Origin of the sequence: Pseudacidovorax sp. 1753 (assembly GCF_040544975.1) — a bacterium.
Classification (GTDB): domain Bacteria; phylum Pseudomonadota; class Gammaproteobacteria; order Burkholderiales; family Burkholderiaceae_C; genus Xenophilus.
Map to the genome: position 1 here is coordinate 1 of NZ_JBEPKY010000030.1, position 55741 is coordinate 55741.

Annotated in this window: 51 protein-coding genes, 1 pseudogene and 1 riboswitch (1 of these 53 cut by a window edge); of the genes and pseudogenes, 19 read left to right on the top strand and 33 right to left on the bottom strand. The window is 68.7% G+C overall.

Annotated elements, in window-relative coordinates; translation table 11 throughout:
* Window positions 1–275: 275 nt before the first annotated feature.
* From lspA to ABIC63_RS27160, 3 genes are all read right to left on the bottom strand, one after another.
* Complete coding sequence (gene lspA / locus ABIC63_RS27150; RefSeq protein ID WP_354322086.1) at window positions 276–785, bottom strand: signal peptidase II; 510 nt, start codon at window positions 783–785, stop codon at window positions 276–278.
* Between the two features lie 2 nt (window positions 786–787).
* Window positions 788–3640 carry an isoleucine--tRNA ligase gene (ileS, locus tag ABIC63_RS27155; RefSeq protein WP_354322051.1) on the bottom strand — a complete coding sequence of 951 codons (2853 nt, stop codon included), beginning with the start codon at window positions 3638–3640 and terminating at the stop codon, window positions 788–790.
* A 127-nt stretch (window positions 3641–3767) separates the two neighbouring features.
* On the bottom strand, window positions 3768–4865 hold the full coding sequence (locus ABIC63_RS27160; RefSeq protein ID WP_354322052.1) for a bifunctional riboflavin kinase/FAD synthetase: 1098 nt from the start codon (window positions 4863–4865) through the stop codon (window positions 3768–3770).
* A 197-nt stretch (window positions 4866–5062) separates the two neighbouring features.
* Here ABIC63_RS27160 and ABIC63_RS27165 point away from each other — a divergent pair, with 197 nt between their 5' ends.
* Window positions 5063–5620 carry an HNH endonuclease gene (locus ABIC63_RS27165; protein ID WP_043118462.1) on the top strand — a complete coding sequence of 186 codons (558 nt, stop codon included), beginning with the start codon at window positions 5063–5065 and terminating at the stop codon, window positions 5618–5620.
* 21 nt (window positions 5621–5641) lie between these two features.
* On the opposite strand, the gene ABIC63_RS27170 is transcribed toward ABIC63_RS27165, so the two are convergent.
* The 4 genes from ABIC63_RS27170 to ABIC63_RS27185 form a co-directional block, all read right to left on the bottom strand.
* Complete coding sequence (locus ABIC63_RS27170; RefSeq protein WP_294370359.1) at window positions 5642–6430, bottom strand: enoyl-CoA hydratase; 789 nt, start codon at window positions 6428–6430, stop codon at window positions 5642–5644.
* An 81-nt stretch (window positions 6431–6511) separates the two neighbouring features.
* Window positions 6512–7894 carry an alpha/beta fold hydrolase gene (locus ABIC63_RS27175; protein WP_354322053.1) on the bottom strand — a complete coding sequence of 461 codons (1383 nt, stop codon included), beginning with the start codon at window positions 7892–7894 and terminating at the stop codon, window positions 6512–6514.
* Between the two features lie 122 nt (window positions 7895–8016).
* On the bottom strand, window positions 8017–9132 hold the full coding sequence (locus ABIC63_RS27180) for an acyl-CoA dehydrogenase family protein (protein WP_354322054.1): 1116 nt from the start codon (window positions 9130–9132) through the stop codon (window positions 8017–8019).
* Window positions 9133–9144: 12 nt separating this feature from the next.
* Window positions 9145–10326 (bottom strand): acyl-CoA dehydrogenase family protein, encoded by a 1182-nt coding sequence (locus tag ABIC63_RS27185; protein ID WP_294370355.1) that lies wholly within the window; start codon window positions 10324–10326, stop codon window positions 9145–9147.
* Window positions 10327–10528: 202 nt separating this feature from the next.
* Here ABIC63_RS27185 and purN point away from each other — a divergent pair, with 202 nt between their 5' ends.
* From purN to ABIC63_RS27200, 3 genes are all read left to right on the top strand, one after another.
* Window positions 10529–11113: a phosphoribosylglycinamide formyltransferase gene (gene purN / locus ABIC63_RS27190; protein WP_354322055.1), complete on the top strand. Its 585-nt coding sequence runs from the start codon at window positions 10529–10531 to the stop codon at window positions 11111–11113.
* Between the two features lie 37 nt (window positions 11114–11150).
* Complete coding sequence (locus ABIC63_RS27195; protein ID WP_354322056.1) at window positions 11151–12425, top strand: RsmB/NOP family class I SAM-dependent RNA methyltransferase; 1275 nt, start codon at window positions 11151–11153, stop codon at window positions 12423–12425.
* 133 nt (window positions 12426–12558) lie between these two features.
* On the top strand, window positions 12559–13770 hold the full coding sequence (locus tag ABIC63_RS27200) for a DesA family fatty acid desaturase (RefSeq protein ID WP_502935920.1): 1212 nt from the start codon (window positions 12559–12561) through the stop codon (window positions 13768–13770).
* Between the two features lie 233 nt (window positions 13771–14003).
* Here the strand turns inward: ABIC63_RS27200 and rpmG are convergent, their stop codons facing one another.
* The 3 genes from rpmG to trxB all read right to left on the bottom strand — a co-directional run bounded on the left by rpmG (window position 14004) and on the right by trxB (window position 15683).
* Entirely contained in the window at window positions 14004–14177 is a 174-nt protein-coding gene (gene rpmG, locus ABIC63_RS27205) for a 50S ribosomal protein L33 (RefSeq protein WP_017757249.1), read from the bottom strand.
* 17 nt (window positions 14178–14194) lie between these two features.
* Complete coding sequence (gene rpmB / locus ABIC63_RS27210; protein WP_043118471.1) at window positions 14195–14428, bottom strand: 50S ribosomal protein L28; 234 nt, start codon at window positions 14426–14428, stop codon at window positions 14195–14197.
* Window positions 14429–14723: 295 nt separating this feature from the next.
* A complete protein-coding gene (gene trxB / locus ABIC63_RS27215) occupies window positions 14724–15683 on the bottom strand; it encodes a thioredoxin-disulfide reductase (protein ID WP_294370393.1) in 960 nt (319 codons plus the stop codon).
* A 166-nt stretch (window positions 15684–15849) separates the two neighbouring features.
* Here trxB and ABIC63_RS27220 point away from each other — a divergent pair, with 166 nt between their 5' ends.
* The 8 genes from ABIC63_RS27220 (at window position 15850) to ABIC63_RS27255 (ending at window position 24906) form a co-directional block, all read left to right on the top strand.
* Entirely contained in the window at window positions 15850–16524 is a 675-nt protein-coding gene (locus tag ABIC63_RS27220) for a Crp/Fnr family transcriptional regulator (RefSeq protein ID WP_017757252.1), read from the top strand.
* A 127-nt stretch (window positions 16525–16651) separates the two neighbouring features.
* The gene (locus ABIC63_RS27225) at window positions 16652–19042 is read left to right on the top strand and encodes a DNA translocase FtsK (RefSeq protein WP_304308122.1); all 2391 of its coding nucleotides are present in this window, start codon (window positions 16652–16654) and stop codon (window positions 19040–19042) included.
* Window positions 19043–19052: 10 nt separating this feature from the next.
* Window positions 19053–19685 carry an outer membrane lipoprotein periplasmic chaperone LolA gene (lolA, locus tag ABIC63_RS27230; RefSeq protein ID WP_354322058.1) on the top strand — a complete coding sequence of 211 codons (633 nt, stop codon included), beginning with the start codon at window positions 19053–19055 and terminating at the stop codon, window positions 19683–19685.
* A gap of 29 nt (window positions 19686–19714) precedes the next feature.
* Window positions 19715–21022 (top strand): replication-associated recombination protein A, encoded by a 1308-nt coding sequence (locus ABIC63_RS27235; RefSeq protein ID WP_294370342.1) that lies wholly within the window; start codon window positions 19715–19717, stop codon window positions 21020–21022.
* A gap of 227 nt (window positions 21023–21249) precedes the next feature.
* Entirely contained in the window at window positions 21250–22179 is a 930-nt protein-coding gene (locus ABIC63_RS27240; RefSeq protein WP_043118477.1) for a branched-chain amino acid ABC transporter permease, read from the top strand.
* A 16-nt stretch (window positions 22180–22195) separates the two neighbouring features.
* On the top strand, window positions 22196–23386 hold the full coding sequence (locus tag ABIC63_RS27245; protein ID WP_354322059.1) for a branched-chain amino acid ABC transporter permease: 1191 nt from the start codon (window positions 22196–22198) through the stop codon (window positions 23384–23386).
* A 22-nt stretch (window positions 23387–23408) separates the two neighbouring features.
* Window positions 23409–24179, top strand: a complete 771-nt coding sequence (locus tag ABIC63_RS27250) for an ABC transporter ATP-binding protein (RefSeq protein WP_017757258.1) — start codon at window positions 23409–23411, stop codon at window positions 24177–24179.
* Between the two features lie 10 nt (window positions 24180–24189).
* Window positions 24190–24906 (top strand): ABC transporter ATP-binding protein, encoded by a 717-nt coding sequence (locus ABIC63_RS27255; protein ID WP_234194907.1) that lies wholly within the window; start codon window positions 24190–24192, stop codon window positions 24904–24906.
* Between the two features lie 107 nt (window positions 24907–25013).
* Here the strand turns inward: ABIC63_RS27255 and ABIC63_RS27260 are convergent, their stop codons facing one another.
* On the bottom strand, window positions 25014–25994 hold the full coding sequence (locus tag ABIC63_RS27260) for a Bug family tripartite tricarboxylate transporter substrate binding protein (RefSeq protein WP_476345686.1): 981 nt from the start codon (window positions 25992–25994) through the stop codon (window positions 25014–25016).
* A gap of 79 nt (window positions 25995–26073) precedes the next feature.
* Complete coding sequence (locus ABIC63_RS27265) at window positions 26074–27123, bottom strand: CDP-6-deoxy-delta-3,4-glucoseen reductase (protein ID WP_354322060.1); 1050 nt, start codon at window positions 27121–27123, stop codon at window positions 26074–26076.
* 85 nt (window positions 27124–27208) lie between these two features.
* On the opposite strand from ABIC63_RS27265, the gene ABIC63_RS27270 reads away from it, so the two are divergent.
* The gene (locus ABIC63_RS27270) at window positions 27209–28150 is read left to right on the top strand and encodes an SDR family oxidoreductase (RefSeq protein WP_354322061.1); all 942 of its coding nucleotides are present in this window, start codon (window positions 27209–27211) and stop codon (window positions 28148–28150) included.
* A gap of 58 nt (window positions 28151–28208) precedes the next feature.
* On the opposite strand, the gene ABIC63_RS27275 is transcribed toward ABIC63_RS27270, so the two are convergent.
* Window positions 28209–28682 carry an Lrp/AsnC family transcriptional regulator gene (locus ABIC63_RS27275; protein WP_294370335.1) on the bottom strand — a complete coding sequence of 158 codons (474 nt, stop codon included), beginning with the start codon at window positions 28680–28682 and terminating at the stop codon, window positions 28209–28211.
* 113 nt (window positions 28683–28795) lie between these two features.
* Here ABIC63_RS27275 and ABIC63_RS27280 point away from each other — a divergent pair, with 113 nt between their 5' ends.
* Complete coding sequence (locus ABIC63_RS27280; protein WP_354322062.1) at window positions 28796–29416, top strand: LysE family translocator; 621 nt, start codon at window positions 28796–28798, stop codon at window positions 29414–29416.
* Between the two features lie 19 nt (window positions 29417–29435).
* Here ABIC63_RS27280 and ABIC63_RS27285 read toward each other — a convergent pair whose 3' ends face one another.
* The 4 genes from ABIC63_RS27285 to ABIC63_RS27300 form a co-directional block, all read right to left on the bottom strand.
* Window positions 29436–31091, bottom strand: a complete 1656-nt coding sequence (locus tag ABIC63_RS27285) for a histidine-type phosphatase (protein ID WP_502935921.1) — start codon at window positions 31089–31091, stop codon at window positions 29436–29438.
* Between the two features lie 647 nt (window positions 31092–31738).
* A complete protein-coding gene (locus tag ABIC63_RS27290) occupies window positions 31739–33466 on the bottom strand; it encodes a SulP family inorganic anion transporter (protein WP_354322064.1) in 1728 nt (575 codons plus the stop codon).
* Window positions 33467–33571: 105 nt separating this feature from the next.
* Window positions 33572–34660, bottom strand: a complete 1089-nt coding sequence (locus ABIC63_RS27295; RefSeq protein WP_354322065.1) for a patatin-like phospholipase family protein — start codon at window positions 34658–34660, stop codon at window positions 33572–33574.
* 118 nt (window positions 34661–34778) lie between these two features.
* Window positions 34779–35879 carry a tartrate dehydrogenase gene (locus ABIC63_RS27300; protein WP_354322066.1) on the bottom strand — a complete coding sequence of 367 codons (1101 nt, stop codon included), beginning with the start codon at window positions 35877–35879 and terminating at the stop codon, window positions 34779–34781.
* Between the two features lie 99 nt (window positions 35880–35978).
* On the opposite strand from ABIC63_RS27300, the gene ABIC63_RS27305 reads away from it, so the two are divergent.
* Window positions 35979–36923: a LysR family transcriptional regulator gene (locus tag ABIC63_RS27305; RefSeq protein WP_017758801.1), complete on the top strand. Its 945-nt coding sequence runs from the start codon at window positions 35979–35981 to the stop codon at window positions 36921–36923.
* Here the strand turns inward: ABIC63_RS27305 and ABIC63_RS27310 are convergent.
* Window positions 36871–37782: an AraC family transcriptional regulator gene (locus ABIC63_RS27310; RefSeq protein WP_294370326.1), complete on the bottom strand. Its 912-nt coding sequence runs from the start codon at window positions 37780–37782 to the stop codon at window positions 36871–36873. The two genes, ABIC63_RS27305 and ABIC63_RS27310, sit on opposite strands and share 53 nt — an antisense overlap.
* 154 nt (window positions 37783–37936) lie before the next feature.
* Here ABIC63_RS27310 and ABIC63_RS27315 point away from each other — a divergent pair, with 154 nt between their 5' ends.
* Window positions 37937–39184: an MFS transporter gene (locus tag ABIC63_RS27315; protein ID WP_354322067.1), complete on the top strand. Its 1248-nt coding sequence runs from the start codon at window positions 37937–37939 to the stop codon at window positions 39182–39184.
* Window positions 39185–39309: 125 nt separating this feature from the next.
* Here ABIC63_RS27315 and arsC read toward each other — a convergent pair.
* Window positions 39310–39663 (bottom strand): annotated as a pseudogene (gene arsC, locus ABIC63_RS27320) (arsenate reductase (glutaredoxin)); the annotation flags it as partial.
* A gap of 134 nt (window positions 39664–39797) precedes the next feature.
* Here arsC and ABIC63_RS27325 point away from each other — a divergent pair.
* Together ABIC63_RS27325 and ABIC63_RS27330 are read left to right on the top strand one after the other, a co-directional pair.
* Entirely contained in the window at window positions 39798–40529 is a 732-nt protein-coding gene (locus tag ABIC63_RS27325; protein ID WP_354322087.1) for an SAM-dependent methyltransferase, read from the top strand.
* 75 nt (window positions 40530–40604) lie between these two features.
* Window positions 40605–41072, top strand: a complete 468-nt coding sequence (locus ABIC63_RS27330; protein ID WP_294370321.1) for an EVE domain-containing protein — start codon at window positions 40605–40607, stop codon at window positions 41070–41072.
* A gap of 54 nt (window positions 41073–41126) precedes the next feature.
* Here the strand turns inward: ABIC63_RS27330 and ABIC63_RS27335 are convergent, their stop codons facing one another.
* The 12 genes from ABIC63_RS27335 to ABIC63_RS27390 form a co-directional block, all read right to left on the bottom strand.
* A complete protein-coding gene (locus ABIC63_RS27335; protein WP_043112514.1) occupies window positions 41127–41630 on the bottom strand; it encodes a 6,7-dimethyl-8-ribityllumazine synthase in 504 nt (167 codons plus the stop codon).
* A gap of 124 nt (window positions 41631–41754) precedes the next feature.
* Window positions 41755–41928, bottom strand: a riboswitch (FMN riboswitch).
* 64 nt (window positions 41929–41992) lie between these two features.
* Window positions 41993–42907, bottom strand: coding sequence for a DMT family transporter (locus tag ABIC63_RS27340; RefSeq protein WP_294370317.1), 915 nt, complete (start codon window positions 42905–42907; stop codon window positions 41993–41995).
* Window positions 42908–42978: 71 nt separating this feature from the next.
* Complete coding sequence (locus tag ABIC63_RS27345) at window positions 42979–43857, bottom strand: sugar phosphate isomerase/epimerase family protein (protein WP_354322068.1); 879 nt, start codon at window positions 43855–43857, stop codon at window positions 42979–42981.
* Entirely contained in the window at window positions 43857–45044 is a 1188-nt protein-coding gene (locus ABIC63_RS27350) for a dihydrodipicolinate synthase family protein (protein WP_354322069.1), read from the bottom strand. Before ABIC63_RS27350 ends, ABIC63_RS27345 begins: the two co-directional genes overlap by 1 nt.
* A gap of 25 nt (window positions 45045–45069) precedes the next feature.
* Entirely contained in the window at window positions 45070–46245 is a 1176-nt protein-coding gene (locus ABIC63_RS27355) for a Gfo/Idh/MocA family protein (RefSeq protein ID WP_354322070.1), read from the bottom strand.
* Between the two features lie 40 nt (window positions 46246–46285).
* Window positions 46286–47743: a hypothetical protein gene (locus ABIC63_RS27360; RefSeq protein ID WP_354322071.1), complete on the bottom strand. Its 1458-nt coding sequence runs from the start codon at window positions 47741–47743 to the stop codon at window positions 46286–46288.
* A complete protein-coding gene (locus ABIC63_RS27365) occupies window positions 47733–48560 on the bottom strand; it encodes an ABC transporter ATP-binding protein (protein ID WP_354322072.1) in 828 nt (275 codons plus the stop codon). The genes ABIC63_RS27360 and ABIC63_RS27365 overlap by 11 nt, the downstream gene beginning before the upstream one ends.
* A gap of 31 nt (window positions 48561–48591) precedes the next feature.
* On the bottom strand, window positions 48592–49590 hold the full coding sequence (locus ABIC63_RS27370) for an ABC transporter substrate-binding protein (RefSeq protein WP_354322073.1): 999 nt from the start codon (window positions 49588–49590) through the stop codon (window positions 48592–48594).
* Window positions 49591–49639: 49 nt separating this feature from the next.
* Window positions 49640–50461, bottom strand: a complete 822-nt coding sequence (locus tag ABIC63_RS27375) for an ABC transporter permease (RefSeq protein WP_354322074.1) — start codon at window positions 50459–50461, stop codon at window positions 49640–49642.
* Window positions 50461–51201, bottom strand: a complete 741-nt coding sequence (locus ABIC63_RS27380) for a phytanoyl-CoA dioxygenase family protein (protein WP_294370302.1) — start codon at window positions 51199–51201, stop codon at window positions 50461–50463. Before ABIC63_RS27380 ends, ABIC63_RS27375 begins: the two co-directional genes overlap by 1 nt.
* A 64-nt stretch (window positions 51202–51265) precedes the next feature.
* Window positions 51266–52243, bottom strand: coding sequence for a tripartite tricarboxylate transporter substrate binding protein (locus tag ABIC63_RS27385; protein WP_354322075.1), 978 nt, complete (start codon window positions 52241–52243; stop codon window positions 51266–51268).
* A 101-nt stretch (window positions 52244–52344) separates the two neighbouring features.
* Window positions 52345–52989 (bottom strand): TetR/AcrR family transcriptional regulator, encoded by a 645-nt coding sequence (locus ABIC63_RS27390; protein ID WP_234194945.1) that lies wholly within the window; start codon window positions 52987–52989, stop codon window positions 52345–52347.
* A gap of 102 nt (window positions 52990–53091) precedes the next feature.
* On the opposite strand from ABIC63_RS27390, the gene ABIC63_RS27395 reads away from it, so the two are divergent.
* Window positions 53092–54798: a thiamine pyrophosphate-binding protein gene (locus tag ABIC63_RS27395; protein ID WP_354322076.1), complete on the top strand. Its 1707-nt coding sequence runs from the start codon at window positions 53092–53094 to the stop codon at window positions 54796–54798.
* Between the two features lie 114 nt (window positions 54799–54912).
* Here ABIC63_RS27395 and ABIC63_RS27400 read toward each other — a convergent pair whose 3' ends face one another.
* Together ABIC63_RS27400 and ABIC63_RS27405 are read right to left on the bottom strand one after the other, a co-directional pair.
* A complete protein-coding gene (locus tag ABIC63_RS27400) occupies window positions 54913–55311 on the bottom strand; it encodes an SWIB/MDM2 domain-containing protein (protein WP_017757410.1) in 399 nt (132 codons plus the stop codon).
* A gap of 160 nt (window positions 55312–55471) precedes the next feature.
* Window positions 55472–55741: the 3' end of a DMT family transporter gene (locus ABIC63_RS27405; RefSeq protein WP_354322077.1), read on the bottom strand. 618 nt of this gene lie beyond the right edge of the window; the window shows 270 of its 888 coding nt (coding positions 619–888); its start codon lies beyond the right edge, outside the window; its stop codon occupies window positions 55472–55474.

Below are 55741 nucleotides of genomic sequence, written 5' to 3' on the forward strand. Positions count from 1 at the left end.
CTACCGCCGATGCTTGTCGATGTCCCTACATCCCGGCTCCTCGCCCTTTCTTACGGTTTGGTTGATGGAAACCAAACCATACAAGCTTGTCGAAGCCCGGAGCCGCTAGGGCGGGCCTTCGACAGGCTCAGGCCGAACGGGTTGGGGTGGGCGGCAGCTAGGCGAAAAAAAAGCGCGGGGCCGAAGCTTCGCGCCGTTGTGCCCCCCGCGTCTCCGTGCCGTGGCGCCAGTGGCCTTGATCTCGCGAATCGGCGGACTTGACGCCGCCGTCCGCCTCAGCGTTTGCGCCGCATGCGCCGGACCTCGTCCAGCACCAGGCAGATGGCGCCCAGCGTGATCGCGCTGTCGGCCAGGTTGAACGCCGGGAAGTGCGAACCGGCCCAATGAAAGTCCAGGAAGTCCACCACATAGCCGTGCATCAGGCGGTCCACCACGTTGCCGATGGCGCCGCCCAGGATGCAGGCCATGGCGAAGCAGAACAGCTTCTGCCCCGCATGCGAGCGCAGCATCCAGACGATGAACACGGCGGCGGCCACGCCGATGCCGGTGAAGAACCAGCGCTGCCAGCCCGAGGCGCCGGCCAGGAAGGAGAAGGCCGCGCCCGTGTTGTGGGCCCGCACGATGTTGAAGAAGTCGGTGATGCGCGTGGCGTCGCCGAGCTGGTAGTGGCCCAGGATCAGCGTCTTGGTGTACTGGTCGGCGATGAAGATCAGCACCGCCAGCGCCAGCCAGCCCCAGATGCCCAGGCCAGGGCGGGTGGACTCGAATCCGCTGTGCGCCTTCATGGTCATGCCACGCTCCGCGCTTCGCCGGCACCGTACAGATTGCTGGTGCAGCGGCCGCACAGCGTGGGATGCGCGCTGTCGTGGCCCACGTCGTCGCGCCAGTGCCAGCAGCGTTCGCACTTGGTGGCGGTGCTGGGCGTGACGGCTATGGCGAGCCCGTCACCCGCCTGCAGGTCCACCACCGAGGTGATGAAGACGAACTTCAGGTCGTCGCCCAGTGCCGCCAGCAGCGCATGGTCCTCCGACGCAGCGGTGAGCCGCACATTGGCCTGCAGCGAAGAGCCCACGCCGCCCGCGGTGCGCACGGCCTCGATCTCCTTGTTGACCGCATCGCGGATGGCCTGGATGCGGCTCCACTTGGCCAGCAGGGCCTCGTCCGGCGTGCCCAGGTCGCAGAAGGTTTCCATGAAGATGGATTCCGACTGGCCCGCGAACTTCCACGCCTCCTCGGCCGTGAAGCTCAGGAAGGGCGCCATCCAGCGCAGCATGGCCTGGGTGATGTGCCACAGGGCCGTCTGCGCACTGCGTCGTGCGCGCGAGCCAGGCTTCGTGGTGTAGAGCCGGTCCTTCAGCACGTCCAGGTAGAAGGCGCCGAGGTCTTCCGAACAGAAGACCTGCAGCTTGGCCACGACCGGGTGGAATTCGTAGACCTTGTAGTGGCCCAGCACCTCCGCTTGGAACTGCGCCGCCCGCGACAGGGCCCAGCGGTCGATCTCGAACAGCTCGCCCAGAGGCACCGCGTCCTTGGCCGGGTCGAAGTCGCTGGTGTTGGCCAGCAGGAAGCGCAGCGTGTTGCGGATGCGGCGGTAGGCGTCGACCACGCGCGCCAGGATCTTGTCGTCGCCGGCGATGTCGCCCGAGTAGTCGGAGGCGGCCACCCACAGGCGGATGATCTCGGCGCCCAGCTTCTTGGTGATCTCCTGCGGATCGATGCCGTTGCCCAGCGACTTGCTCATCTTGCGGCCCTGGCTGTCCACGGTGAAGCCGTGAGTCAGCAGGCCGCGGTAGGGCGCGCGGCCTTCCAGCGCGCAGGCCAGCAGCAGCGAGCTGTGGAACCAGCCGCGGTGCTGGTCGTGGCCTTCGAGGTACAGGTCGGCCTCGGGGCCCTGGTCGTGGTGCACCGTGGGGTGCGTGCCGCGCAGCACATGGAAGAAGGTGGAGCCGGAGTCGAACCACACCTCCAGGATGTCGCTGCTCTTGGTGTAGTGCGGCGCGTCCTCGGTGCCCAGGATCTCTTCGGTCGTCACGCGGCTCCAGGCCTCGATGCCGCCCTGCTCGACGATGGCGGCCGCCTGGTCCAGGATCTCCATCGTGCGCGGATGCAGCTCGCCGGTGAGCTTGTGCAGGAAGAAGGGGATCGGCACGCCCCAGCTGCGCTGGCGCGAGATGCACCAGTCGGGCCGGTGCGCGATCATGTCGTGCAGCCGGGCCTTGCCGTTCTCGGGATAGAAGCTGGTGTCCTCGATGGCCTCCAGCGCGATCTGCCGCAGCGTCTTGGCCGGCTTGGCGCCCGGCACGGTGAACACGCCTTCGCCTTCGTCCATGCGGATGAACCACTGCGCAGCGGCGCGGTAGATCACCGGCGTCTTGTGGCGCCAGCAGTGCGGATAGCTGTGGGTGATGGTCTCGGTGGCCATCAGCCGGCCGGCCTCGCGCAGCGCCTCGATGATGTGCGGCACCGCCTTCCAGATGTGTTGGCCGCCGAAGAGCGGGAAGTCCGGCTCGTACACGCCGTTGCCCTGCACCGGGTTGAGGATGTCGTCGTAGGCCATGCCGTGCGCGATGCAGGACTGGAAGTCGTCCAGGCCGTAGGCCGGCGAGGAGTGGACCAGACCGGTGCCGTCGGTGGCAGTGGCGTAGTCGGCCAGGTACACCGGCGACAGGCGTCGGTAGCCCTCGTGCACGTCGTACAGCGGATGCTCGAACTCCAGGCCGCCCAGCGCGCGCCCGGGGGCGATGGCGACGACCTTGCCGTCCAGGGCGTAGCGGTTCAGGCAGCTCTCGACCAGCGTGTCGGCCACGATCAGCAGGCCGCGGTCGGTGTCGACCAGCGCGTAGGTCAGCGCAGGGTTGAGGTTGAGCGCCTGGTTGGCCGGGATGGTCCACGCGGTGGTGGTCCAGATGACCGCGAAGGCGTCCTTGTCGATGGCCGGCAGCCCGAAGGCGGCAGCCAGCTTCGCGCGGTCGTGGGCCTTGAAGGCGACGTCCAGCGTCTGGCTCTTCTTGTCGGCGTACTCGATCTCGAACTCGGCCAGCGACGAGCCGCAGTCGAAGCACCAGTAGACCGGCTTGAGGCCGCGGTAGACGAAGCCGCGCTCGATGACCTTCTTGAAGGCACGGATCTCGCCCGCTTCGTTGGCGAAGTCCATCGTCTTGTAGGGGTGGTCCCATTCGCCCAGCACGCCCAGGCGCTGGAAGTCGGCCATCTGCTGCGCGATCTGCTCGGTGGCATAGGCCCGGCTTTTGGCCTGCATCTCGTCGCGGCTGAGGTTGCGGCCGTGCTTCTTCTCGATGGCGTTCTCGATCGGCAGGCCGTGGCAGTCCCAGCCGGGCACGTAGAGCGCGTCATAGCCTTCGAGCTGGCGCGCCTTGGTGATCATGTCCTTGAGGATCTTGTTCACCGCGTGGCCCATGTGGATCTGGCCGTTGGCGTAGGGCGGGCCGTCGTGCAGGATGAACTTGGGCCGGCCGGTGCGGGCCACGCGCAGGCGCTTGTACAGCCCCTCGTCGTTCCAGGCCTTGACCCAGCCCGGCTCGCGCTTGGGCAGGTCGCCGCGCATGGGGAAGGGCGTGTCGGGCAGGTTCAGGGTCGCGCGGTAGTCGGGGGTCGCGGAGGAATCGGCAGCGTCGGACATGGAGGGCGGAGGGGAAAGGCTTCGACAGGCTCGGCCCGTTCGCGGCGAGGGCCCGCGCGGGAGGGGATGAGGTCAGGCCGCTCGCCCCGAGCTTGTCGGTGGGGCGCCGGCACGGCGGGCGTGCCGGTTAAATTCGGTCGCGCGTGGTCTGGCGCCGCGTTTCCGCGTGGCTGCTGCCCGCCGCGCCGGCGCTGCCGGCGGCGAAATACGCGCGTGCGTCGGCCAGGTCCTGGGCGATGCCCGCGGTCAGGGCTTCCAGGCTGGTGTAGCGCAGCTCGTCGTGCAGTTTGTGCAACAGTTCCACGCGCACGATTTTACCGTAGGCCCCCTCGGGCCCCAGGCTGGCCGGCCATTCGAGGCAATGCGTCTCGAGCAGCACGCGGCCGCCGTTGACGTCGTTCGGGTCCAGTGATGGCCGCACGCCCAGATTGGCCACGCCCGGCAGGGGCCGCTCGCCCAGGCCATGCACCCGCACCACGAAGATGCCGCTGGCGGCGGGCTTCCAGTGCTTGAAGCGCAGGTTGAGCGTACGGAAGCCGTCCGTGCCGCCCTGCGCGCTGGCGCCCAGCGCCCGGCCCAGCTTGCGGCCGTGCACCACATGGCCGGAGATGGCGTAGGGCCGGCCGAGCAGCGCGGCGGCGTCGTCCATGCGGCCGGCGGTCAGCGCCTCGCGCACGGCCGAGCTGGACACCCGCAGCGCCCGCGGCCCCTCGTCGCTGCCGGGCGCGGCGGGGTAGGAGACCTCGTAGCTGTTCATGCGCGCCACGTCGAAGCCGCGGGCCGCGCCCGCCGCGTGCAGCATGGCGAAGTCGCCCGCGCGCTTTGCGCCGAAGCGGAAGTCGTCGCCCACCAGCACGTAGCGGGCGCCCAAGCCGCGCACCAGCACCTCGTCGATGAACTGCTCGGGCGACTGGCTGGCGAGCTGAGCGTCGAAGGGCAGGACCACGGTCTGGGCCACGCCGCAGGCCTGCAGCTCGCTCAGCTTGTCGCGCAGCGTGGCGATGCGTGCGGGTGCCAGTTCCGGACGCCTGGCGACGCCGGCGAAGTAGTCGCGCGGGTGGGGCTCGAAGGTGAGCACGCAGCTTGGCAGACCGCGGTGGCGGGCCTCGGTCTGCAGCAGACCCAGCATGGCCTGGTGACCGCGGTGCACGCCATCGAAGTTGCCGATGGTCACGGCGCTGGCAGGCGCAACGCCCGGGTGACGGAAGCCGCGGAAGATCTGCATGGTCCTGTTATCTTTTTGATAGCTGGCCGCGTGCGCTCGGGAATCCTCCGGGCGTGAACGGGCTGTCATGAATGCCGGTTATATTGTGTCGCTTTCCGGCACTGCCGGGCCGCCCGGCGGCCTTGGCGGGCGGTGCGGACGGTTCTGCGTGGCGTACGTTCCCTGTGTTTTCTTCGTTCGACGAGGAGGCGTTTGTGGTGAAGGTATTGAAGCTGTCGGCCCAAGGGCTGCCCCAGTCGTGGATCTCGCTCGAGCAGGCGGTGATCCATTACGCGGCCGGCGAGGTGCGTTGGGAGGCCGGCGAACAGGTGGCCCTGTTCCGCGGCGGCCACAACGCGATGACGGGCGAGCAGTCCCAGATCGCCGTCAGCAGCATCATCGGCACGCGCGGTGTGCCCCGCATCAGCCCCTTCAGCCTGCGCCCGGGCCTCACCAACAGCAAGCTTTTCGCGCGCGACCGTAACGTCTGCGCCTACTGCGGCGACCATTTCCACGAGGACGACCTGACGCGCGAGCACATCGTGCCCTTCGCACAGAACGGCGTGGACCACTGGATGAACGTGGTGACGGCCTGCCGGGCCTGCAACCACCGCAAGGGCAACCGCACGCCGGAGCAGGCGCACATGCCTCTGCTCTACACGCCCTACGTGCCCAGCCTGTGGGAGGACTTTATCCTGCGCAACCGCCGCATCCTGGCGGACCAGATGGAGTTCCTGTCGGCGCACCTGCCGTCGAGCTCCCGCCTGCACGGCTAGCGGCGCGGCTGGACAGAAGTCTCACGGGCGCCAGGACGGCGCCCGTTTTTCGATGAAGGCCTGCACGCCCTCCTGCGCGGTCGCATCGGCCATGTTGCAGGCCATGGTGCGGGCGGCGTCGTGCAGCGCGGCTTCGAGTCCGGTCTCCAACTGGCGGTAGAAGAGGGCCTTGCCCATCTCCAGCGCAATGCGCGGCTTGGCGACGATGCTCGCCACCAGCGTTTCCACCTCGGCGTCCAGGTTCTGGGCGGGCACCACGCGGTTGACCAGGCCCTGGGCCAGGGCGGTCCGCGCGTCGATGAAGTCACCCGTCACCAGCAGCTCGAAGGCCTTCTTGCGCGGCAGGTTGCGCGACAGCGACACGCTGGGCGTGGCGCAGAACAGGCCGACGTTGATGCCGCTGGTGGCGAAGCTGGCGCTGTCGGCGGCCACCGCCAGATCGCACAGCGCGACGAGCTGGCAGCCCGCCGCCGTCGCCAGCCCATGCACGCGCGCGACGACCGGCACCGGCAGGCGCTGCAGCGCCAGCATCATGGCGCTGCAGCGGTCGAACAGCGCCTGATAGGCCGACTGCGAGGGCGATGCCAGCATCTCCCGCAGGTCGTGGCCGGCGCAGAACGCTCGGCCGTTGGCGGCGATGACGACAGCGCGCAGGCCGGCGTCCAGCGCCAGTCGCTCGCAGGCCGCATGCAGCGCATCGATCAGGGCGACGGACAAGGCGTTGAAGGCGGCCGGCCGGTTGAGGGTGAGCGTGACCACGCCGCGGGCGTCACGCGATTCCAGCAGGATGGGCTCGTCGGTGTTCGTCACGTTTCCTTCCTCCGTCGGTGGGGGTCGACCGGGACCGGGCCGGGCCTTCAATGAGGGTTCTGCCAGGCCGTCGGCGGGCGGTCAGTAGGTCAGCTCCAGCAGGCTCAGGTGCCCCTCGGCCACCGGCCAGCTTCGCCCGACGATTCGCTCGTCATTGAATTCGCCTTCCACCGCGCGTGCCGGCCCGGCTGCGAGGCGCAGCCGCGAACTCGCCACGCCCGCGCCGCGCGGCGGAACGCCGGGCAGCTGCGTCTGGCCATCGAAGCGCATGCGGTCGCGCTGGGCATCGAAATAGCCGCGCGGCCGGCTGAACACGACCACCGCACCCGCCTGCCGGTCCGCAGCCGCCAACCGCTCGGGCCGCAGGTGGATCACGTCGCTGGAGCGCGGGAAGGGGCTGCGGTAGATGTGCGTGGTGGCATAGCCGGGTGCCACGATCTCGAACTCGTAGCCGGTGCCGGGGCGTGCCGGAAACGGCCCCCAGCGGCCGTCCGCGCCCACCGTCTTGCGCCAGGCAGGCCCGCCGCGGCGCTCGCCGGTGGCCGGATCGGTTTCGTAGACGCTGAGCTGTGCGCCGGCCAGCGGCAGGTTGTTGACGAAATCGCCGCTGGTGGGGTCGGCTGGATTCAGGCCGAGCCCGGTGATGCGTCCGTCGAGCACGATCCGCGGCTCGGGCGCAACGGCCGTGGCACCCGGTGCATCGGCTGTGAGGAAGCGCCAGGTGGCGTCAAAGGCCGCCGGGGAGAACGACACCTCGCGGTGATCCGCGCCCGGCAGGACGATGTTGGTGGCACCGCGAAGGGCCGGCCCGTCGGCCGTGATGTTGGTGGGCTTGCCCGGCGCGCCGATCCACAGACCGTCCGGCTGGGCGTACTTGTCGTTGCCGTCGGAGCGCAGCGTCAGCCAGCGCGGGCCGGGCGTCACCTCGTCGCCGCCCGGGCCCTTGGGCGCGTTCAGCTGCCGCATGAAGGGCGACAGGCCGGAGAACTCGCTGCCCTCGCGCCAGCCGGGAATGGCCCAGATGCCATGGGCCGGGTTGCCGCCCAGCGCGACATGGCTGACCCTGGCCGCCCCGCCGCCGTTCTGCACGTAGTTGCGGATGGTGTTGCCGCCGCGCGAATTGCCGACCAGCACGACCTTCTGTGCGCCCGTCTGGCGAAGCACGCGCTCGACCTCCTTGCTGAGGAAGGCCATCGACTCAGCCGTGGAGCTGCGGCCGGGCTGCGCGACCGCATCGTCATCGCGCGCCAGGGGCATCGGTTGGTCGAGCGCGAACAGCCGGTCGCGCGCCCAGCCGTTGGATTCGAAGCGCCACAGCGTCGTCTGCCACAGCGCGGCCGAATCTCCGTTGCCGTGCATGAAGACGACGGGCGTGTCGCGACGAGGCCCGGTGCCCGGCGTGGCGCAGGCGCCCAGCGCGAGACTGGCGGGGGCGGTGATCAACAAGGTACGGCGACGGATCATCCCGAAGCTCCTGGCAAGAGGGCCGACCGGCGGCGCGCGCGTGGTCAGGCCGCCGGAAAGAAGAAAGGCCCGCCAGCGTAAGCCGGCGGGCCTGCGGTTTCATGAAGTGCAAGCACCTGCGCTCAGGCGAACACCCCCGCGCTGTCCTCCATGCGCGCCGACACCTCGCCCAGGTGATGCAGCGTGTCGCCGAAGACCATTTCCATCTGCGTGAGCTTGCGGAAGTAGTGGCTGCCCATGTACTCGTCCGTCACGCCGATGCCGCCGTGCAGTTGCACCGACGCCTGGCTCACGAAGCGCATCGACACGCCCAGCTGGTACTTGGCGCGGGCCAGGGCCTGACGACGCTCGGCCGCGGGTGCGCCCAGCTTGAGCGTGGCGTAGTAGCTCATGGAACGGGCCAGTTCCAGCTGCATCTTCATGTCGGCGACGCGGTGGCGCAGGGCCTGGAAGCTGCCGATGGTCACGCCGAACTGCTTGCGGGTGTTGAGGTACTCGACCGTGAGCGCCAGCGTCTTGTCCATCACGCCCACGCCCTCGGCGCAGGTGGCGGCGATGCCGATGTCCACCGCCTCTTCCAGCACCGGCAGGCCATCAGCCGCCACGAGCTGCGCGGCGGCCTGGGTGAACGCCACTTCCGCGGCCCGGCTGCCGTCCTGTGTCGGATAGCCCGAGGCCTTGACGCTGCCATCGGCGCGCGGCACCAGGAAGAGGGCGATGCGCCCGTCCAGTTGCGCCGGCACCAGGTAGGCCGCCGCTTCGTCGCCGGCCGGCACCAGGCTCTTGGTGCCGCTGACGGTGTAGCCGTCGGCAGACTTCGTGGCTTGGGCCTTGCAGAGGTCCAGGCGATAGCGCGCGCCCCGCTCCTGGTAGGCCAGCACGACCAGCTTCTCGCCGCTGGCGATGCCCGGCAGCCATTCGCCGCGCACGCCTTCGTCGGCATGGCGGGCCAGCACGGCGCCGGCGATGAAGGACTGCGCCAGCGGCTCCAGCACGATGCCACGGCCCAACTCTTCCATCACGACCATGGCCTCCACGGGGCCCATGCCCAGGCCGCCGTCGTCTTCGGGGATGTACAGGCCGCCCAGGCCCAGCTCGGACAGCTCGTTCCAGGCGTCGCGAGAGAAGCCGCCGTCCTTCTCGATGCCGCGGCGGCGGTCGAAGTCGTAGGCCTTCTCGACCCAGCGGCCGACGGCGTCGCGCAGTTGCTGCTGGTCTTCAGTGAAATCGAAATCCATGTCTGCCTCCTGTCAGCCCAGCACCGTCTGGGCCACGATGTTGCGTTGCACTTCGTTCGAGCCGCCGTAGATCGTGGTCTTGCGGTAATTGAAGTAGGTGGAGGCCAGCGGCGCCAGCGAGGCGTGACCGCCCGGGAAGTCGCCCTGCCAGCCGGCCGCCATGGCTTCGCGGATCAGCGGCAGCGAGAAGGGGCCGCCCGCCAGCATCATCAGCTCGGAATAGCGCTGCTGGATCTCGCTGCCCTTGATCTTGAGCAGGCCGGCGATGTCCAGCGAGTTCTTGCCCGACTTCTCGGCCGAGAGCACGCGCAGCACCAGCATCTCCAGCGCCACGATGTCCACTTCCAGCTTGGCGATCTCGTCGCGGAAGCGCAGGTCGTTGTATACACCTTCGGCCTTGGCGATTCGCTTGACGCGCTCCAGTTCGCGCTTGGCGCGGTTGACGTCGGCGATGTTGGTGCGCTCGTGGCTGAGCAGGTGCTTGGCATAGGTCCAGCCCTTGTTCTCCTCGCCGATGAGCTGGTCAGCCGGCACTTCGACGTTGTCGAAGAACACGTCGTTGACCTCGTAGCTGCCGTCGAGCAGGCGGATGGGGCGCACGCTCACGCCGGGCGACTTCATGTCCAGCACGATGAAGCTGATGCCGGTCTGCGGCTTGCCCTCGGTGCTGGTGCGCACAAGGTTGAACATCCAGTCGCCATGCTGGCCCAGGGTGGTCCAGGTCTTCTGGCCGTTGATGATGTACTTGTCGCCGCGGCGCTCTGCGCGGGTGCGCAGCGAGGCCAGGTCGGAGCCGGAGCCGGGTTCGCTGTAGCCCTGGCTCCACCACACTTCGCCGCTGGCAATGCCGGGCAGGAAGCGCTCCTGCTGCTCGCGCGAGCCGAAGGCCATGATGACGGGCGCCACCATCACCGGGCCGAAGGGGATCACGCGCGGCGCGCCGGCGCGTGCGGTCTCTTCCTCGAACAGGTGCTTCTGCACGGCCGTCCAGCCGGGGCCGCCGAACTGCTTGGGCCAGCCGTAGCCCAGCCAGCCCTTCTTGCCGAGGATCCTTGCCCAGCGCTGGTGGTCTTCCTTGGAAAGCTCCAGGCCTTCGTTGACCTTGTGGGCGATGTCTTGGGGCAGGTTGTCCGCCACCCAGGCGCGGACCTCTTCGCGGAACGCCTGTTCTTCAGGGGTGAATGCCAGATCCATGGGGGTTGTCTCCAGAGAAGCGGGATTTTTAGCACGCTCGTTCGCAAGGCCGAGTCCGCCGTGCGACACACGGATAATCCCGCGCCAGTATGCAGAGTTCCCTTCTACGCGGCGCCGGGGTTTTCAACCGGGTGCCAGTCTCCGCCGCAGCGTCCAGCCGTCGACGCCGCGCGGCCGCCGATGCCGGCGCGAAAGGTCGCCGATGAGCGGCAACATCGTCATCCTCGTCTCCGGCGGCGGCTCCAACATGGCGGCCATCGCGCGGGCGGCGCAGGCGCGCCGCTGGGCCGAGCGCTTCGGCGTGCGCGTGGCAGCCGTCGTCAGCAACAAGCCCGATGCGGGCGGCCTGGAACTGGGCCGCGAACTGGGCCTGGAGGCCGCCGTCGTCGACCACCGCGGCTTCGACAGCCGCGAGGCCTTCGAAGCCGCGCTGGTCGACACCATCGACCGCTGGCAGCCCGTGCTGGTGGTGCTGGCCGGCTTCATGCGCATCCTCACACCGGGCTTCGTGGCGCGGTACGAAGGCCGGCTGGTCAATATCCATCCATCGCTGCTGCCGGCCTTCCCGGGCCTGCACACGCATCGGCGCGTCATCGAGGCTGGTTGTCGGGTCGCCGGTGCCACGGTGCACCTGGTGACGGCTGAACTCGACCATGGCCCGATCCTGGCCCAGGCCGTGGTGCCGGTGCTGGCCGGCGACGCGCCCGAGGCGCTGGCGGCCCGGGTGCTGAGCCAGGAGCACCGGCTCTATCCCGAGGCCATCGAGGGCTGGCTCGCGGCGCGCTGAGTCTCTGGGCGGAGTGGGCGGCGACAATCGCCCCCCTATGCATCCCCAAGCCCTGTTGGAAGCCTGCGCCGAACTCACCGGCCGCGTGCTCCGATTCGATCATCCGGCCGACGCCATCGTCTCTCGCTATTTCCGTGAGCACCGGTCGCTCGGTCCCCGCGAGCGCGCGACGCTCGCCGAGACCGTCTACACCATCCTGCGCAAGAAGCTGCTGTTCGAGCACCTGGCCCGCTCCGGCAGCGGCGCGCGCGAGCGTCGCCTGGCCATCCTGGGCTTCCATGGCTCGCGCGACTTCCTCAAGACCGTGCTGAGCGACGCCGAAAAGCGCTGGCTGGACGCCTGCGACGCCGTCGCGCCCTCGGAGCTGATGGCCCAGCACCGCCACAACCTGCCCGACTGGCTGGCCCAGCCGCTGCGCGCCCAGCTGGGCGACACCGACTTCATGGCCCTGGCCGACGCGCTGCAGCAGTCGGCGCCGCTGGACCTGCGGGTCAACACCCTGAGCGCCAAGCGCGATGAGGTGCAGCGCGAACTCAAGGCCGCCGGCATCGCCGCGAAGATGACGCCGTTCTCGCCCTGGGGCCTGCGCATCGACGGCAAGCCGGCCGTCAACCGCCTGCCCGCCTTCGAGCGCGGCGCCATCGAGGTGCAGGACGAGGGTTCGCAACTGCTCACGCTGCTGGTCGAGGCGCGTCGCGGCGAAATGGTGGTCGATTTCTGCGCTGGTGCCGGCGGCAAGACCCTGGCGCTGGGAGCGGCCATGCGCAGCACCGGCCGGCTTTATGCCTTCGACACCTCCGCCCACCGGCTGGACGCGCTCAAGCCGCGGCTGGCGCGCAGCGGCCTGTCGAACGTGCATCCGGCTGCCATTGCCCACGAGCGGGACGACCGCATCAAGCGGCTGGCCGGGAAGATCGACCGCGTGCTGGTCGATGCACCCTGCTCGGGTCTGGGTACGTTGCGCCGCAATCCCGACCTCAAATGGCGCCAGTCGCCCGAGGCGGTGCAGGAGTTGGTGGCCAAGCAGACCGCCATCCTTGCCAGCGCCGCGCGGCTCGTGAAGCCGGGCGGGCGCCTCGTCTATGCCACCTGCAGCGTGCTGCCGGAGGAAAACGAGGCCATCGCCGAGGCCTTCGGCGCCGCGCATCCCGATTTCCTGCCGCTGGAGGCCGCGGAGCTGCTGGCCGCCCAGAAGGTGGCGGACGCCGCCTCGCTGTGCGCCGGCGGCGAGGGCGGCACGCGCTACCTGCGGTTGTGGCCTCACCGCCACGCCACCGACGGTTTTTTCGCCGCCGCGTGGAACCGGCGCTAGAGCACGGCGTCCAATCCCTAGGGATTCAACGCCGTTACACGAAAAACGGGGTGGATTTCAAGCCCGGCACACTAAAATTGTCGGACTGTTCTGACAGGACGACCCCGTCCGTCCGTGTGGAGTACCCAACTTGATGATTTTCGATTCCGCCGTTCTGAGCTCGGCCCTCGACTGGCTTGCCCATGGCCTGTGGGATCTGTCCTGGTGGCAGATCGTGCTGTACACGCTCGCCACGACGCACATCACCATCCTCGCGGTGACCATCTTCCTGCACCGCACGCAGGCCCACCGCTCCATGGACCTGGGGCCCATTCCCTCCCATTTCTTCCGCTTTTGGCTGTGGGTCGGCACGGGCATGGTGACCAAGGAATGGGTCGCCATCCACCGCAAGCACCACGCCAAGTGCGAGACCGAGGAGGATCCGCACAGCCCGCAGACCCGCGGCATCGACACCGTGATGTGGCGCGGCGCCGAGCTATACCGCGCCGAGGCGAAGAACAACGAGACCATCACCAAGTTTGGCCACGGTACGCCCGATGACTGGATCGAGCGCAACCTGTACAGCCGCTTCGGCTGGCAGGGCGTTGGCCTCATGCTGATCCTCAACCTGGCGCTCTTCGGTGGCATCGGCGCCACCATCTGGGCCATCCAGATGTTGTGGATTCCCTTTTGGGCGGCCGGCGTCGTCAACGGCCTGGGCCACTACTGGGGTTATCGCAACTTCGAGGCGCAGGACGCCAGCACCAACCTGGTGCCCTGGGGTATCGTGATTGGTGGCGAAGAACTGCACAACAACCACCACACCTATCCCACGGCGGCCAAGTTCTCGGTCAAGAAGTACGAGTTCGACATCGCCTGGGGTTACATCGTGCTGATGCAAAAGCTGGGCTGGGCCAAAGTGAAGAAGGTGCCGCCGAAGCTGCGCATGGGCGAGGTGCGCCCAGTGGCCGACGAGAAGACGCTCGAGGCCGTCATCGCCAACCGCTACGAAGTCATGGCTGGCTACGCCCGCGAGATGCGTCGCACGTGCAAGCAGGAGCTGGCGCAATTGCAGGCCCGTGGCGCCGACCTGTCGGTGCTGAAGGCGGCCCGCCGCTGGCTGCACCGCGACGACGACAAGGTCCCGGCCGCCGCTCGGCCCAAGCTCGCCGAGGCCCGCGCCGCCCATCCTGTGCTGGACAAGATGGTGACCATGCGCGAAGAACTGCGCCAGATGTGGATGAACACGTCCCAGTCGCGCGAACAACTCGCCGCTGATCTGGCGGCTTGGTGCCACCGCGCCGAAGCCAGCGGAATCAAGGCGCTGCAGGAGTTCTCGATCCGGCTGCGCGCGGCGCACGTTTGAGTTGACCACGCTCCTCGGCCGTTTGCCTAGGCATCCGGCGAACTCAAGAAACCGGCCTCGTGCCGGTTTTTTGTTGCCCGGCCGCGTTGCGCGCGCGACTTGCAACAGGGAGGGTTCCCTGCGGCCGGCCGCCGGTGCGCACTATACAGGCAGCGTGCAACCGGTCGGCTCTCATGCGCGCAACAAAAAACCCGCTGGATCGCAGCGGGTTCTTGCAGATCGCGTGAGCCGAATTACTTCAGCTTCACTTCCTTGTATTCGACGTGCTTGCGCGCCTTGGGGTCGAACTTCATGATCAACATCTTTTCAGGCGTCGTCTTCTTGTTCTTGCTGGTGGTGTAGAAGTGGCCGGTGCCCGCGGTGGACTCCAGCTTGATCTTTTCGCGTCCGCCTTTGCTCGTTGCCATGGTGTGCTCCTTTCAGCTCAGGCTTGGCCGCGTGCGCGCATGTCTGCGAGCACGGCGTCGATGCCGTTCTTGTCGATCAGGCGCAGGGCGGCGCTGGAGACGCGCAGACGCACCCAGCGGTTTTCGCTCTCAACCCAGAAACGACGGTATTGCAGGTTCGGCATGAACCGGCGCTTGGTTTTGTTGTTGGCGTGGGAAACGTTGTTCCCGACCATCGGGCCCTTGCCCGTGACTTCACATACGCGTGCCATGAGGACACTCTTTCATGAACAGCCGTCACCAAGCGCTGCGGTCTGCGCGTGACGCACAGACCGTGGGGTGGATCGGCTTGACCTCGCCAGAAAACGGGTGGCGGTGGCCCGGATGCCGCTCGCACGCCGGGGCGCTCAAGCGGCAAAGCCAACGATTATATGAAGGGTGGCGGAGTTTTGTCCACGGCCCGGTGCGCCGGCTCCGCAAACACAAGGCGAACCGCGAGGCGCGGCTGTACTGCAAGGGACTCCGGTTTCAAGCCGTTGAAGCGGTCCCGCCTCTCTGAATGCTCGGTCAGGCGGTACTTTCCTGTTCCAGGAACCGTTGCGCATCAAGCGCAGCCATGCACCCGGTGCCAGCGCTGGTGATGGCCTGCCTGTACACATGGTCCTGGACGTCGCCTGCGGCGAAGACACCCGGCACGCTGGTCATGGTGGCAAAGCCGTTCAGGCCGGAGCGGGTGACGATGTAGTTGTCCTTGAGCTCGATCTGCCCCTGGAACAGATCGGTATTGGGATGGTGGCCGATGGCGATGAAACAGCCCTTGAGGTCGAGTTGCTTTTTGTCCCCGGACTGGACGTTGCGCAGCCGGATGCCGGTGACGCCACTGTCGTCGCCCACCACCTCGTCCAGTTCGCTGTGCAGTTCGAGCACGATCTTGCCTTCCTTGACCTTCTCGTGAACCTTGTCGATGAGGATGGGCTCGGCGCGGAACTTGTCGCGGCGGTGGACCAGCGTGACCTGGCGCGCGATATTCGACAGGTAGAGCGCCTCTTCCACGGCGGTGTTGCCGCCGCCGATCACACAGACGTCCTGCTCGCGGTAGAAGAAGCCGTCGCAGGTGGCGCAGGCGGAGACGCCGCGGCCCATGAACTTCTCTTCCGACGGCAGACCCAGGTACTTGGCCGAGGCGCCGGTGGCGATGATCAGCGCATCGCAGGTGTAGGTGCCGCTGTCGCCCGTCAGCGTGAACGGGCGCTTGCTCAGGTCGACCTTGTTGATGTGGTCGAACACGATCTGCGTGTTGAAGCGTTCGGCATGTTCCAGGAAGCGCTGCATCAGCTCCGGGCCTTGAACGCCGTGCACGTCGGCAGGCCAGTTGTCGACTTCGGTCGTGGTCATCAACTGCCCGCCCTGAGCCAGGCCCGTAACGAGCAAAGGCTTGAGATTGGCACGGGCGGCGTAGATGGCGGCGGTATAGCCGGCGGGGCCGGAGCCCAGAATGAGGACCTGGGTATGCAAGGGAGTGGTCATAAACTGCGAGCCTGAATGGTGAACGGGGGACCGCGTGTACATTGGGTCACCGGTGGGACGTCAGTATCCTGTTCAGGTTCAATGCATGCGGAGCGCTCTTCTTATGTGCGTGATTGTATTTATTGATGCTGCGTCCCTCGAAGGGCGCGGCACAGGGAGGAAATAGATGTCGATGCTTTCGAACCTGGAACTGCTTCGCCGGGTGCCGCTCTTTGCCGCGCTCACGCCTTCTCAGGCGGCGAACATTGCCGATGCGATCGTCAAGCGGCGCTTCAAGCGCGGCGAACTCATCGTGGAACAGGGCAAGAAGACGAATGCCCTTTACATCATCCTGGCCGGCCGGGCCCGGGTGCTCAGTGCGGACAGCCGCGGTCGAGAGGTGATCCTGGCAACTCTTCAGTCCGGCGACTACATCGGCGAGATGAGTCTCATCGACGACGAGCCGCATTCGGCCACGGTGCGTGCCGACGTCCAGACGGACGTGCTCGTCCTCGGCCGCGAGGCATTCTCGCGTTGCCTGCCGGACAGTTCCTCCATGTCCTACAACATCATGCGCGGGCTGGTCCGGCGCCTACGCCATGCGGATCGAAAGATCGAGTCGCTGGCACTGATGGATGTCTACGGCCGCGTGGCGCGTGCGCTGATGGATTTCGTCACCGAGGACGGTGCCGGCAACTTCGTGGTCCGGGAGCGGATCTCGCGCCAGGACCTGGCCAAGATGGTGGGCGCGTCGCGCGAGATGGTCAGCCGCGTCATGAAGGACCTGGAGGAGCGCGGCTTCGTGCAGACGCAGCCCGATGGCTCGATGCTGGTCAAGGACCGCCTGTCCGCGCTGGGCTGAGTCCGCGGTATCCGGACGCGCGGCGCTGCGCCGACGGGCCCGCCCCGAAGCCTGCCTGCGCAGTGTCCGGCCCAAGATGGTTTAGGCTTGCGCATTGCGCGCGGCATGGCCGTGCGTGTCTGCGTCCATGACCTATTCCTTGCACACACTTCACAACACGGCGGCGCCAGAAGTGCCGCCCGTGCGCCAGCGCGCCTTGCGCTTCGCGCATGAAATCTCGCTCGTCGCGGGCTTTGCCCTCATGCTGTTCTGGCTGCTCGCGATGCTCAGCTACACGCCGTCCGATGCGGCGTGGTCCACGTCCGGTACAGGTGGCGTCGTCAAGAACTGGGGCGGCGCGCTGGGGGCATGGCTGGCCGACGCCAGCTACTACCTGGCCGGTTATTCGATTTGGTGGGCATTCGCGGCGTCGGTGCGCGTCTGGCTGTCGTCCCTTGCGCAGTGGCTGCGCGGTGGTCGGCCGCAGGGCGAGCCCGAACTGCCGCGCCTGAACCGCAGCCGGCTCATGTTCTGGCTGGGGTTGGTCCTGCTGCTGGTGGCCAGCGCCATGCTTGAATGGTCGCGGCTCTATCGCCTGGAGTTCCGGCTGCCCGGGCATGGCGGCGGTGTGCTGGGTTACCTCGTGGGGCCGGCCGGTGTGCGCTGGTTGGGGTTCACGGGCTCCGCGTTGGTGGCCATTGCGGCGGGTGTGATCGGCTCCGCCCTCGTCTTCCGTTTCTCCTGGGCCCAGGTGGCCGAGGCGATTGGCGCGCGCCTCTATTCGCTCTTCGAGCGGGGTCGCGAAAAGCGCGAACTCGCGCAGGACCTGGCCATGGGCCGGAAGGCGCGCCGTGAACGTGAAGAGGTGGCGGCCCACGACCGCGATGCGCCGTCACCTTCCGACGACAGGGAGCCTGCATTCGACGACGTGCCGCCGCCCGCGCCGCGCCGACGGGAGAAGGCAGCACCCGTGCAGATCGAACCTGCCGTGGCCGACGTGCCCAAGAGCGAGCGCGTGGTCAAGGAGCGCCAGAAGCCGCTGTTCAAGGAACTGCCCGACAGCAAGCTGCCGCAGGTGGACCTGCTCGACGCCGCCGCCGGCCGCCAGGAGACGGTGTCGCCCGAGACGCTGGAGATGACATCCCGCCTGATCGAGAAGAAGCTCAAGGACTTCGGCGTCGAGGTGCGCGTGGTGCTGGCCTCGCCGGGCCCGGTCATCACGCGTTACGAGATCGAGCCCGCCACCGGCGTGAAGGGCTCGCAGATCGTCAACTTGGCCAAGGACCTGGCGCGCTCGCTGTCGCTGGTGTCCATCCGCGTGATCGAGACGATCCCGGGCAAGAACTACATGGCGCTGGAACTGCCCAATGCCAAGCGGCAGTCGATCCGCCTGTCGGAGATCCTCGGCTCGCAGGTCTACCACGAGGCCAAGTCGATGCTGACCATCGGCCTGGGCAAGGACATCATCGGCAATCCCGTGGTGGCCGACCTGGCCAAGATGCCGCACGTGCTCGTGGCCGGTACCACGGGCTCGGGCAAGTCGGTGGGCATCAACGCGATGATCCTGTCGCTGCTCTACAAGGCCGAAGCGAGCGACGTGCGCGTGCTCATGATCGACCCCAAGATGCTGGAGATGTCGGTCTACGAAGGCATTCCGCACCTGCTGGCGCCGGTGGTCACCGACATGAAGCAGGCGGCCCACGGCCTCAACTGGTGCGTGGCCGAGATGGAGCGACGCTATAAGCTCATGTCCAAGCTGGGCGTGCGCAACCTGGCGGGCTACAACGCCAAGATCGACGAGGCCAAGTCGCGCGAGGAGTTCATCTACAACCCGTTCAGCCTGACGCCGGACGATCCCGAGCCGCTGCGCCGCGAGCCGCACATCGTGGTCGTGATCGACGAACTGGCCGACCTGATGATGGTGGTCGGCAAGAAGATCGAAGAGCTGATCGCCCGCCTGGCGCAGAAGGCCCGGGCCGCCGGCATCCACCTGATCCTGGCCACACAGCGACCCAGCGTCGACGTGATCACCGGCCTGATCAAGGCCAACATTCCTACACGCATCGCCTTCCAGGTCAGCAGCAAGATCGATAGCCGGACCATCCTCGACCAGATGGGGGCCGAAGCGCTGCTGGGCATGGGCGACATGCTTTATATGCCGAGCGGCACCGGCTTGCCCATCCGTGTGCACGGCGCCTTCGTCAGCGACGACGAGGTGCACCGTGTGGTGGCCTACCTCAAGAGCCAGGGCGAGCCCGACTACATCGAGGGCGTGCTCGAAGGCGGAACTGTGGATGGCGAGGACGGTCCGATGGGTGAGGGCGGCGACGCGGGTGGCGAAAAGGATCCGATGTACGACCAGGCGGTCGAGGTCGTCCTCAAGCACCGCAAGGCCAGCATTTCGCTGGTGCAGCGCCACCTCAAGATTGGCTACAACCGCGCGGCGCGGCTGGTCGAGGACATGGAGAACGCGGGCTTGGTCAGTGCGATGAGCGGTGCGGGCCAGCGCGAGATCCTCGTGCCGGCGCGCAGCGAGTGAAAGGAACGGAATGCGGAAGTTGATGGTGGGCTGTGTCTTCGCGGCCATGGCATGTGGCGCGTGGGCCGGTGGTTTGGACAGCCTGGGTGCGTTTCTGAAAAGCGCGCGCTCCGGCAAGGCCGACTTCACACAGACGGTGACCGCCCCCCCGAAGGACGGTCAGCCCATGCGCGCCAAGATGTCCACCGGCACCTTCGAGTTCCAGCGGCCCGGCCAATTCCGCTTCGAATACCGCAAGCCCTTTGCGCAGACCATCGTTGCCGACGGCAAGACGCTGTGGCTCTATGACGCCGACCTCAACCAGGTGACGCAGCGCCCGCAGGCCCAGGCCCTGGGCTCCACGCCAGCGGCGCTGATCGCCTCGGCTGCCGACCTGCGTGCGCTGGAGGCTGACTTCACCCTGGCCGATGCGCCGGCGCGCGACGGCCTGCAATGGGTCAAGGCCACGCCCAAGTCACGCGATGCGCAACTGCAGAGCGTGGAGATCGGCTTTCAGGGCGATGCGCTGGCGGCCCTCGATATCCTGGACGCCTTCGGCCAGCGCTCGGTGCTGCGCTTTTCCAACGTGCAGGTCAATCCTTCGCTGCCCGTCGGCAGCTTCCAGTTCAAGCCGCCCGCGGGTGCCGACGTCGTCCGGCAGTGAGGCCGCGCTGACGGTCGGACAATCGGCGCATGGCCGATCTGTTTGATTCCCCTTCGCCTGCGGCGCCCCTTGCCGAGGCACTGCGCCCTGCCAGCCTCGACGAGGTCATCGGCCAGAGCCACCTGATCGGCCCCGGCCGCCCGCTGAGGCTGGCCTTCGAATCGGGCAAGCCGCATTCCATGATCCTGTGGGGTCCGCCCGGCGTGGGCAAGACCACGTTGGCGCGGCTCACAGCCAAGGCCTTCGGCTACGAGTTCATTGCGCTGTCGGCCGTGTTCTCGGGCGTCAAGGACATCCGCGCCGCCATGGAGCGGGCCGAGCAGCACTTGGCGCTGGGCCGCAAGACCATCCTCTTCGTCGACGAGATCCACCGCTTCAACAAGAGCCAGCAGGACGGCCTGCTGCCCTTCGTCGAATCGGGGCTGGTCACCTTCGTCGGCGCCACCACCGAGAACCCGTCCTTCGAGGTCAACTCCGCGCTGCTGTCGCGGGCCCAGGTCTACACGCTTCAGTCCCTCAGCGAGGACGAACTCCGTCAACTGGTTCGCCGTGCGCAGGAGAAGGTGCTGACCCACCTGGCTTTGAGCGATGCCGCCGTCGACACGCTGGTGGGCTATGCCGACGGCGATGCGCGCCGCATGCTCAACCTGCTGGAGCAGACCGACACCGCGGCGCGTGCCGCCGGGGTGGAGGAAGTGACACCCGAGTTCCTGCAGAGCGCGCTCACGCTCAACGCCCGGCGGTTCGACAAGGGCGGCGACAACTTCTACGACCAGATCTCCGCCCTGCACAAGTCGGTACGCGGCTCACATCCCGATGCGGCGCTGTACTGGCTTACGCGCATGCTCGACGGCGGTGCCGATGCACGCTACCTCTCGCGGCGCATCGTCCGCATGGCCTGGGAGGACATCGGCCTGGCCGACCCGCGCGCGATGCAGGTGGCCAACGATGCCGCCACCACCTTCGAGCGGCTCGGCTCGCCCGAAGGCGACCTGGCCCTGGCCCAGGCCGTCATCTACCTGGCGATCGCGCCCAAGAGCAACGCGGGCTACAACGCCTACAACCAGGCGCGGGCCTTCGTGCGGCAGGACAAGTCGCGCGAAGTGCCCATTCATCTGCGCAACGCGCCCACCAAGCTGATGAAGTCCCTGGGCCACGGCAAGGCCTACCGCTACGCGCACGACGAGCCCGAAGCCTATGCGGCCGGCGAGACCTATTTGCCCGAGGGCATGGCCGAACCCCGTTGGTACCAGCCCGTGCCGCGTGGGCTCGAAACGAAGATCGCCGACAAGCTCGCCCACCTGCGGCAACTGGACGAACAGGCCCGCGAGGGCTGACACCGGCCTGACGCCGGCGCTCCGTCGAGCCACTCCAGGCTTGCGGAAAACCCCCACGCCGCCTGCACCAGATTGGCGCGGGGCCGTGTCTACAATCCCGCCCACTTCAACCCGCCTCCCACCCATGCTGGCGGGTTTTTTGCTACCTGAACCACGGCGCCAATCCGGTGCTCCGGCTTGGCAGAAGGCGTCCTCACCGGGACGCATAACAAAAGGGACCTCTCTTTATGGAAATATTGCTGCAGCAGATCATCAATGGTCTGGTTCTCGGCAGCATGTACGCCCTGATAGCCCTCGGCTACACCATGGTGTACGGCATCATCAACCTCATCAATTTCGCCCACGGCGAGGTCCTCATGGTCGGCGCATTGACCAGCTGGACCATCATCGGCTGGATGCAGTCGGCCATGCCGGGCACCCCCGGCTGGATCATCCTGATCCTGGCCACCCTGATCGCCTGCGTGGTGGCGGCCACCCTCAACTTCACCATCGAGAAGGTCGCCTACCGGCCGCTGCGCAACAGTCCCAAATTGGCCCCGCTGATCACGGCCATCGGCATGTCGATCCTGTTGCAGACGCTGGCCATGATCATCTGGCGCCCCACCAACAAGGCCTACCCGACGCTGCTGCCCAGCGACTCGGTGCACATCGCGGGTGCGGCCATCTCGCCGACGCAGATCATGATCCTGGTGGTCACCGCCATCTCGCTGGCGGTGCTGACCTGGTTGGTCAACTACACGCGCCTGGGCCGCGCCATGCGCGCCACGGCCGAGAACCCGCGGGTGGCCGCGCTCATGGGCATCCGGCCCGACACGGTCATCTCGGCCACCTTCATCATCGGTGCCGTGCTGGCGGCCATCGCGGGTGTCATGTATGCCTCCAACTATGGCATCGCGCAGCACGCCATGGGCTTCATTCCCGGCCTCAAGGCCTTCACCGCGGCCGTGTTTGGCGGCATCGGCAACCTGGCCGGTGCCGTGGTGGGTGGCCTGCTGCTCGGCGTGATCGAAGCCGTGGGCGCGGGCTACCTGTCCGACGTCACCGGCGGCGTGCTGGGCAGCCAGCACAGCGACATCTTCGCCTTCATCATCCTCATCATCACGCTGACCGTGCGGCCGTCCGGCCTGCTCGGCGAACGCGTGGCGGACCGGGCCTGACGGCCAAGGAGGCTCCATGAAGAATTCCAAGAACCTCGTCGTATTCCTCATCGCCGCCGTCGCGCTGCTGGCCTTCCCATTGCTGCTGCAGACGCAGGGCAATGCCTGGGTGCGCATCGTCGACATCGCGCTGCTCTACGTGATGCTGGCCCTGGGCCTGAACATCGTGGTGGGCTACGCCGGCCTGCTGGACCTGGGCTACGTCGCCTTCTTCGCCATCGGCGCGTACCTGTATGCGCTGCTCGGCTCCACGCAGCTGACCGATTCCTTCCCGGCGCTGCAGGCCATGTTCCCGAATGGCTTCCACACCTCGCTGATCCTCGTGATTCCGGCGGCGCTGGTGCTGGCGGGCATCTTCGGCGCACTGCTCGGTGCGCCCACGCTCAAGCTGCGCGGCGATTACCTGGCCATCGTGACGCTGGGCTTCGGCGAAATCATCCGCGTGTTCATGAACACGCTGGACCATCCCTACAACATCACCAACGGTCCCAAGGGCATCAGCAGCATCGATCCGATCAAGATCTTCGGCCTGAACCTGGGCCGGCCGCTGAAGATCGGCGACTACACCATCTCTTCGGTGTCGCTGTACTACTACCTGTTCCTGGTCCTGGTGATCTTCACCGTCATCCTTTCGCACCGCCTGCAGAACTCGCGCGTGGGCCGCGGCTGGATGGCGATCCGCGAGGACGAGATCGCCGCCAAGGCCATGGGCATCAACACCCGCAACATGAAGCTGCTGGCCTTCGGCATGGGTGCCAGCTTCGGCGGCGTCTCGGGCGCCATGTTCGCGGCCTTCCAGGGCTTCGTCTCGCCCGAGTCCTTCAGCCTGATGGAGTCGGTGATGATCGTCTCGATGGTGGTGCTCGGCGGCATCGGCCACCTGCCCGGCGTGATCCTGGGCGCCGTGCTGCTGGCGGCTCTGCCCGAGGTGCTGCGCTATGTGGCCGGTCCGCTGCAGGACATGACCGATGGCCGGCTGGATGCCTCCATCCTGCGCCAGCTCTTCATCGCGCTGGCCATGATCCTGATCATGCTGGTGCGTCCGCGCGGCCTGTGGCCGTCGCCGGAGCATGGCAAGTCGCTCAAGACCACGCCGCGTGCGCCCGATCCGATCGCCGGCTCGGCCCAGGCTGTCACGCCTGGCATCGACACGCCGGCCGAAGAGGTGCCTGGTGGCGCCAGCCGGCCGATGTCCATCAACCCCTGAGCCGACGGAAAGGACTCCTCCCATGGCAGACACCATCCTTCACGTGAAGGGCATCTCCAAGCGCTTCGGCGGGCTGCAGGCCCTGTCGGACGTGGGCATCCGCATCGAGCGCGGCCAGGTCTACGGCCTGATCGGCCCCAACGGCGCGGGCAAGACCACCTTCTTCAACGTCATCACCGGGCTGTACACGCCGGACAGCGGCAGCTTCGAGCTGGCGGGCAAGCCCTATCAGCCCACGGCGGTGCACGAAGTGGCCAAGGCCGGCATCGCGCGCACCTTCCAGAACATCCGTCTCTTCGCCGAGATGACGGCGCTGGAGAACGTGATGGTCGGCCGCCACGTGCGCACGCATTCGGGCGTGTTCGGCGCCATCTTCCGCACCTCGGGCTTCAAGGCCGAGGAGCGGGCCATCGCCGATCGCGCACGCGAGCTGCTCGACTATGTGGGCGTGGGCAAGTACGCCGACTTCAAGGCCCGCACGCTGAGCTACGGCGACCAGCGCCGCCTCGAGATCGCCCGGGCGCTGGCGACCGATCCGCAACTTATTGCCCTGGACGAACCCGCCGCCGGCATGAACGCCACCGAAAAGGTGCAGTTGCGCGAACTGATCGACCGCATCCGCAAGGACAACCGGACGGTGCTCATCATCGAGCACGACGTGAAGCTGATCATGGGCCTGTGCGACCGCGTCACGGTGCTCGACTACGGCAAGCAGATCGCCGAAGGCACGCCGGCCGAGGTGCAGAAGAACGAGAAGGTGATCGAGGCCTACCTCGGCACCGGTGGACACTGAAAGGCCGCGCATGGCACAGACTCTGTTGAAAGTGAGCGGCCTGAAGGTCGCGTACGGCGGCATCCAGGCCGTCAAGGGCGTGGACTTCGAGGTGCGCGAAGGCGAGCTGGTCTCGCTGATCGGCTCCAACGGCGCCGGCAAGACCACCACCATGAAGGCCATCACCGGCACGCTGCCGGCGCTGGCTGGCGAGATCGAGTTCATGGGCAAGTCCATCAAGGGCCGTGGCGCCTGGGACCTGGTCAAGGAAGGTCTGGTGATGGTGCCAGAAGGCCGTGGCGTGTTCACCCGCATGACGATCACCGAGAACCTGCAGATCGGCGCCTACACGCGCAACGACAAGGCAGGCATCGCGCAGGACATCGACCGCGTCTTCACCACGTTCCCACGGCTGAAGGAGCGCGCCACGCAGCTGGCGGGCACCATGTCCGGCGGCGAGCAGCAGATGCTGGCGATGGGCCGTGCGCTGATGGCGCGGCCCAAGGTGCTGCTGCTGGACGAGCCGACCATGGGCCTGTCGCCCATCATGTGCGACAAGATCTTCGAGGTGGTCAAGCAGGTCTACGACCAGGGCGTCACGGTGCTGCTGGTGGAGCAGAACGCCAGTCGCGCGCTGCAGATCGCCGACCGTGGCTATGTGATGGAGTCGGGCCTGATCACCATGGATGGTGACGCCAAGGTGATGCTGAGCGACCCCAAGGTGCGCGCGGCCTACCTGGGCGAGTGACGTGGCAGGCGGCCCTGTGGGCCGCTACAGCCAGGAAAAGAAAACGGGCCGCGCTTTCGCCGGCCCGTTCTGCTTTGGAGGCGCACCGCCGGGGCGGCGGCAGGCGCTCAGTCCACCTTCGCGCCCGTGGCCTTCACCACCTGCTCGTATTTGGCCAGTTCGCTCTTCATGAAGGCACCGAACTGCTCCGGTGTGGTCGGCACCGGCTCGGCAAAGAGGGCGGCGAAGCGGGTCTTGGTCTCGGGCGCGTTCAGCGCGCCGACGAAGGCCTGGTTCAGCCGGTCGATCATGTCGCGCGGCGTGCCGGCCGGCGCCACCAGGCCCCACCAGGTGTCGATGGCAAAGCCCTTGAGCGTGTCCGCCACCGGCGGCACCTCCGGCAGGAAGGGGCTGCGCTGCAGCGTGGTCACGGCCAGGGCCTTGAGCTTGCCGCCCCGGATGTTGGGCGCGGCCGTGGCCAAGTTGTCGAAGTTGAAGTCGACCTGGCCACTAAGCAGCGCCAACTGGGCCGGATTGCCGCCGTTGTAGGGGATGTGCACGGCGAAGATGCCCGCCGCCTTCTTGAACATCTCTCCCGCCAGGTGGCCGGCGCTGCCGTTGCCGCCGCTGCCGTAGTTCAGCTTGGCCGGGTTGGCCTTGGCGTAGGCGATCAGGTCCTTGAGGCTGTTGATCTTCAGGCGCTGTGCCGTCTCGGCATTCATCACCAGCACGTTGGGCACTCGCACCATCTGGGTGATGGGCGCGAAGTCGGTGGCCGCGTTGTAGGGCATGCGGCTGTAGAGCCAGGGATTGACCGCGTTCGTCGCCGTGGCGGCGATGCCGATGGTCAGGCCGTCGGGTTGCGCCTTGGCCACCATGTCGGCGCCGATGTTGCCGCCCGCGCCCGGCTTGTTGTCGATGATGATCGGGCCGCCAAATGCGTCCTTGGCCCGCTCGGCCAGGGCACGTGCGGTCACATCGATGGGACCGCCCGCGGCATAGGGCACCACCAGGCGGATCGGCCGGCTGTCGGCGCGCGCCGCGAAGGGCAGAGCGGCGCTGGCGGCCAGCAGGGAGAGCACGGGGCGTCGGGTGATCAGGCGGGTCATGGTGTCTCTGGTTGTCTTGGGATCGGAAGGCCGCCTGCCGTCGGTCGACGGCAGGCGCGGCATGCGGCGGAGCAGGCGCTCAGGGTGCAGCCTTGTCCGCCTCGGAGGTGAAGGCGTCGGCGAAGAATTCGTCTTCGGGCAATCCGCCCTGGGCCACATAGTCGCGCTGTGCCGACTGCACGACCACCGGCGCGCCGCAGGCATACACCTGGTGGCCGGAGAGGTCGGGCGTGTCCTCGAGCACTGCCTGGTGGACGAAGCCGGTGCGGCCGGTCCAGTTGTCCTCGGGCACGGCATTGCTCACCACCGGCACATAGCGCAGATGAGGCATCTCGGCCAGTTGCTCGCGGATCCAGCCATCCATGTACAGGTCCTGCGGACGGCGACCGCCCCAGTACAGCGTGGCAGGGCGCTCGATGCGCTTGAACTTCATGTGCTCGATCAGCGCCTTGATGGGCGCGAAGCCGGTGCCGGACGCCAGCAGCACGATGGGCTTGGTGCTGTCCTCGCGCAGGAAGAAGCTCCCGTAGGGGCCTTCGACGCGAAGGATCTCCTTCTCTTTCATCGCGCCGAACACATGGTCGGTGAACTTGCCGCCCGGCATGTGGCGGATGTGCAGCTCGATGCCCGTGCCCGGCTCGGCCAGCGTGTGCGGCGCATTGGCCATCGAGTAGCTGCGCCGCGCGCCGTCGCGCAGCAGGAATTCGACGTACTGCCCGGCATGGAACTTCATCGGCTCGCCGGCCGGCAACTGCAGGCGCAACTGCATCACGTCGTGCGACAGGCGCACCAGTGTCTGCACCCGCACGGGCATCTTGCGGATGGGGAAGGCGTCGGCATCGACCACCTGACGCGATTCGAGCACCACGTCGCTGGTGGCATGGGCGCGGCAGGTGAGGATGTAGCCGGCGGCGGCCTCCTCGGCGCTGAGGGCCTTGGACTGGTAGGCCTCCATCGTCACTTCGCCCGAGAGCTTCTTGCACTTGCAGGAGCCGCAGGCGCCGTCCTTGCAGCCATAGGGCAGGCCGATGCCCTGGCGGATGCCGGCGGACAGGATGGATTCGCCGGCCTCGGCGTCGAAGCGGCGGCCACTGGGCTCCACGCTCACGGAGAACACGGTGTCGGACATGGGTGGGTATTCTTCGGGGGTTGTGCCGGCGCTGGCGCCGCGTGGGGCGGGCGCGGCCGGTCAAGACTGCGGAAAGCGTTCGATTTTGCCTTCAAACCGTCTTCCCCTCGGTGCGCTGCCGGCGCGCTTCCGCCGCATGCGGCTGCTCGTCGTCGGCTGCGGCGACGTGGGCCAGCGGGCGCTGCGCCAGCTCGGCGGGCGGATGCGCGTGCTGGCACTGACCTCCTCGCCCGAGCGGGTGCCGGCCCTGCGCGCGGCGGGCGCCGTTCCGCTGGTGGGCGACCTGGACCGGCCTGCCACGCTGCGCCGCCTGGCTGGGCTGGCGCCCCGTGTGCTCCATTTGGCGCCGCCGCCGCGCGAGTCCGGGGCGGGTGACGACCGCGACAGCCGCACCCGCGCGCTGCTGCAGGCGTTGGCCCGAAGCGGCGCGGTGGCCGCGCCGGACGTGCTGGTCTACGGCTCCACCACCGGCGTGTACGGCGATTGCGGCGGTGACTGGATCGACGAGACCCGTCCGGTCGCGCCCGCCACGGCACGCGGCCGGCGTCGCGTCGATGCGGAACGTGCGGTGCGCGAGGCCGGCACGCGCGGCCTGCGCGCCAGCATCCTGCGCATCCCGGGCATCTATGCGCCCGACCGGCCAGCGGGCACGCCGCGCGAGCGCCTGCTGCGCGGCACGCCCGCCCTGCGCGCGGAAGACGACGTCTACACGAACCACATCCATGCCGACGACCTGGCGCGCGCCTGCATTGCCGCGCTCTTCCGGGGCCGGCCGCAGCGCGTCTACCACGCGAGCGACGACACGCAGTTGCGCATGGGCGAGTACTTCGACCTGGCGGCAGACCTCTTCGGCCTGCCCCGGCCGCCGCGGCTGTCGCGTACCGAGGCGGTCGCGCAGCTGTCGCCCATGCAGATGAGCTTCATGAGTGAGTCGCGGCGGCTGCGAAACCGGCGGCTCAAGCAGGAACTGCGGGTGCGGCTGGCCTGGCCCGACGTGGCCCGGGGCCTCCAGGGCAGCGCCTCGTAGCTTTCGCAGGCGGCGCACTGGACAGGGACGCCGCCATGGTTCGCCTGCCGCGGATCGGTCACGCGCGCCGGCTGCCCACCGGCACCAGGCCGCGGCGCTCGATGGGCGTGGAGAACACGATCGAGGTCCGCGTCTCGCCATAGCCGTTGATCGTGCCCAGGAAGCGTTCGAGCTCGGGCAGGCTGGGCGCGACCACGGTCATCAGGTAGGAGTCGGCGCCCGCCACGTGATGGCACTCCAGCACTTCCGCGGCGGTGCGCAGCCGCTCCAGGAAGGCCTTCTTGCCCGGCTGATGGACCGTGATGCCCACCATCGCCTTGACCGGGTAGCCAGCGAGCGCCGGCTCCAGCTCGGCGCCGATGCGTCGCACCACGCCGGACTCCTGCAGGCGCCTGAGCCGTTCCGCCGTGGCGGCGACGGAAAGGCCGGCCTGCTCGGCCAGGCTCTTCAGCGGCGCGCGGCCTTCCTGCTGCAAGGCGCCGAGCAGCAGCCAGGCGGTGTCGTCGAGCGGGTCGGTGGATGTTCTGGCCATCGGTGCATTGGGCCGTAAAAGGAGTGCGAAATCAAACCTGGTGCCGGAAATATCGGCTGGGACTGCCGACGCCGACGTCGGATGATCGTTGTCGACCCGACTCGGAGATTCCCATGGCCGACATCCAGAACTACGGCAGCTTCCTCATCGCCATCCTGATTTTCCAGGCCGTCCCGGGCGCGGGCACCGTCGCCATCCTCGACGCCACTGCGCGCGGCGGGGTGCGTGCCGGCATGGCCTGCGTGGGGGGCACGTTGGCGGGCGACGCGCTGTTCATGGCCGGCGCCGCACTGGGGCTTGCTGCGCTGCTGCAGGCGAGTCCGGCGCTCTTCGGTGCCCTGCAGTGGGTGGGCGCGGGCTATCTGCTGTGGATGGGCTGCGGCATGCTGCGTTCGACCGCTTGCGTGACGGCCACCGCGACCGAGGTGCCACGCAGCCCGCGCGCGTATGCCTGGCGGGCCTTCGCCATCAGCCTGGCCAATCCCAAGGTGATGCTGTTCTTCGTGGCCTTCTTCCCGCTCTTCATCGCGCCGGGCGCCTCGGCGGCCACCCTGCCGCTCATGATGCTGCACGTGACCGTGCTGAGCCTGTTCTGGCAGGGACTGCTGGTGCTGCTGGGTCGCCAGGTGGCGCGGCGGCTCGTCCATCGGCCGGCCGCGCGCCGGCTGGCGGCACGGCTGGCGGGCTTTGTGCTGGTCGGCCTGGGACTGCGGCTGGCCGTCGGGCTGCGATGAACGAGGCCGGGTGCCTTGGTCAGGGCGCCTTGGCCACATGGCCGTAGCAGGCCTTGAGCTTTTCCCAGTCGTAGAAGTGCTGCGTGCCCGCTGCCCGGGCGCCGTCGCAGCCGGCCTTGAAGTCGGTCTCGCGCTCGTTGTAGAGCATCTTCACCAGCAGCGCGCCGGCGCTGTTGCGGTACACGTCCCATTGCATGTTGGCGGCCATGGGCGACACGTATTCGCCGCGCCATGGGTTGTTCGTCCAGCCGTAGGTCTGTGCCACCGGCACCTGCTGCAGCACGTTCTTCAGACCCATGCGCGAGGCGAAGGGAATCATGATCTCGGCATGGGCGAAGCGCAGCTTGGCCGCATGCGACAGGTCACCGCGAGCGATGGCGTCCACCTCGTTGAACAGGTCGTCCACCAGGATCTGGGCCATCTTGTAGGTGGCCTCGCCCTTCTCCGTGATGCCGGGGCCCTTGTCGTAGAAGTCGGAGGTGTCGTTGGCCTCGGCGAAGAACTTGGCCTGCGCCGCCGGCATGTAGGGCGTGAAGTCCACGCCCGCCTCGGCTTTCATGGCAGGTGCAATGACGTAGAGCTCGTAGAGCAGAGCGCCGGCATCGCCCAGTGTCTTGATGGTGGTCTTGCCGTCGCCCGACAGCGTGCTGCTGAACTTGCCGTCGCTGCTGGTGTAGGTGTAGCTCCCAGTGTTGGCGAAGCTGTAGCTGCCGTTGTCGATCTTGTCGACGAAGGCCGCGGTGAACAGGCGCAGCAGCAGCGTGCGGCCTGCCGAACGGGCCGCGTCGCTGGAGAACAGCCCCGCCTGCTTGGCCAGCAGGTCGGCATCCGACGACTTGTACTTCTGGTAGGTCTGGCTGTCCTGATAAGTGACGTAGCGCGGGTCGGCCGTGTTGCTCACCAGGTCTGTGGCCTTGACCAGCTTGTGGAAGTACAGCAGGAAGCGGTCGGTGCCGGCCGGCTGTGCAACCGCATTGCCGTTGTCCGGATAGGGCGCTGGTGCCGGCGGGTAGCTCACCAGGCTGGCGAGTGCGGGTTGTGCGCTCTTGAGGGACTGCACGAAGAAGTTGCCGCTGTCCACGGCCCGGTCGACGCCCGAGGTGACGGTGACGATCTGGCGCGGTGCGCTGCTGGCGGCATCGCCCACCTGCTTCCAGAGTGCGCTTTGCCGTTGCAGCATTCGCTTTGCAAGGAGCGTGTGCTCCTGGATGCCCGCCTGCGTCTCGTTGCCGTAGCCAGGCGTGGAAATGCCGGCCACGCCGTAACCGAGCAGGAAGTTGGCCTTCATGATGGCCAGCACATCCGCGCCCAGCTGCTGGCCCAGCGGCGTCAGCGCGCCGTCGGCCTTCGCCTTGGCCCACATGTTGTAGACGGCCAGGTCGTACTTGAGGCTGGACAGGCCGCGCGAGCCGTGCCGCGCCACCATCTGCACCGCGACCGCACTGAAGCCGGCCGGCGGTGCTTCGTAGGTGGAGACGTCCTGCTGGGGACGGTAGGGTGCCTTTGTCTGGTAGAAGCGATCGGTCAGGGCGGCAGCGGCCAGCGTGGTGCGCAGGTCGGCGTTGGTGTCCGCCTCGGCGAGTGCATGTCCGATCCGGGTCAGCGTGTCGTCCGAGCCGGCCTGGAGTGCCGCCTTGTCCGTGGCATCCGCTTCATGGTTGAAGTCCGTCAGCAGCTTCGCCGCCGGCACGCCGGTGGCCAGGGCCACTTTGGCCACGGCGGCGGCAAAGTCCATTCCGGTTTCCATCTCGGCCACGACCGAGGTGGACAGGGCGGAAACCACACCGGGTGCCTCCTTCGGCGCGCGCAGCACCAGCCGCTGCGCGACAGGTGTGGCAGTACCGGTGCTCGGGTCGTACTCGATGGTGGCGGTGCCGAGCTCCGCGACCACCGCGCCCTGCCCGGCAAGGACAAAGCGGCCATCGTTGTCCGTGATTGCCACGGGCTCGCCCTCGTCGCAGTGCAGGTTGGCATTGGTGTCCACGCACACCTTGGCATTGCGGAAGTAGCTGCCGACCACCACGCCGGAGGTGCTGACGGGGCCGGCGCTCTGTCCGGGCGTGGCTGCGCTGGCTGTGGCGGCCGTGCTGCCGGCTGCATTGAAGGTGACGTTGTCGTGCCCGCCGCCGCACGCGGCAAGCAGGAGGGCCAGGGCCGAGGCCGCGCCAGTGGCCAGGGGAGGAAGACGCATGTTGTCGTGCCTAGTGGCGTCCAGAAAAGGGAAGCCGACCATAGGCAGCGTTGATGACGGCCGCGTGACGCGCCGCACCAGGGCGTCACGCGTTCATGTCTGACGCCCGGGCCTTGCCCGCGGCCCGGCATTCAGGAGGGCGGAACTCGGCCCAGTGTCGACAGTGCCTCTGCGTCCGTGCGGTACTGCGCGAACAATGGCCCCGGGGCGAGCAGACCGGCGCGCTCCAGCACCTGCTGCGCGGGCAGCTTGAGGCCCGAGAGGTGCAGCATCACGCCGCGGCTTTCCAGCAGCCGGCGGATGCTGCCGAAGACTTCCGCGCCGGTCAGGTCCACGCGGTTGATGGGCTGGGCGAACAGGCACACGTGGCGCAGGGCCGGATGACGCGCGAGCGCCTCGGTGATGTGGCGTTCCAGTGTGCTGGCCGAGGCGAAGTCCAGCTCCGCATCCATGCGCAGCGCATACAGGTCGGGTGCCAGCGGCGGCAGGTGCCACAGGTGACGGTCGCGCAGGCTGCCGTCCGCGTGCAGTCCCACCTCGATGATGCGCGGGTGCAGGTGGCGGTACATGTAGTGCGACAGCGCCGCCAGCAGCCCGCCCAGCACGCCCCAGTAGATGGACGGCGCCGTCGCGATGGTCAGCACAAAGGTGCCGAAGGCGATGCCAGCCTCGATGCGCGAGATGCGCCACAGCTGCACGAAGGACCGCGGCTTGAGCAGCCCGATGGTGGCCGTCGCCACAATGGCCGCCAGAACGGCCTGCGGCACGTGGTAGAGCAGCGGCATGGCCCACAGCAGCGCCACCGCCACCACCGCCACGTTGAAGAGCGTGGCCCACTGCGTCTGCGCGCCGGCGTACAGCGTGATGGCCGAGCGCGAGAAGGACGAGCTGGTCGGAAAGCTGCCGGTGAGACCGGAGGCCACCTTGGCCAGGCCCTGGCCGATCAGATCCTGGTTCTCGTTCCAGAGCTTGCCCGCGCGGGCGTTGTCCACCTTGGCGCTGGAGGCCGTCTCCAGAAAGCTCACCAGCGTGATCAGGAAGGCCGGCAGCAGCAGCGTGCCCAGTTCGTGCCAGCCCGGCGCCTGTGGCAGGTAGAAGCCGGGCAGGCCGCCTGGCAACTGGCCGACCACGGCGCCGCCGCCCAGCGCATAGCCCAGCAGTGCACTGATCAAGGCGGTGCCGGCCACCAGCAGCATGGTCGTCGGCATGCGCGGCGACAAGCGCTTGCCGAAGAACAGCAGCGCCATGCTGCCCAGGCCGAAACCGATGGCGATGAAGTCCGGCGGCGGGCCCTGCATCACCTGCAGCGGCGTGCGGCCGGTGTAGCCCAGCAGCGCCGGCAGCTGCGACAGCGTGATCAGCACCGCCGCGCCCTGGGTGAAGCCCATCAGCACCGGGGAATTGACCAGCCGCAGCAGCCAGCCGAAGCGCGCCGCGCCCAGCAGGATCTGCATCGCGCCCGACAGCAGGGTGAGCCACACCGCCAGCGACACCCATTCGGCGCTGCCCGGCACGGCCATGGGCGCCAGCGTCGCGCCCACCAGCAGGCTGGTCAGCGCGGTGGGCCCCACCGACAGCCGCGCCGACGAGCTGAACAGCACCGCGATCAGTGCCGGCAGCAGCGCCGCATAGATGCCCGTGACCAGCGGCATGCCTGCCAGCGCCGCATAGGCCACGCCCTGCGGGATCACCATCAGGGCCACCGTGATGCCCGCCAGCGCCTCGCTGACCAACAGACCGCGCGTGGGGCGGGGCCAGTTCAGGAAGGGCAGCCACTGCTTCAGGACGCGGGCCCGGCCTGTGGGTTGGAAGGCTGGCGAGGGGGAGTCGGGGAGGTCGGGATCGGCAGGTGCAGTCATGAAGCGGGCACCGTGCTCAGGCGACGGTGGCGCGCGATTGTCCGCCCACTGGCCTGCAGATCGGCGTCATCCGGGTGTCGGCCGCTGCCTGCGCAGCGCGGCTGCTCAGGGCGCCGTGCAGCTGTCGTCGAGTCCGGCCACGCCGGCCAGCTTGCGCCAGCTGGAGCGCTGCTCCAGGCAGCTCTTCTGCCGGGCCTGCGCCGCCTGGGCCTGTGCCTGCTGGGCGGCCTGTGCGCGCTGCGCCTGCAACTGCGCCACGCGCTCCTTGATGCGGGGCATGGCGGCCAGGGCCGCCTTCTCGCCTTCGAGGATGGCATTGGCCCGCTGGGTGAAGTCGGCGGCGCCGATGTCCAGCACGGCCGGCCGGATGGTCACGTCCGCCCTGGCCAGCTCGGCATGGCCCAGCTTTTGGCCCATGATGGCGATCGACTGGCCCACGGTGCCCAGCAGGTCGCCCGGCGCACGCCCACGGGCCTTGCTGGAGATGTCGACGGCGATGACGACGTCCGCGCCGAGTTGCCGGGCCGCATCCACGGGCACGGGGCTGACCACGCCGCCGTCGACATAGTGGTACTTGCCGATGGCCACCGGCTGGAACACGCCCGGAACGCTGCTGGAAGCCCGCACCGCCTGGCCGGTGTTGCCGCGGGCGAAGACGGTGCGCTCGCCGTCCTCCAGCCGCGTGGCCACGGCCACGAAGGGCTTGGCCAACTGCTCCAAGGGCTTGTTGTGAACCTGGGCGTTGACGTAGTCCTCCAGCTTCTGGCCCAGCACCAGGCCGCCGGACGAGAACTGCAGGTCGCGGATGCTGGCTTCGTCGAGTGCGACGGCCTTCTGCTGCAGCTCGAAGGCGTTCATGCCGCTGGCATACAGCGCGCCGACCACGCTGCCGGCGCTGGTGCCGGCCACCACGGCGGGTGCGAGGCCGTTGGCCTCCAGCATCTTGATCACGCCGATATGCGCAAAGCCTTTGGCGGCTCCGCCGCCGAGGGCGATGCCGATGCGGATGGGGGCGGGGGCGCCACTGCCGGTGGGTGCGGGAGAGGCCGTGGCACTGGGCGCGGCGCTGGCCGCGGCTGCGGGCGTGCGGGGCGCGCTGCCGCAACCGGCGAGGGCCGCGAGGCCGAGGGCGGCGATGGGCCACCACCCGCGGATGCTGGCGCGGCGGGGAAGGGAAGAATGTCCTGCTGTCATCGGAGAGGACGGAGTGTGACAGCGGCGAAAAGTGCCCGGAACGCGCTGTAACGGGCCTGGATCGGCCGCGGCACTCCTTCTGGCGCCCTCTCCCGCGCGGGGGAGAGGAACTCATGCATCAGCCCGCGATGTGTCGCGCCACGGCCTCGCCCAGTTCCGTCGTGCTGGCCTGCCCGCCCAGGTCGGGGGTGCGCGGGCCTTCGCGCAAAACCGCCTCGATGGCCGCCAGGATGGCGTCGTGGGCCTGCCGGCAGGCGCCTTCGCCGCGGCCCAGGAAGTCCAGCATCATCGCGCCCGACCAGATCATGGCGATCGGGTTGGCGATGTTCTTGCCATAGATGTCCGGCGCCGAGCCGTGCACCGGCTCGAACAGCGAGGGGAAGGTGCGGTCCGGGTTCAGGTTGCCCGAGGGCGCCAGGCCGATGGTGCCGGTGGTGGCCGGGCCAAGGTCCGACAGGATGTCGCCGAACAGGTTGGTGGCCGCCACCACATCGAAGCGGCCCGGCTGCAGCACGAAGCGCGCGGACAGGATGTCGATGTGCTGCTTGTCCAGCGCCACCTCCGGATAGGCCTTCTTCACCTCGTCGGCCTGCTTGTCCCACCAGGGCATGCTGATGGCGATGCCGTTGCTCTTGGTGGCCAGGGTGACGTGCTTGCGGGGCCGCGACTGCGCCAATTCGAAGGCGAACTTGAGCAGCCGCTGCGCGCCGACGCGGGAGTAGACCGACTCCTGGATCACCATCTCGCGCTCCGTGCCCTCGTACATCACGCCGCCCAGCGAGGTGTATTCGCCTTCGGTGTTCTCGCGCACCACGAAGTAATCGATGTCGCCCGGCTTGCGGCCGGCCAGCGGGCAGGGCACGCCCTCGAACAGGCGCACCGGGCGCAGGTTCACGTACTGGTCGAACTCGCGGCGGAACTTCAGCAGCGAACCCCACAGCGACACATGGTCCGGCACGGTGGCCGGCCAGCCCACGGCGCCGAAGAACAGGGCGTCCATGCCTTGCAACTGGGCCTTCCAGTCGTCCGGCATCATCTTTCCGTGCGCGGCGTAGTAGTCGCAGCTGGCCCATTCGAAGTGGCTGTACTCGATGGCGATGCCGAAGCGCTGTGCGGCAGCGTCCAGGGCGCGCAGGCCCTCGGGCATGACTTCCTTGCCGATGCCATCGCCGGGCAGGACGGCGATGCGGAAGGGACGGGTTGGGGTGCCTGCGGCCATGGTGGGTCTCCAGATGCGGGAAGGGAAGGAATGGCATGCATTCTCGTTGCGCACGCTATTCATACAATCCTGCATCCGTGAAGACATTGGCCACGAATCGTGAGCAATATCCCCGCCAATGAAGACCTGCGCGTCTTCCTCATCGTGGCCCGCCAGTCCAGCTTTGCAGCGGCGGCCGAGCAACTGGGCGTCTCGACCGCCTATGTCAGCAAGCGCATCCGGGTGCTGGAAGAGACGCTGGGCGTGCGCCTGCTGCACCGCACGACGCGCCGCGTGAGCGTGACCGACCAGGGCGAGCGCGTCTTCCATTGGGCGCAGCGCGTGCTCGACGACGTGGAGCAGCTGATGCAGGAGGTGGCCGTCACCCGTGGCGAGCCGCGGGGCCTGCTGCGCATCAGCAGCAGCTTCGGTTTCGGTCGTCGGGTGGTGGCGCCGATGCTGTCGGCCATGGCGCGCCGGCATCCGGGCCTGCAGGTGCGGCTGGAGGTGCTGGACCGGCTGGTGGACGTGGCCGCCGAAGGCTACGACGTGGATGTGCGCGTGGGGGACGAGATTGCGCCGCACCTCATCGCCCGCCGGCTGGCGTCCAACCACCGCGTGCTGTGCGCCGCGCCCGCCTACCTGGCCCGTCGCGAGCCGCCGCGCACCCTGCAGGACCTGGCCAGCCACGACTGCCTGGTGATCAAGGAGCGCGACCATCCCTTCGGCGTCTGGCGGCTGCGCGCCGGCGCGCAGGAGGAGGCGGTGAAGGTGACCGGCCCGCTGTCGTCCAATCATGGCGAGGTGGCGGTGCAGTGGGCGGTGGACGGCCACGGCGTGGTGCTGCGCTCGCTGTGGGATGTGGCACCGCTGCTGGCCGACGGTCAACTGGTGCAGCTGCTGCCCGAATGGCGGCAGGAGGCCAACGTCTGGGCCGTCTACCCCGAGCGCCTCGCCAGCTCAGCCAAGGTGCGGGTCTGCGTCGAGTACCTGATCGAGGCTTTCGCTGAGGTCAGCGCCGCCGATGCTGGAAGGCCGTCGGCGACTTCCCCGTCGCCTGCTTGAACATGGCGCAGAAGGCGCTGTCTGTGGCATAGCCGCAGGCGTCGGCCACCTGGCTCACGGCCATGCCGCGGGCCAGCAGCGGCAGCGCATGGGCCAGCACCGCCTGCTGGCGCCAGGCCTGCCAGCTCATGCCCAGCTGGTCGCGGAACAGGCGCGCGACGGTGCGCTCGCTGGCGCCGATGCCGCGGGCGCGCTCGGCCAGCGTGGCGCGGTCGTCGGGCGCGCGCAGCACCGCCTCGCACAGCTGGCGCAGGCGCTTGTCCTGCGGCAGCGGCACGTCGATGCGGATCTGCTGGGCGCGCTCCAGCTCGTCCACCAGCAGCGGGGCGATCCAGCGCTCGCGCTGCGGCGAGGCGGGGTCGGCGGGCGGCAGGCCGTCCGGCGTGGTGTCCAGCGCCAGCATCAGGGCGCGCAGCAGCGGGCTGATCTCCAGCACCTCGCAGCGCGCCCAGTCCGGGCCCAGCCAGCGGTGCAGGTAGACGGTGCGCAGCTCGGCATCTTCCACCAGCGTGATGCTGTGCGGCACATCGGCCGGCACCCAGAGCGCGCGCGAGGGCGGGATGATGTAGCTGCCATCCCGCGTCGAGAGCCGGATCACGCCGCGGGTGGAGAAGGTGAGCTGCGGCCAGGGATGGGTGTGGGGCTCGACCTGGGTGTCGGCCGAGAGGAAATGCTCCTTGGCCCGCAATGGCCGCACGGCGTCGGGTGCGTAGAGGTGCGGCGTGAGCGGGCCCACGCTGTGGGCGAGGGCGGCCGGGGCCGTCGCGGAGAGCACATGGCGCGTGCCGGACGAGCGCCGTTTCCGGGCGGGGAAGGCCGCGGCCGGGGCCGCTTCGGCAGGCGTTGCAAGATCTGGCATGTTCTCGACAGAGGTTGGCAGGGTGTCGGCATTCTGCCGTTTTCCGCCGCCTACCATGGCGGGGCGCTGCGGGGCCCGGGTCGGGTGACGCAGCCGCTTCCTCCAACGACAAGAAACCCGCCTGCCGCGTCCCCGGGACGCGCGGCCCGCTGCCATGACCACTGCTTCCTCGTCGCCCTCCGGCGGCTCAACGTCCCTGCGCTCCGATGCCACCCTCATCGGCTTGGTGGGCCTGGCGCATGCCATCAGCCATTTCAGCCAGTTGATCCTGCCGCCGCTCTTCCCCTGGCTGAAGGACGCCTTCGGCGTCAGCTACACCGAGCTGGGTGCGGTGCTGACCGTGTTCTTCGTCACCTCCTGTGCGGTACAGGCGGGCTCGGGCTTCATCGTCGACAAGCTGGGGCCGCGGCCGGTGCTCTTCGTGGGGCTCGGCTGCCTGGGGCTGGCGGCCTTCGGGTACGCCATGGCGCCCAACTACTGGGGCCTGGTCGGGAGCGCCATCGTGGCGGGCGTGGGCAATGGCGTCTTCCACCCGGTCGACTACACCCTGTTCAACCGCAAGGTGGCGCCCACCCGCCTGGGCCATGCCTACAGCGTGCACGGCATCACCGGCAGCCTGGGCTGGGCGCTGGCGCCGGCTTTCGTGGTGCCGCTGGCCATTGCCTTCTCCTGGCGCGTGGCGCTGGCCAGCGCCGGTGCCCTGGCCCTGACAGTGCTGGTGGTGCTGTGGTTCGGCCGCGCCGCGCTGGCGCTGGACGTCAAGGCGGTGCAGAAGGCCACGGGCCAGGGCCCGGGTACCGAGGGCGCCTTCGCCTTCCTGCGCATCCCGGCGGTCTGGATGTGCTTCGGCTTCTTCTTCTTCTACGCCATGGTCATCAGCGTGGTGCAGACCTTCGCGCCGCAGGCCGCGGGCCGGCTGCACGAGGTGCCGGTGGCGCTGGTGGCCATCTGCGTGACGGTGTACATGGTGGCCAGCTCGGTGGGCATGGTGCTGGGCGGCTTTCTGGCCTCGGACCCGACGCGCTGCGAGCGCATCGTGGGGGCGGGCTTCGGTATCGCCGCCGTGCTGGCGCTGGTGCTGGGCCTGGCGAGCTTTCCGCCCGCGGTGGTGCCGGTGCTGTTCGGCGCCATGGGCTTCGCCTCGGGCATCGCCGGCCCCTCGCGCGACCTGATCGTCAAGCGTTCGACGCCGGCCAATGCCAGCGGGCGGGTCTACGGCGTGGTGTACGCGGGCCTGGACATCGGCCAGGCGGTGGCGCCGCTGATCTTCGGCCGCCTGATGGACGCCGGCCAGTACACCAGCGTGATCCTGGGCCTGGCGCTGGTGCAGGCCGTGCTGATCGCCAGTGCCTTCAACGTGCGCCGGGCGCGGCGCGAGCTGCTGACGCCGGCTTCGGCCTGAATTTCCCGCGCCACGGGCAGGCACTGCAGGCCGCAGGAACACGGCGAGGACTTCCAGGCCGCCGCCGACCGATCCGCCGTGCCGTCGCTGTCGCGCTTTCGCCCGACACCGGGCGACGGCACTCAGAGGATCTCCAGCACCACCTCCTTGGGCCGGCACAGCCGCGTGCCCTTCGGCGTGACCACCAGCGGGCGGTTGATGAGCACCGGGTGGGCCAGCATCGCATCCAGCAACGCCTCGTCGCTGCGGGCGGGATCGAGCAGGCCGAGTTCGGCGGCCAGCGCCTCCTTCTCGCGCAGCACGCCCCGTACGCCGAGGCCGCTGTCCGCACACAGGCGCCGCAGCGTGTCGCGGTCGGGCGGTGTCTTCAGGTAGTGGATGACCGTGGGCTCGATGCCCCGCTCGCGCAGCATCGCCAGCGTGTTGCGCGAGGTGCCGCAGGCGGGGTTGTGATAGATCGTGGCGTCGTTGCTTGGCATCCGGGAATTATTCCCACCATACTGGCCGGATGCGCTGCCGACCTCTCCTGCTTCTGCTGCTTGGGCCCGCGGCGATGGCCGCGGTGCCCACGGTCGTGGCGCAGCCGCGGGGCGATGGAGCCGCCGTGGCATCGATGGTGGCGGCCGAGCGGCTCGCCCAGGCCATCGTCCGGATGGCCGCGCTGCGCAGCGACGACCATCTGCTCGACCTGGGCACGGCAGAAGGCCGCGTGGTCGTGGCCGCGGCGCTGGCCGGTGCGCGCGCCACCGGCGTCGAGACCGAACCCGAGCTGCTCGACCGCGCCCGCCAGCGCGCGGCACAGGCGGGCGTGGCGGACCGGGTCGTGTTCCGCGAGGAAGACCTCCTGCGCACGCGCCTCACCGGCGCCAGCGTCATCGTGATGCACCTCCCGCCCGAATCGCAGCAGCAGTTGCGTCCGGCGCTGCTGCGTCTGGCGCCGGGCACGCGGGTGATCTCCGACACGGACGGGTTGTCCGGCTGGCCGGCCGAGCAGACGCAGACCGTGGAACTGCCCGACCGCAGTCCCGGCCGTCTACGGACGCAGCGCATCTCTCTCTGGCGCGTGCCGGCACCGGTCGAAGGCGCATGGTGCGCGCCGGGCGGCTTCCAGCTCAGCTTTCGTCAGTCGATGCTGGCGTACCAGGCCACCTTCGCGCGCGGCGCCGGGACGCCCGTGCAGTGGCGCGGCCGCATCGACGGCGCGAGCCTGCCGCCGCCGGTCGGTGGCCAACTGCGGCCTTGGCTGATCTGGAGCGACGGCCAGTTGCTGGTGCGGCGCGGCATTCCAGGACTGCCGGACGGCATCCGCCTCGCGCGGCGGCCCGCTGCCGGCTGCCCGTCCTGAGCCCGCCTGTCCCGCTGGGGTACGCATGCTTGCAAGTGGTGAGCCGGTGCGCGCACCAGCCCGGACAATGCCGCCATGAGTCCCCGCTACTGGTTGATGAAGTCGGAGCCCGACGAATGCTCCATCGATGACGCCCTGACCGCGCCTTTGCAGACCGTACCCTGGACGGGCGTGCGCAACTACCAGGCGCGCAACTTCATGCGCGATGCGATGCAGGTTGGCGATGGCGTGCTCTTCTACCACTCCAGCTGCCCGCAGCCGGGTGTGGCCGGCATCGCCCGCGTGGCCTCGGGCGTGCGGCCCGACCCGACGCAGTTCGATGCGGCCTCGCCGTACCACGACGCTGCCTCCAAGCCCGATGCGCCGCGCTGGCTGCTGCTGGACGTGCAGGCGGTGCGCAAGACGCGGCTGCTCGGCCTGCCCGAACTGCGCGCCGAGCCGGCACTTGCCGACATGCTGCTGCTGCGCAAGGGCAACCGGCTGTCGATCACGCCGGTCACGCCGGCCGAGTGGGCGGCCGTGCTGGCGCTGGCGGATCGCTGAGCCGACGCAAGGCTCGGGCGGCCCGCCGCCAGGCCGCCCCGCGACTGCGCGCCCTCAGGCGGCCAGCAGCGCGTCCAGCCGCGAAAGTCCGGCGATGGTCTTCACGCAGGCCTCGGCGGCTTCGGTGCCCTTGACCGCGAAGTGGCGGTGGAAGTACTTGCGGTGCTCGATGTGCTCGTGGAAGTGGTGCGGCGTGAGCACGGCCGAGATCATCGGCACCTCGGTCTCCAGTTGCACCTGCATCAGCGACTCGACCACGGTGCTGGCCACGAACTCGTGGCGGTAGATGCCGCCGTCGACCACCAGCGCGCAGCACACCACCGCGGCATAGCGGCCGCTTCGAGCCAGGCGTTTGGCATGCAGGGGAATCTCGAAGGCGCCGGGGACGTCGAAGATGTCGATCTGCGAGGCGGGCACGCCCAGGCGTTCCATCTCGGCGAGGAAGGCGTCGCGCGCCTGGTGGACGATGTCTGCATGCCACTGGGCCTCGACCAGCGCGATGCGCCGGTCGCCCAGGGCGGGCAGGATCTGGAGGGGAAGGTCGTTGAGCTGACTCATGGTGTTACCTTTGAACAAAGGGTGGGCCTGAATCAGGGCATCGAGAACACGCACGAAAAGCCGCGCCCGACCCGCAGACCGCGCACGGCATGGCGCCGCACGCGGCCAGGGGCCTGGCCGCATCTCGCGCTCTCTTTCATCCGGACTGTGACCGTCGGCTTCGGAATCGCACCGAAATCTGCTGACCCCGCCACTACGGCCCGTCAAGGCTGCAGCGGCGGGCGCTCGCGGGCTCGTGCGGAAGTCGCCTTCCACCATGACCGCCGGTAGGGAATTTCACCCTGCCCTGAGAACGCTTGGCGGCCACCCGAGGGTGGCCGCGGGCGGATTCTAGGAGCGGGTCAAAGCCCTTGCTGTCGCCTTCATTCCGCCTGCGCCTCCAGCGTGCGCACCGGCTGGCGGTTGCGCTCGCTGCGGATCACCTGCAGGCCCGAGCCCACCAGCAGCGCGATGCCGGCCCAGGCCCAGGCATTGGGCACGTCGCCCCAGACAGCGTAGCCCAGGCCCACGGCGAAGAGCAGGGCCGAATAGCGGAAGGGCGCGGTGAGCGACACCTCGCCCTGGCGCATGCACTGGATCAGCAGGAAGTAGGCGGTGGCCAGAAAGGCGGAAGACAGCGCCAGCAGCCCGAGCTGCCCGGCCGTGGCCGGCTGCCAGCCCTCGGCCACCGACAGCGCGCCCGACAGCAGGGTGACGGCCAATGCGGTGGAGAGCGTGACCACGATGGAGGGAATGGCCGGATCCAGCCCGCGGGTGAGCAGGTCACGCGTGGCATGGAACAGCGTCGCCGCCAGGCACAGCAGCGCCCAGGCGTTGAAGCCGTCGCCGCGCGGCTGCACCACCAGCAGCACGCCGACGAACCCGATTCCCACGGCCCACCAGCGCGCCGCGCCCGGCCGCTCGCGCAGGAAGATGGCGGCGAACACCGTCATGAAGAGCGGTGCCGCGAGGTTGATGGCGGTGGCGTTGCCCAGCGGCAGCCTGAACAGCGAGAGCAGGTACATCACCGTCGCGCAGGCATCCACGCCGGCGCGCAGCAGCACGCGCGGATGGCGAAGGGCGCCCAGGCGCCGGTGCTCGCCGAGCACGACGGCCACGGCCAGCACCAGCAGCGTGGCCATCAGCCCGCGCAGGAAGATGAGCTGCCCGGCCGGCAGCCCCTGGCTGACGAACTTGCTGAGGGCGTCGTTGACGACGAAGCACGCCATGGCACCGAGCATGCAGCCGATGGCGCGTCGGCCGCGGCGGGTCGGATCGGGGGAGGGGAGGGAAGGCACGGAGGGCGAGGGTAACGCGGCCTCAATCCGTTCACCCTGGGCGCGTCGAAGGGCCGAACGGCGCGCGCCCCTCACACCACGCTGCGATGCCGCTCGATGCAGATGCGCAGCGTCTCTTCCCCGTCGCGCTGCCACCAGTCCTGCGTGGAGAAGATCTCCACCTCGCAGTGCCCCGCGTAGCCTGCCGCCTCGACCCAGCCGCGCAGCTGCTGCAGCTCGATCACCCCGTCGCCCATCATCCCGCGGTCGTTGAGCAGGTCGCGCGTGGGCGTGAGCCAGTCGCACACGTGGTAGGCCAGCAGGCGGTCCCGGCCAGCGCGTGCGGTCTGCGCTTCGAGCTTCGGATCCCACCAGCAGTGGTAGGCATCCAGCGCCACACCCAGCATGCCGGTGCGGCCCGGGTCCAGTTCATCGCAAAGATCCAGCGCCTGCTCCAGCGTGTTGACGCAGGCCCGTTCCGCGGCCTGCATCGGGTGCAGCGGCTCGATGGCCAGCGGCATGCCGACGCTGCGCGCGTACTCCAGCGAGGCCGCGATGCCATCGCGCACCTCGCCGCGGGCGCGGGCCATGTTCTTGTGGATCGGCTTGCCTTCCAGGGCGCCGGGCAGCGCGCCGACCACCAGCACCAGGCAGGGCGCATCCAGCGCCTTGGCCTCGTCGATGGCGCGGCGGTTGTCGTCCAGCGCGGCGCGCAGGCCGGCGGCGTCGGCCGCGGGATAGAAGCCGCCGCGGCAGTAGCCCGACAGCTCCATGTCCAGCGCCCGAAGCTGTCTGCCCACGGCCTCCAGGCCGGCCGCGGCCACCTGGTCGCGCCAGGGGCTGATGGCGCGGATGCCCTGCTCGGCGCACTGGTCGATGATGCGCGCCAGCGGCACCTCGGCGCCGCGCTGGCGGCGGAGGGTGGCGGTGTTGATCGACAGCCAGCGGCTGTCCTGCGACAGGTCGCGCATCAGCCCTCCACCCCGTGCGTGGCCAGCAGTGCCTTCATGCGCCGCACCGCCAGTTCCGGATCGGCCAGCAGGTGCGCCGCGTCGGCCAGGCGGAACAGCTCGGCCAGGTGCGGCAGCGAGCGCGTGCTCTGCTGCCCGCCCACCATGGTGAAGTGCGACTGGTGGCCGTTGAGCCAGGCCATGAAGACCACGCCCGTCTTGTAGAAGCGCGTGGGCGCCCGGAAGATGTGGCGCGACAGCGGCACCGTCGGCGCCAGGATCTCGTGGAAGCGCGCCGTGTCGCCCTGTGCCAGTGCGGCCAGCGCCGCGCTCGCTGCCGGCGCGATGGCGTCGAAGATGCCCAGCAGCGCATCGCTCTTGCCGTGTGTGGGTTCGGTGCCGGCGCCGTCGCCGGCGATCAGCTCGGCATAGTTGAAGTCGTCGCCGGTGTACATGCGCACGCCGGCGGGAAGCCGGCGGCGCATGGCGATCTCCTTGTCCTTGTCGAGCAGCGAGATCTTGATGCCATCGACCTTGTGCGGATGCGCGGCAATGATGCCCAGGGCCGTGTCCATGGCGGCATCCACATCGGTGGTGCCCCAGTAGCCGGCCAGCGCAGGGTCGAACATGTCGCCCAGCCAGTGCAGCACCACCGGCTGCTTCGCCTGGCTCAGCACCCGGTCGTACACGCGCTCATAGTCGGCGGGGCTCTTCGCCACGCGGGCCAGCGCGCGGCTGGCCATCACGATCAGCTTGCCGCCCAGGGCTTCGATGGCGGCCATCTGCGTCTCGTAGCCCCGGATCACGTCGTCCACGCTGCGCACCTCGGCCAGATCCAGGTGGTCGGTGCCGCAGCCGGAGGCGAGGAAGGCGCCCGGCACGTCGCGCGCGGCGTCGATGGAGCGGCCGATGAGTTCCAGCGACGTGGGCCAGTCCAGGCCCATGCCACGCTGGGCCGTGTCCATGGCCTCGGCCACGCCCAGGCCCAGCGACCACAGGTGGCGGCGGTAGGCCAGGGTGGCGTCCCAGTCGACGGCGCATTGCAGCCACGGGTCGATGGCCGCGAGCGGGTCGGCCACGACGTGCGCGGCCGAGTAGGCGATGCGGTTGAAGCGTGCGCCCGGCTGCGGCTGCACGGGCGCGGCGCCGCTGAGCGTGTAGGGGGCCAGGCGGCCGTCGGCGTCGGGCAGGCGAAGGGTCAGGGCCATGGCGTGTACCTCGGTTCGGCGACCATCAGACCTTGAGCGGCGGCACGTCGATCCAGCGCCGCTCCTTCCAGGAGTCGAGCGCGGCCTCCACCAGCTGCACGCCCTTGGCGCCTTCGGGCAGGGTCCACTTGTAGGGCGCGTCTTCCACCACGTGGCGGATGAAGTGTTCCCACTGGATCTTGAAGCCGTTGTCGTAGGTCTCGACGTCCGGGATCTCCTGCCACTGGTCGAAGAAGTTCATCGTCTGCTTGATGTCCGGGTTCCACACTGGCCGCGGCGTGGCCACGCGCGACTGGGCACGGCAGCTCTGCAGGCCGGCGACGGCCGAGCCCTCGGTGCCGTCGACGTGGAAGGTCACCAGGTCGTCGCGGCGCACGCGCGTGACCCAGCTCATGTTGATCTGCGCGATCACTGGCTCGCCGTTGTGGCCGGTGAGTTGGCAGGTGGCGTAGGCCGCGTCGTCGGCGGTGGCCTCGTACGGCTGGCCGGCCTCGTCCCAGCGCCTGGGGATGTGCGTGGTGCCCAGGCAGCTGACCGACTTCACCTCGCCGAAGAGGTTGTCGAGCACGTAGCGCCAGTGGCACATCATGTCCAGGATCATTCCGCCGCCGTCTTCCTTGCGGTAGTTCCAGCTGGGGCGCTGGATGGGCTGCAGGTCGCCTTCGAACACCCAGTAGCCGAACTCCAGCCGCACCGACAGCATGCGGCCGAAGAAGCCGGCGCGGCGCAGCATGTCCAGCTTGCGCAGGCCGGGCAGGAAGAGCTTGTCCTGCACGGCGCCGTGCTTGATGCCTTTGGTGCGACCGGCCTCGTCGGCCAGGCGCGCGATCTCCACCGCCTCGTTGAGGTTGGTGGCGATGGGCTTCTCGCAGTACACGTGCTTGCCGGCGCGGATGGCCTTGGCCAGCAGCTGGGGGCGCATCTGCGTGGTGCCTGCGTCGAAGAAGACGGTGTCGTCCGCGTTGGCGAGCGCGGCATCCAGGTCGGTGCCCCAGCGCTCGATGCCATGGGCGCGGGCCAGCGCCGCGATCTTGTCGGCATTGCGGCCGATGAGGATGGGGTCTGGCATCACGCGGTCGCCGTTGGCGAGTTGGACACCGCCCTGCGCGCGGATGGCGCAGATGGAGCGGATCAGGTGCTGGTTCATGCCCATGCGTCCGGTGACGCCGTGCATGATCAGTCCGAGTCGTTGTGTGGCCATGGAAGGCTCCTCTCTAGAAATGGCAAGGGAAAGGGGCGGCTCAGACCATCGACGGCGCGTGGTCGAGCGGTGCGAGATGGTCGAAGTCGGGCAGGGCGCCGGTGGCAAAGCCAGGCTGGGCGAACAGCGAGTCCAGCGCGATGGCGCCCTCGCGGATCGCCAGCCGGGGCCGGCCGGCGCTGCACTCGTACAGATCGGGGTGGGCCTTGGCAAAGGCCTGGGCTTCGGCATCCGGTGCGGTACCGAAGCCATCCACGTAGTGGTGGCCGTTGCGCTCCGCATGCGTGAGGCCGAGCAGGGCGGCCCAGGCCAGGTCCTGCTGGACCGACAGGCCGGCCTGGCAGGTGAGGTCTTCGGCCGAAAGGAAAGGCGGCGTGCCATGGGCGCTCGCCTGCTGCTCGCGGCGCGCGCGATTGGCCAGTGCCTTCCAGATGCCTTTGCAGCCTTTGCTGGAGATGCCGGCCCAGCCTGCGGCGCGCGCCTGCACGAAGCTGCCCAGCGCGGCATCGCCCTCGTCCAGCAGCAGCGGAACGGGCAGGCGCAATGCCGCCAGACCGTCGACGAAGCTGCCGTCGCGCGGCAGCGGCTGCTCCAGGTAGAGCAGTGCCTGCGGCCGCTGCGCCACGCGCGGCAGCGTGCGCAGGCCGTCGGCCAGTTGCGCCAGGCGGTCGATGTCGGCGTATTGTTCGTTGCCGTCGAGCGTGTAGCGGTGCTGCGGGCAGAGGCGGTCCAGCACAGCCAGCACGGCGTCCAGCCGGTCGAGGTCGGCCTGCGGGTCGCCGCCGAGCTTGATCTTGAAGAAGCGGTGGCCGTAGCGGCGGATCACCGCGGGCAGGGTGGCGGGCAGTGCCTGGGCGTCGACGCCGGCCGGCTCTTCGTCCAGCGCATCGAGCATGCCGATGGTGTGGCGGGCCTGCAGCGTGGCAGCCGGATGGCGCGTGCGCAGCCAGCCGTTCCAGTCCCAGCCGGCCAGGTCGGGCAGCAGGGGCGTGTCGGCCAGGCCCGGCAGGTTGCGCGCCAGGGCCTCGTGCACCGGCAACCCGGCGGCGCGGCACAGGGCGTCGAGCACGGCGCGGTCCAGCACGGCCTGGCCGAAGGTGGTGCTCAGGGCGGTCTCGCCAGCGGATCGGCCTGCAGCGGCCAGGACGCCGCAGTGCCGCTCGAAGAGGCCGAAGGCGCTGGCCGCCTTGTCGTTCTCGTAGGCTTGCGCGGCACGAGTGAAGGCGGTGGCCAGGTCGGCGATGTTGTGGGCGGCATCGCGCTCGGAGCGCTTGTCGAACCAGCGCGGCACCATCATTTCGGCGGCATGGCCGAATGCGCTGCCGTGGCCGGCCACCTCGACCTCGGCCCGCACGAAGAGCTGCGGGCAGCGGGTGAGCGTGACCTGCCCGAAGCGGAAGGGCAGGCGCAGCCGCATGTCGCGCACGCCGGCCTCCACCCGCCGCACGCGCAGCGGCAGACCGACGCCGGCCGACGAAGAACCCGCCTCAGTGCGCATCCAGGTGGCCCTGCGCGTAGAAGTGCGCGCGTAGCTGGCGCGCGTAGGCGGCGAAGGCCTCGGTGCCCATGACGTCCAGCGGACGGGGGCGTGGCAGGTCGATGTCGTAGGTGGCGGCGATGCGGCCGGGCCGCTCGCTCATCACCAGCACGCGGTCGGACAGGAACACCGCCTCCGGAATGCTGTGGGTGATCAGCAGCACCGTCTTGCCCGAGGCCTGCCAGATGCGCTGCAGCTCCAGGTTCATGCGCTCGCGGGTCATGGCGTCCAGCGCACCGAAGGGCTCGTCCATCAGCAGCACGGGCGGGTCGTGCAGCAGGGCGCGCAGGATGGCCACGCGCTGCTGCATGCCGCCCGACAACTGCCACGGGTACTTGTGCTCGAAGCCTTGCAGGCCCGCCATGGCGATCAGCGACTCGGCCCGCTGGCGGGCCGCGGCCATGGGCATGCCGCGGATCTCGGCCTGCAGCAGGATGTTGTCGATCACCCTGCGCCAGGGCAGCAGCAGTGCGCTCTGGAACACGATGCCGACGTCGGTCTGCGGTCCGGTCACCGGCTTGCCCGCCAGCCGCAGCTCGCCGCCGGAGATGGGCAGCAGGCCCGCCACCATCTTCATCAGGGTGCTCTTGCCGCAGCCTGAAGGCCCCACCACCGAGACGAACTCGCCGGCGCGGATCTGGAAGTCCAGCGGCCGCAGCGTCTCGACCTCGCCCTCGCGGGTGCGGTAGACCTTGCGCACGCCGCGACCCTCGATCAGCACCCGGCCCGCGTGTGTGCCGGGAGCCAGCGGAACGACGTTGGACGGCACGGCACTCATGGATTCGCCTTCGGGGTGGCCAATGCCGCGCTCATTGCGGCAGGAAGTCGTTGGTGACCCAGTCCTGGGCCTTGCCGCGCTGGGCAGCGTCGAGGCCGCCGTACTGCACGAGCAGGTCGAGCGACTCGTCGATGTCCTTCATCGAGGCGCGCAGCGGCCGCAGCTTCTGCGTGTCGGCCGTGTGATAGAGCGGCGTGGTGAGCTTGATGCCGATGATCAAGGTGTCGCGCTGGCCGGCCTTGCTGTTGGCCTTGAGCATCGCATCGATGGCGGCCTCCGGCTCCTTCTCTGTGGCTTCGAAGGCACGCGTGGTGGCGCGCATGAAGCGCCGCACCAGATCGCCTTTGTTGGCCAGCGTGTCCTTGTGGGTCACGATGCCCGAGCTGATCAGGTTGACCCCGTAGTCGGCGAAGCGGATGACCTGCACCGGCTTCTTGGTGGCGTCCTGCACCTTGATGTTCTGGTCCATCAGGTAGCCCAGCAGCAGGTCGGCCTGGCCGTGGATCACGGCGTTGAGCTTGGTCTGCGCATCGCCGGAGACCACCTTGTACTGGCCTTCCTGCAGGCCGGTTTTCTTCAGGAACAGCGGCCAGATCTGGCTCATCGAATCGCCGGGCGTCATGGCCACCGTCTTGCCGACGATGTCCTTGGGCGTCTTGATGTTCTTCTCGGCCAGGCCCATCACCGACATGGGGCTGACCTGCAGGGCCACGCCCACCGCCTTGACCGGCGCGCCCTTGGTGGCGGCCTTGATCATGGTCGGCACGTCCACGTAGCCGAAGGTGGCCGAGTTGGCCGCCACAGCCTGGATCGAGACCGCGGACCCGCGGCCCTCCTGGATGTCGAGGTCGATGCCCTCGTCCGCGTAGAAGCCGCGCTCCTTGCCGATGAAGAAGGGCGCGTGTTCGCTGTACACGTACCAGTTCAGGAGCAGCGTGACCTTGTCGCGCTGCTGGGCGAGGGCAGGCGCAGCCAGGCTGGCGGCCAGGGCGGCGGTGGCCGCCGCGCGCAGAAGATGTCGACGTTCCATGCGAAGTGTCTCCTTGAGGGGTTGCGAAGGCGAAAGGGTGCGGCGCCGATCAGGCCGTGGCTTGCAGGTCGTGGCGCTGCGAGGCGTGCCAGGGCATGAGCCAGCGCTCCACCACCTCGACCGCCAGGAACAGCAGCACGCCCATCATCGAAAGCACCACCAGCGCCGCGAACATCAGCGGCAGGTCGAAGGTGCCCGTGGCGCGCTGCAGCACGAAGCCGATGCCGGAGTTGGCGCCGACGAATTCGCCCACCACCGCGCCCACGACGGCCAGCGTGACCGACACCTTCAGGCCGCTGAAGATGGCCGGCAGGGCCTGCGGCAACCGGAACTTGAGGAAGATCTTGAGCGGGTTGGCGCCCATCGAGCGGGCCAGGTCGATCACGTCCGGCTCGACCGACTTGAAGCCCTGCACCGTGGAAACGACCACAGGGAAGAAGCCCAGCAGGAAGGCGGCGATCACCTTGGGCACGAGGCCGAAGCCGAACCACACGACGAACAGCGGCGCGACCGCCACCTTGGGCACGGACTGCGAGAACACCAGCAGCGGGTAGACGAAGCTCTCGACCGTGCGCGAATAGGCGATCCACATCGCGATCGGAACGCCGATCACCGCGGAGGCGATGAAGCCACCCAGCGTGGCATAGAGCGTGGGCAGGCTCTGCTGCAGCAGCATGGGCCACTCGGCCACCAGTTGCTTGACCACGGCGGCCGGGGGCGGGATCAGGTAGGGGGGGATCGAGAAGATGCGCACGGCCAGGTCCCACAGCAACAGCAGCAGCACGAGCAGCCAGACGGGGCGCGTGGCCGGATGCATGAGCCAGCGTTGCAGCTCGAAGCGCGGGCGGGCAGAGGGGGGCGATCCATCCATCACGACACCTGCAGCTTCAGCGAGTGGTCATAGGGCAGGGCCGGCTTCGCGAAATGGTTGGTGTTGCTCACGAAGTGCAGCGCGCAGGCCCGGCGCCAGTGGCGGCTCTGGTTGGGGCCGGAGTAGTGGAAGGTGTTGCCATGGTGGAAGCTCACCCCGCCTTTGCGCACCGGCGCGGGGGTCATCGGCTGGCGGTCCAGGATCTCGTGCGGCACCTGCAGGTTGTAGGGCTCGTTCTCCGGCGCGAAGTGTTCGTACACCGGCCCCAGGTTGGTGCCGTCGCCGTAGTAGAGGCAGCCGTTCTCCAGCGTGGCATCGTCCAGGGCGATCCAGGCGGTCACCATGCCCTCCGGATCCTCGGGGCCGAAGTAGAAGTTGTCCTGGTGCGCTGGCTTGGGGCCACCCCCTTCGGGCGGCTTGAAGAAGATCTGGCTGAAGTACACCGACACGCCCGGGCCGATCAGCGTCTCCACCAGATCGAGCAGTCGTCGGTCGCGCGCCAGGGCCTGCACGGCCATGCGCTGGGTGTGGGGGTTGTCCAGCTTGCGCAACACGGTGCGGGCCTGAACGCCGCCGTCGACGTACCAGGCGCGCTGCTCGGGCGGCAGGGCGCCCAGGAAGGACTCGCCCCAGGCCTCGATGTCGTGCACCACGGCATCCATCTCGGTCGGGGTGAACACGCCATTGACCGTCAGGTGGCCATGGTGCCGGTAATAGGCGGCGTCGTACGCGTCCATCATGGGACTTCGCTCCTCGAGGTTTGGAAGGCGGAAGGGGCCGGGGCGGCGGCGCCGCCGCCGTACGTCACTGCTGGGCCGCCAGGCCGGCGGCCTTGACCACCGAAGCGTTGCTGGCGATCTCGTCCTTGATGTAGGCGTCGAACTGCTCGGGCTTGAGCGTCCAGGTGTCGGCGCCCAGCTTGGCGAAGCGCTCCTTGACCTCGGGCGTGGCCAGGGCCTTGAGCACCTCGGCATGCAGCCGCTCGATCACGGGGCGCGGTGTCTTGGCCGGGGCCATCATGCCGATCCAGAAGTTGAATTCGGAGCCGGGCACGCCGGCTTCGGCCGTGGTCGGCACGTCGGGCAGGGCGCTGGCGCGTTGCGGCGATCCTACCGCCAGGGCCAGCAACTGGCCTTCGCGGATCTGCCCGATCACGGGCGCGATGGGCGAGAAGTAGTAGTCGACGCGGCCGGCCAGCACCTCGGTGACGGCCTCGGCCGAGCCCTTGAAGGGAATGTTGGTCGCAGCTATGCGCGCCGCCAGCTTGAACTTCTCGGCATTGAGGTGCGTGGCGCTGCCCTGGCCGGCCGAGGCGAAGTTGAGCTTGTCCGGCTGGGCGCGCGCGGCGGCCAGCAGATCGCCCAGCGTGCGGTAGCCCTTCTGCGGCGACACCACCAGCGCATTCGACAGCGAGGAGATCGGTGTCACGCCCGCAAAGTCGCGCACCGTGTCGAAGGGCAGCTTGGCGAAGGTGGACGGGCTGACGGTGTGCGAGGACGAATGGATCATCACCGTGTAGCCGTCCGGCGCGGCCGAGGCGACGGCCGCCTGCCCGATGGTGCCGCTCGCGCCGCCGCGGTTGTCGATGACCAGCTGCTGGCCCATGCTCTGGCTCATCTTGTCGGTGATGGCGCGGGCAATGATGTCGGTGGTGCTGCCGGCCGCGAAGGGCACGATCACGCGGATCGGCTTGCTGGGGTAGGCGGCCTCGGCCAGCGCGGGCACCGGGGCGACGGACAGGGTGAAAGCGGCCGCCAGGGCGGCGCCGGCAACGAAGCGCATCGGTCTTGTCTCCTGTTTTTATTCACCAATTGGTGAATTTAGGAGATTCTGTCTCCGAGGCTCTCGCGCCGTCAACGCGTCCTCGTCGGTAGATACCCGGGTCAGTGCATCAGGTAGCCCAGCACCAGTTCCGTCATGTGCGACAGCCGCTGCGCCATGGCCTTGGGCGCGCGCAGGTCACGCCCGAAGATGGCCGAGAGCGTGTGGTTGTTCGACAGGTAGAAGTAGCACAGCGAGGCGATCGAGATGTAGAGCTGGATGGGGTCAACGCCCGCGCGGAAGACGCCCGAACGGCGGCCTCGCTCGACCACGCCGTCCAGCAGCTGCACCAGCGGCGAGTTCATCTCCTGGATGCGGTCGGAGCGGCGCAGATGCTCGGCGCGGTGCAGGTTCTCGCTGTTGAGCAGGGTGATGAACTCCGGATGCTCCAGGTAGTAGTGCCAGGTGAAGGAGATCAGGCGCCGCACCGCCTCCACCGGTTCGACCTCGTCCAGGTGCAGCTGCTGCTCGGCCGTCCGGATGTCGGCATAGACGCGTTCGAGCACGGCCAGGAACAGGTCGTCCTTGCTGCCGAAGTAGTAGTAGATGAGGCGCTTGTTCACATCGGCGCGTTCGGCGATACGGTCCATCCGTGCGCCGGCAAGGCCGTGTCCGGCGAACTCCTCGCGCGCAGCCAGCAGGATGGCGGCCTGCGAGCGGTCGGCATCGCGCAGGCGCGTTTCGGAGAGGGTGGGATCGTCGCTCATCTTCTAATTCACTATATGGTTAACTAAGCGCGCCGGCAACGCGGGCTGCCGATAATCGCCCAACTTTCTGCAGCTTCCGGCGCCCGCGCCTCACTTCACCTCATGACCGCTTCCCGTCCCGCCGGCCATCTGCTGGTCGAATGCCTCGTCGCCCAAGGTGTTTCCCATGTGTTCGGCGTGCCGGGCGAAAGCTTTCTGGCGGCGCTCGACGGCTTCCATGACCACGAGGCGCAGATCCGCTTCGTGGCCTGCCGGCAGGAAGGCGGTGCCGCCTTCATGGCCGAGGCCCACGGCAAGCTGAGCGGGCGTCCGGGCGTGTGCTTCGTGACGCGCGGGCCGGGCGCCACCAACGCATCCATCGGCGTGCATACCGCCTTCCAGGATTCGACGCCGATGGTGCTGCTGGTCGGGGATGTGGGCAGCGATTTCCGCGACCGCGAGGCCTTCCAGGAGGTGGACTTCGCCAGTTTCTTCGGTCCCAGCACGAAGGGTTTCGCCAAGCGGGTCGAGCGCGTGGACGATGCCGATCGCTTGCCGGAGTACGTGGCCCGTGCCTTCGCGACCGCGATGAGCGGCCGCCCGGGCCCGGTGGTGTTGGTGCTGCCCGAGGACATGCTGCGGGCGCCCACGACTGCCCGTCCGTCGCCGCGCGTCGAACCGCCGCAGGCCTGGGCCGACCCGGGCGCGCTTCGCACCCTGCGCACGATGCTGCTGGCCGCCGAGCGGCCGCTCGTCATTGTGGGCGGTGGTGGCTGGACGCCGCAGGCCGCCCAGGCGCTGCAGCGCTTTGCCGAGAACTGGCAACTGCCGGTGGCCAATGCCTTCCGCTTCCAGGACACCTTCGACAACCACCATCCGCTCTACGCCGGCGACGTGGGCATCGCCATCAACCCGCGCCTGGCGGCGCATGTGCGCGAGAGTGACCTCGTGATCGCCATCGGTCCGCGGCTGGGCGAGATGACCACGGGCGGCTACACGCTGCTGGAGGCGCCGCGAAGTCGCCCGAAGCTGGTGCATTTCCACGCCAGCGGGGAAGAGCTTCACCGCGTGTACCAGGCCGACTTGGCGTTCAACACCACCATGAATGCCGCGGCCCGTGCGCTGGAAGTGCTGACCGCCCCGCCGGAGGTGCCTTGGGCCGGCTGGGCGCAGCAGCTGCACGCCAGCTATGAGGCCAACCTGGTGCCGCAACCACTGCCCGGCCCTGTCGACATGGCCGCCATCGTCGGCGTCGTGCAGAAGCGCCTGCCCGCCGATGCGGTGGTGACCAATGGCGCCGGCAACTTCGCCAGCTGGATGCACCGCTTTTTTCGCCACCATGGCCTGGCCAAGGGCTTCAAGACGCAGCTCGCGCCCACCAGCGGCGCGATGGGCTACGGCGTGCCGGCGGGCATCGCCGCCAGCATCGTGTCGGGCCGGGTGGCCTTCACCGTGGCGGGCGACGGCGACTTTCTGATGAACGGCCAGGAACTGGCCACGGCCATGCAGCACGGTGGCCGCAGCATCGTGGTGCTGCTCAACAACGGCATGTTCGGCACCATCCGCATGCACCAGGAGCGCGAGTACCCCACGCGCATCAGCGGGACGGCCCTGGGCAATCCGGATTTCTGCGCACTCGCCCGCGCCTACGGCTATGCGGCGGAACGCGTGACGCGCACAGAGGACTTCGAGGCGGCGTTGTTGCGCGCGCTGGAGGCGCCGACCGGCACGCTGATCGAGATTCCGCTCGACCCCGAAGTGATCACTACGCGCACGACGCTCGGCGCGATCCGGGAGGCTGCCATCGCCAAGGGCGCGGCTGCTGGCTGACGTGCTGAACGGCCGGGTGTCGGCTTTTTCGATCCAGGCCCACTGTCAGGCCCGATAGGCAAAGAAAAAGGGACGTGCATTGCACGTCCCTTTCTGCTGGCCGGAAGGCGCGTCTTACTTGACGTGCGAGCCGATCAGCGAGGCCAGTTCGAACATCGAGACCTGGGCCTTGCCGAAGATTTCCTTCAGCTTGGCGTCGGCGTTGATCATCCGCTTGTTGGCCTTGTCCTGCAGGTTGTTCTTCTTGATGTAGTCCCACAGCTTGCTCACGATGGCAGTGCGGGGCAGCGGGGTGCTGCCGACCACGGCGGCCAGCGCGGGGCTGGGGGTGAGGGCCTTCATGAAGGCGGCGTTGGGGGTGCGCTTGGCCGCGACCTTCTTGGCGGCCGCCTTCTTCGCCGGTGCGGCGGCCGTCTTGGCTGGAGCCGCCTTCTTCGCCGGGGCCGCCTTCTTGGCGGGCGCGGCGGCCTTCTTCGCCGGCGCCTTGGCCGGAGCTTTCTTTGCAGTTGCCATGGTTGAGTCCTTGTCGTTGGATAGATGCAGTCTTCCCAATGAAAACGGTGTCTTCCTGGGTGTCCCTGATGCTAATGGAGAAGAAACGCCTTTCCAAGGGAGAACAAGGCTTTTCAAAGGGGCGCGTTGCTTTTTTCCGAGAGAAACAGGCCCGCGTCGCTCAAAGCTGCGTTTGCGTCGTCCGGCTGCTGCGCGAAGGCCATGTGGCCAGCACGACGCCGGCCAGCGCGGCAGCAAAGGCCAACAGTTGCAACGCCGACAGCGACTCGCCGAGCACGAACACGCCCACGAGCGCCGCCGCCACCGGCAACATCACCGTGAACACACCGGCCTGCGAGGCTGGCACGCCGCCCTTCAGTCCGGTCATCCAGAGCCACACCGTCCAGATGCTGGCCGCCAGGGCGTAGGCCACCAGCAGCATCCACATGCC

What these genes read in the sequence shown, in the direction of transcription:
- lspA (WP_354322086.1), bottom strand. Translation starts at nt 785, where the DNA reads ATGAAGGCGCACAGCGGATTCGAGTCCACCCGCCCTGGCCTGGGCATC.
- ileS (WP_354322051.1), bottom strand. Translation starts at nt 3,640, where the DNA reads ATGTCCGACGCTGCCGATTCCTCCGCGACCCCCGACTACCGCGCGACC.
- ABIC63_RS27160 (WP_354322052.1), bottom strand. Translation starts at nt 4,865, where the DNA reads ATGCAGATCTTCCGCGGCTTCCGTCACCCGGGCGTTGCGCCTGCCAGC.
- ABIC63_RS27175 (WP_354322053.1), bottom strand. Translation starts at nt 7,894, where the DNA reads ATGATCCGTCGCCGTACCTTGTTGATCACCGCCCCCGCCAGTCTCGCG.
- ABIC63_RS27180 (WP_354322054.1), bottom strand. Translation starts at nt 9,132, where the DNA reads ATGGATTTCGATTTCACTGAAGACCAGCAGCAACTGCGCGACGCCGTC.
- ABIC63_RS27185 (WP_294370355.1), bottom strand. Translation starts at nt 10,326, where the DNA reads ATGGATCTGGCATTCACCCCTGAAGAACAGGCGTTCCGCGAAGAGGTC.
- purN (WP_354322055.1), top strand. Translation starts at nt 10,529, where the DNA reads ATGAGCGGCAACATCGTCATCCTCGTCTCCGGCGGCGGCTCCAACATG.
- ABIC63_RS27195 (WP_354322056.1), top strand. Translation starts at nt 11,151, where the DNA reads ATGCATCCCCAAGCCCTGTTGGAAGCCTGCGCCGAACTCACCGGCCGC.
- ABIC63_RS27200 (WP_502935920.1), top strand. Translation starts at nt 12,559, where the DNA reads ATGATTTTCGATTCCGCCGTTCTGAGCTCGGCCCTCGACTGGCTTGCC.
- rpmG (WP_017757249.1), bottom strand. Translation starts at nt 14,177, where the DNA reads ATGGCAACGAGCAAAGGCGGACGCGAAAAGATCAAGCTGGAGTCCACC.
- rpmB (WP_043118471.1), bottom strand. Translation starts at nt 14,428, where the DNA reads ATGGCACGCGTATGTGAAGTCACGGGCAAGGGCCCGATGGTCGGGAAC.
- trxB (WP_294370393.1), bottom strand. Translation starts at nt 15,683, where the DNA reads ATGACCACTCCCTTGCATACCCAGGTCCTCATTCTGGGCTCCGGCCCC.
- ABIC63_RS27220 (WP_017757252.1), top strand. Translation starts at nt 15,850, where the DNA reads ATGTCGATGCTTTCGAACCTGGAACTGCTTCGCCGGGTGCCGCTCTTT.
- ABIC63_RS27225 (WP_304308122.1), top strand. Translation starts at nt 16,652, where the DNA reads ATGACCTATTCCTTGCACACACTTCACAACACGGCGGCGCCAGAAGTG.
- lolA (WP_354322058.1), top strand. Translation starts at nt 19,053, where the DNA reads ATGCGGAAGTTGATGGTGGGCTGTGTCTTCGCGGCCATGGCATGTGGC.
- ABIC63_RS27235 (WP_294370342.1), top strand. Translation starts at nt 19,715, where the DNA reads ATGGCCGATCTGTTTGATTCCCCTTCGCCTGCGGCGCCCCTTGCCGAG.
- ABIC63_RS27240 (WP_043118477.1), top strand. Translation starts at nt 21,250, where the DNA reads ATGGAAATATTGCTGCAGCAGATCATCAATGGTCTGGTTCTCGGCAGC.
- ABIC63_RS27245 (WP_354322059.1), top strand. Translation starts at nt 22,196, where the DNA reads ATGAAGAATTCCAAGAACCTCGTCGTATTCCTCATCGCCGCCGTCGCG.
- ABIC63_RS27250 (WP_017757258.1), top strand. Translation starts at nt 23,409, where the DNA reads ATGGCAGACACCATCCTTCACGTGAAGGGCATCTCCAAGCGCTTCGGC.
- ABIC63_RS27255 (WP_234194907.1), top strand. Translation starts at nt 24,190, where the DNA reads ATGGCACAGACTCTGTTGAAAGTGAGCGGCCTGAAGGTCGCGTACGGC.
- ABIC63_RS27260 (WP_476345686.1), bottom strand. Translation starts at nt 25,994, where the DNA reads ATGACCCGCCTGATCACCCGACGCCCCGTGCTCTCCCTGCTGGCCGCC.
- ABIC63_RS27265 (WP_354322060.1), bottom strand. Translation starts at nt 27,123, where the DNA reads ATGTCCGACACCGTGTTCTCCGTGAGCGTGGAGCCCAGTGGCCGCCGC.
- ABIC63_RS27275 (WP_294370335.1), bottom strand. Translation starts at nt 28,682, where the DNA reads ATGGCCAGAACATCCACCGACCCGCTCGACGACACCGCCTGGCTGCTG.
- ABIC63_RS27280 (WP_354322062.1), top strand. Translation starts at nt 28,796, where the DNA reads ATGGCCGACATCCAGAACTACGGCAGCTTCCTCATCGCCATCCTGATT.
- ABIC63_RS27290 (WP_354322064.1), bottom strand. Translation starts at nt 33,466, where the DNA reads ATGACTGCACCTGCCGATCCCGACCTCCCCGACTCCCCCTCGCCAGCC.
- ABIC63_RS27295 (WP_354322065.1), bottom strand. Translation starts at nt 34,660, where the DNA reads ATGACAGCAGGACATTCTTCCCTTCCCCGCCGCGCCAGCATCCGCGGG.
- ABIC63_RS27300 (WP_354322066.1), bottom strand. Translation starts at nt 35,879, where the DNA reads ATGGCCGCAGGCACCCCAACCCGTCCCTTCCGCATCGCCGTCCTGCCC.
- ABIC63_RS27310 (WP_294370326.1), bottom strand. Translation starts at nt 37,782, where the DNA reads ATGCCAGATCTTGCAACGCCTGCCGAAGCGGCCCCGGCCGCGGCCTTC.
- ABIC63_RS27315 (WP_354322067.1), top strand. Translation starts at nt 37,937, where the DNA reads ATGACCACTGCTTCCTCGTCGCCCTCCGGCGGCTCAACGTCCCTGCGC.
- ABIC63_RS27325 (WP_354322087.1), top strand. Translation starts at nt 39,798, where the DNA reads ATGGTGGCGGCCGAGCGGCTCGCCCAGGCCATCGTCCGGATGGCCGCG.
- ABIC63_RS27330 (WP_294370321.1), top strand. Translation starts at nt 40,605, where the DNA reads ATGAGTCCCCGCTACTGGTTGATGAAGTCGGAGCCCGACGAATGCTCC.
- ABIC63_RS27335 (WP_043112514.1), bottom strand. Translation starts at nt 41,630, where the DNA reads ATGAGTCAGCTCAACGACCTTCCCCTCCAGATCCTGCCCGCCCTGGGC.
- ABIC63_RS27345 (WP_354322068.1), bottom strand. Translation starts at nt 43,857, where the DNA reads ATGCGCGACCTGTCGCAGGACAGCCGCTGGCTGTCGATCAACACCGCC.
- ABIC63_RS27350 (WP_354322069.1), bottom strand. Translation starts at nt 45,044, where the DNA reads ATGGCCCTGACCCTTCGCCTGCCCGACGCCGACGGCCGCCTGGCCCCC.
- ABIC63_RS27355 (WP_354322070.1), bottom strand. Translation starts at nt 46,245, where the DNA reads ATGGCCACACAACGACTCGGACTGATCATGCACGGCGTCACCGGACGC.
- ABIC63_RS27360 (WP_354322071.1), bottom strand. Translation starts at nt 47,743, where the DNA reads ATGCGCACTGAGGCGGGTTCTTCGTCGGCCGGCGTCGGTCTGCCGCTG.
- ABIC63_RS27365 (WP_354322072.1), bottom strand. Translation starts at nt 48,560, where the DNA reads ATGAGTGCCGTGCCGTCCAACGTCGTTCCGCTGGCTCCCGGCACACAC.
- ABIC63_RS27370 (WP_354322073.1), bottom strand. Translation starts at nt 49,590, where the DNA reads ATGGAACGTCGACATCTTCTGCGCGCGGCGGCCACCGCCGCCCTGGCC.
- ABIC63_RS27375 (WP_354322074.1), bottom strand. Translation starts at nt 50,461, where the DNA reads ATGGATGGATCGCCCCCCTCTGCCCGCCCGCGCTTCGAGCTGCAACGC.
- ABIC63_RS27380 (WP_294370302.1), bottom strand. Translation starts at nt 51,201, where the DNA reads ATGATGGACGCGTACGACGCCGCCTATTACCGGCACCATGGCCACCTG.
- ABIC63_RS27385 (WP_354322075.1), bottom strand. Translation starts at nt 52,243, where the DNA reads ATGCGCTTCGTTGCCGGCGCCGCCCTGGCGGCCGCTTTCACCCTGTCC.
- ABIC63_RS27390 (WP_234194945.1), bottom strand. Translation starts at nt 52,989, where the DNA reads ATGAGCGACGATCCCACCCTCTCCGAAACGCGCCTGCGCGATGCCGAC.
- ABIC63_RS27395 (WP_354322076.1), top strand. Translation starts at nt 53,092, where the DNA reads ATGACCGCTTCCCGTCCCGCCGGCCATCTGCTGGTCGAATGCCTCGTC.
- ABIC63_RS27400 (WP_017757410.1), bottom strand. Translation starts at nt 55,311, where the DNA reads ATGGCAACTGCAAAGAAAGCTCCGGCCAAGGCGCCGGCGAAGAAGGCC.